The sequence below is a fragment of the Ramlibacter alkalitolerans genome (assembly GCF_016722765.1).
Classification (GTDB): domain Bacteria; phylum Pseudomonadota; class Gammaproteobacteria; order Burkholderiales; family Burkholderiaceae_C; genus Ramlibacter; species Ramlibacter alkalitolerans.
The window spans coordinates 275,684-330,291 of record NZ_JAEQND010000002.1; the positions used below are offsets into that span (position 1 = coordinate 275,684).

Below are 54,608 nucleotides of genomic sequence, written 5' to 3' on the forward strand. Positions count from 1 at the left end.
CGCTTCGAGTTCAACTACGACTACTGCAAGGGCTGCGGCGTCTGCGTCTCCGAGTGCCCCTGCGGCGCGATCGAGATGCGGCCGGAAGAGGTGTAGCGGCCCGGATCAGGGATTACAACCGAACAGCCGAACGCAGAGGGCGCAAAGGTTTCGCAGAGGACGCAGAAGAATACCCTGAAGGATTCTTCTGCGTCCTCTGCGTAGTCTCTGCGCCCTCTGCGTTCGCATTCCGGTTTTTGCTCGGCCCGCAAGTGCACAGCGGACAATCGGGCGCATGTCCACCCGCTTCGTCCTGATCCAGCCCAGTCATGCCGGCAACGTCGGCGCTGCCGCCCGCGCCTTGAAGGTGATGGGCTTCGACGACCTGGTGCTGGTGCAGCCGCGCTGGGACGACGTGCTCACGCGCGCGGAAACGATCGAGCGGGCCAGCGGCGCGGTCGACGTGCTGCAGAAGGCCCGCGCGGTCGACTCGCTCGACGACGCCCTGCAAGGCATGACGCACGTCTGCGCCACCGTCATGACGGCGCGCGACTTCGGGCCGCCGACCACCACGCCGCGCGAACACCTGGCCACCGTGGCCGACCGCGCCGAGCGCGTCGCCTTCCTGTTCGGGTCCGAGCGCTACGGCATGCGCAACGAGGACGTCTACCGCTGCCACGCGGCGCTGCGCATCCCGGTCTCGCCTGCCTACGGCTCGCTCAACCTCGCTTCGGCCATCCAGGTGGTCGCGTACGAATGGCGGCTCGCGCTCGGCGGCTTCGAGGTGCCGCCGCCGGTCGCCCCGGCGGCGGCCGATGCGGCCGCCGTGGCGGGCATGCTGCGCCACTGGGAGCAGGCCCTGGTGGAGGTCGGCTTCCTCGATCCGGCCGCGCCCAGGAAGCTGATGCCGCGCCTGCAGCAGCTGTTCAACCGGGCGCAGCCGACGCCGGAGGAGATCCACATCCTGCGCGGCATTGCCAAGTCCATGTCGGACATGGCGAAAAGGGCAAAAGCTTAGACTGGTGCTATAAGTCCGCGAAGACCATGTTCAGCCGCCTGCGTTCCGATATCCAGTGCATCCTCGACCGCGACCCTGCCGCGCGCAGCAAGTGGGAGGTGCTCACGTGTTATCCGGGCCTGCATGCGATCCTGCTGCACCGCCTGTCGCACGGGCTGTGGCTGCGCGACCTGCGCTGGCTGGCCCGCTGGATCTCGCAGTTCTCGCGCTGGCTCACCGGCATCGAGATCCACCCCGGCGCGACCATCGGCCAGAACGTCTTCATCGACCACGGGATGGGCATCGTGATCGGAGAGACGGCCGAAGTGGGTGACGGCTGCACGATCTACCAGGGCGTGACGCTGGGCGGCACCTCGCTCACCAAGGGCGCCAAGCGGCACCCCACGCTCGGCCGCAACGTGGTCGTGGGCGCGGGCGCCAAGGTGCTGGGCGGCTTCACGGTCGGCGACGACGCCGCGATCGGCTCCAACGCGGTCGTCACCAAGCCGGTGCCGGAGGGCGCCACCGCCGTGGGCATCCCGGCCCGCATCATCCAGGCCGAAGACATGTCGCGGCGCGAAGAGGCGGCGGCGAAGATGGGCTTCTCGGCCTACGGCGTGACGAATTCGGACGACCCGCTGTCGCAGGCGATGCGCGGCCTGATCGACAACGCTTCCTCGCACGAGCACCAGATCGCGCTGCTGTGGCAGGCGATCGAGCAGCTCTCCAGCCAGCGCCGCGGCGAAGAGTGCGTGCCGGCCGACGCGCAGACCAAGGAAAGCTTCGAGGCGGAGAAGCTGACGCAGCTGGTGGGCAAGTAGGCTTGGTGCGCGCCCGGGCGCCCTACGGCCCGGGCACCGAGCGCGCGTCGATCACATCGATGCGGAAACGCCCGGAGGCGCGCGCGAGGCGCACCATCTCCGCGGTGCCGCCATGGGAAAGGTCGGACTCATTGCCGTCCCAGAAGGCCAGCAGCGTGAGCCGGTCGGCGCCCCAGGCCTGTGCCAGTTCCACCATCCACCGGTTGCCGCGCGCCCACGGGTCTGTTCCTGCCGCCTGCAGCCAGTCCGGCAGCCGCGCCTGGTCGTGCAGCACGAGCCTGCGGTCCTGCGCCGCCTCGACGACGTCCTGGAATCGGTTCAACCAGCTGGCGTAGGGACCGAAGACCTCGCGGGCGACGACCGGTGCCGGCATGGGCAGGCAGAGGACGGAGGGGACGCCGAGCGCGCGGCACGCTTCGATGGCCAGGATGTCCGCGCCCGGGGCGGCCGAGGCGAGCACGGTCAGGCCGTTGCCGTCCGCCGCCAGTTCGCGCAGGCGCTTTTCCAGCAGCGCCCGCACCGCAGCTTCGGCCGCGGCCGGGAACCTCGGCGGCGCGGTGCCCGGCAGGTCCACGGTATGCCCGGAGAAGACGACGAGGTGCGTCCGCTGCGCCGTGCCGGCCTGCGGTGCGGAGGAACCGGGGCCGCCGCCGGCCTGCGCGCCCAGGGTTTCGAGGATCGCCTTCGCCGCGGGAGAACGGAAGTCCAGGTCGGCGAAGAGCTGCAGCTGGCGGCGCGCGGAGTCCCGCGCGAAAGTCGGCGCACCGCGCAAGGCCTCCGCGTAGCCGGCGCACAGGCTGGCGATGTCCCCGGCCGAAGGCTCGGGCGGGCTTTCCAGGAAATCGAGGTCCGCCAGGGTGATGCGCGCCCACACGCCTTCCGGGTCGGCTTCGCCCCGATCCTCGACGGCCTCGCAGGCCAGGCGCACGATCGGGTGCAGGACGGCGAGCTCGCGCACGAGGTCCTCCTGGAAGCGTGCCGCTTCGATCGTCGTGCGGAACAGGTTGCGCCAGCGCGCCTGGCCGGAGAGGTCCTGCAGCAAAGCGCCCATCTGCAGCGTGGTGATGCCGGCGTAGAACTTGTTCAGGCTGGCACGGAAGGCGCTGCGATAGACCTCGTAGGCCTGGAGCAGGTAGCGGTTCAGCGCCGCCGCGCGGCGTTCGGCGACGGTGGCCATGGGCTCCAGCTCGGTGCGCCAGAGGGTCTTGAGGTTGCGGGCCTGCAGCGCGAGCGCTTCGGAGCGGTGCTTCGCGTCCAGCGCATCGACGGCGAGCACCGTGCGGATCGCCTCGTTGGAGCGTTCCAGGAACACGCGATCGGCGGTCCTGCCGTGCCAGCGCTCGTAAAGGGTGGCGAGTTCGAGGTTGGCATCGAGGTCCTGGGGCTTGCGCTCACGCACCGCTTCCCAGGTCTGCATGGCGCCTTCCAGGTCGTTGATCCTGGACTGCGCGGCGCCGATCACGCCCAGCCCCTCGGCGCCGAAGCGCAGCCCGCGGACCTCCTGCGACAGCAGGCGCAGCCAGCCCCTGCTCTGCGCCGACTCCGCCCGTGCGACTTCGGCCGCGAAGTCGGCCGGCACGACGGCAACCTGTGAGCGGTCGGCTTCGTCCAGGTGCGTGAGCACCTGGAAGATCGGGCTGTCCGTTTCACGCGCCGAATGGAGCCCGCCGTTGATCCTCTTGACCAGGTCGGCGACGCTCGCCCCGGGATCAGCAGGGTCGTACGCGAGGTAGCGATCGCCGCCGATGTCGAAGGGCGTCGCGTCGGCCGAACCGCGCGCCTTGATCAGCACCGTGTGCTTCTTGCGCAGCGCATGGCGCACCCCGAGCTCGTAGAAGACGTTGGCGTTGTGCACCGTGATGTCGCAGACGACGACGTGAGCCTCGACGATCAGCGCGAACATGTCGGCGTGGATGCTGCCCGGCTCGTCGATCTCCGCGGTCGTTCCTCCGGTCAGCTCGCAGGCCGCCAGCGCGGGCTGGATCAGGTCGCGTTCCACCGCGTCCAGGTCGAAGCGGTGGTCCTCGGAATCCTTCTTGGTGCCGAACCCCCGGATGATGAAAGCGCGCATGGCTCCTCCTGCCTGCCGGCGCTGCCGGCGGCCTATTCGTCGGCTTCGTACAGGCGCTCGAACTTGTCGGCGCCCATCGCGTAGGCGTCCGAGCCGTCCTCGTGGTTCGATACGATGTAGTCGCCTTGCGCGTGGTGGGTCGCGCCCTCCTTGGTGCCCACCACGCCTGCGCTGTCCGCCTGGTGCGCCCACACCGGCGTGGTCTTCACGTAGGTGCCGGGCCCGAGCTGCCGGTAGGTGGCGGCGAACGACGCGGCGTCGACGGTGTACGTGTCACCGTCGTTGTTCACGATCCAGTCGCCGGCCTTGCAGTGCTGCACCGCGCCCCACTTGCGATAGCTGAAACCCTCGGTCTCCAGGTCCAGCCGCACCGCCACCACCGGGGTGTCGGGGCGACGGCGATAGCGCTTGCGCGGCGGCGCCGCGGCTTCACCGGCCTGCAAGGTCGAAGCCATGCGGGAAGTCCGCCTCGAGGTCGCAGCGATCCGCGGCCTTGCCGGCCAGCGCGTACAGCACCGGCATGTTCTCGGGTGCGTCCATCTCGCTCAAGGCGGCGATGGCCTTGTCGTTGGTGAGCGAGTCGTCGAGCTCCCGCACGGGCGCGGGCCGCAGGTCGAGGTCGTAGCGCAGGTAGGAGATGAGCGGCGCGCCTCCGAGCAGGTCGTGCCGCAGGTCGCCGAGCTCGCGGTCGACCGTGCGCGCCGTGGGGCTGGACGACAGCCACTGCAGCAGGGTCTGCTGCATGGCCGCGCAATCGTCCATCAGCGACACCAGGGCCTGCACGCCGCCTTGCGCGGCCAGGCTGGCGTGCGCCACCGCCGGATCCTTGGCGCCGGTCCCCACCGAGACCAGCAGCAGCTTCTCGGGGCCGGTCGGCCAGCCGATGCGGTAGCCATCGAGCGTCGCGTACATCAACGCCTGCAGCGCGGGATTGTTGTAAGGGGAGACGCCGCCGTCCACGAAGCTGCCGGCCAGCGGCGCGGCCCCTCGTTCGTGCAGGATGGTGATCGGCTCCGGGTCGAAGTACACCGGGGCGGCGGTGGACGCGCGCACCACCTGCCAGAGCGGGAAATCGCAGTTGCCGACGCGCCGCTTGCCGTCGCCGCTGAAGTAGCGGCCGCGCGGGTTGTTGCTCATGGGCCAGGGGCTGCCGGTGTCGATGCGCTTGGTCATCACCATCAGCCCGGTCTGCAGCTCGGGCCCGCCCAGCAGGGTGTGTTCGCCGTAGACCTTCTTCAGCTCCACGCTCAGGCGCTGTGCATCGTACTTGGCGCGGAACAGGCCCTGGCGCAGCAGGCTGCGCTCGAACACCTCGCGGCCGAGCACGTTGTAGCGCTCGCGGATTTCGGCGACGGCCATGCCCTTGGCGAGGGCGGCGGCGATGATGGCGCCCGTGGACGTGCCGGCGATCAGGTCGAAGTAGTGACAGAGGCGGAAATCCGGCGAGCCGCCGTGGCGCGCGCGCAGGATGCTTTCCATGCGCTCCAGGAACGCGATGCTGACGATGCCGCGCAGGCCGCCGCCGTCGAGCGCGAGGATGCGCTTGGGTGCCCCGTCGGCTTGCAGGTGTTCGTCGCGGGTACGAATCGCATAGGCCATGGCTTGTTCCTCCTCGCGGGCTGCTGCGCCCGCGGGTCAATGTACGAGCCAGGCCGGGGGGTGTCCAGCGCCGGGGGCGCCGGCTCCTACTTCTGGCGTAGGGCGCTCTTCGGGCGGAAGGCCTTGCAGACGGCGTCGTCGGTCTCGAGGTAGGGGCCGCCGATCAGGTCCACGCAATAGGGCACCGCGGCGAAGATGCCCGGCACGAGCTGGCGGCCGTCCTCCTTCAGGCCTTCCAGCGTCTCCTGGATGGACTTCGGCTGCCCCGGCAGGTTGATGATCAGGCTCTGGCCGCGGATCACCGCCACCTGCCGCGACAGGATGGCCGTCGCCACGAAGCGCAGCCCGATCTGGCGCATCTGCTCGCCGAAGCCGGGCATTTCCTTGTCGGCCACCGCCAGCGTCGCTTCCGGCGTCACGTCGCGCGGCGCCGGGCCCGTCCCGCCGGTGGTGAGGACCAGCGAGCAGCCCGCGTCCACCAGTTCGACCAGCGTGGCGCTGATGCGCTCCTTCTCGTCGGGGATCAGCCGCTCCTGGAAGGTGATCGCGTTGCGCAGCGCGCGCGTGAGCCAGTCCTTCAGGGCCGGCAGGCCCTTGTCCTCGTAGACGCCGCTGGAGGCGCGGTCGCTGATCGAAACGATGCCGATCGTGACGGGGTCGTGGTCAGCCATGGTCTTCCTGTTCGAGTTGCTCGCGCACCATCTGGAAGATCTCGCGATAGGCACGGCCGCGGCGCGGCGCCTGGCCCTTCGAAACTTCGTCCTGCGTCGGCGCTGCGTCCTTGCGCGCCTGGCGGATCAGGGCACGCAACTGCTGCACGTCGGCGCCGGGGTGCACCTGCAGCCAGTTCTGCAGCGCGTCGTCACTGGCGATCAGGTCGTCGCGCCACTTCTCCGCGGCGTGCAGCGCCAGGGTCTGCTGCGCGGAGCCGCCACGCTGTTCCTCCAGCGCGTCGCGTGCCGCCTGCAGCACTTCGGGGTCGAGGTTTCGCATCAACTTGCCGACGTACTGAAGCTGGCGCCGCCGCCCTTCGAAGTTGCTGATGCGCTTGAGGTCTTCCAGCGCGGTGGCCAGGCTTTCGGGCAGTTCGAGCCGCTCGTACAGGTCGGCGCGCAGCGTGAGCAGCGCTTCGCCGAGCTTCTGCAGCTCGGTGCTTTCCTTCTTCAGCTCGGTCTTGCTCGGCTCGCCACCGGTCTGCTCGGAGCGCAGTTCGAGGTCGAGTTCGCTGCCTTCGGCCACGAAGTGACCTTTGACGTAATAGCCTTTTTTCGGTTTGCGGGACATGCGACGGAAGTAGGAAACGCGGCAGTCGGTGCCCGACAAGCGCCAAGTATCATAGCCCGCCATGAACAACACACCCGCGCAGAACGGATCCGGATTCAGCTACAGCCGCGCCGACTTCGAGGAGCTCGTCGACTTCGCCCTGGCGCATGCGCAGCGGCTCGGCGCGACGGACGCCGGTGCGGAAGCGTCCGAGGGTTGCGGCCTGAGCGTGTCGGTGCGCAAGGGCGAGCTCGAAACCGTCGAACGCAATCGCGACAAGTCGCTCGGCATCACGGTGTACGTCGGCAACCAGCGCGGCAATGCGAGCACCTCCGATTTCTCGCGCGGCGCCATCGAGCGCACCGTGCAGGCGGCGTACGACATCGCTCGCTTCACGGCGCAGGACCCGGTGGCCGGCCTGCCCGATCCGGAAGAGGTCGCGCCGCTGCCGGAGCAGCCCGACCTCGACCTCTTCCATCCGTGGGACGTCACGAGCGAACAGGCGGCGGAACTGGCGCTGCGCTGCGAGCGCGCGGCCTTCGACACCGACCCGCGCATCACCAACAGCGAAGGCGCCGGCGTGTCGGCGCAGCAGAGCCATTTCTTCAGCGCGCATTCGCACGGCTTTCGCGGTGGCTATGCGAGCTCGCGCCATTCGCTCTCGGTGGCGCCGATCGCCGGCCGTGGCGACCAGATGCAGCGCGACGCCTGGTACAGCTCCATGCGCTCGGCGGCGGAACTCGCTTCGCCGGAAGCGGTGGGCCGCTACGCCGCCGAGCGGGCGCTGGCCCGGCTGGAGTCGCGCAAGATCGCGACGACGCAGTGCCCGGTGCTGTTCGAGTCGCCGCTGGCCGCCGGGCTGCTGGGCACCTACGTGCAGGCCACGAGCGGCGGCTCGCTGTACCGTAAGAGCAGCTTCCTGCTCGATTCGCTCGGCAAGCAGGTGCTGCCGGAGCACATCGACATCGTGGAAGACCCGTTCGTGCGGCGCGGCAAGGGCAGCGCGCCCTTCGACGAGGAGGGCGTGCGCACCAAGCCGCGCAAGGTGGTGGATGCCGGCCGCGTGGAAGGCTACTTCCTCAGCAGCTATTCGGCGCGCAAGCTGGGCATGAAGACCACCGGCAATGCCGGCGGCTCGCACAACCTGACCATGACTTCACGCCTGACGCAGCCCGCCGACGACCTGGTGGAGATGCTCCGGAAACTGGGCACCGGCCTGTTCGTGATCGAGCTGATGGGGCAGGGCGTGAACTACGTGACGGGAGACTATTCGCGCGGCGCGAGTGGCTTCTGGGTCGAAAACGGCGAGATCGCCTTCCCCGTCCAGGAGATCACCATCGCCGGCAACCTGCGCGAGATGCTGCAGGGCATCGAAGCGGTGGGGGCGGACGTCTACAACTATGGCGCGAAGACGGTGGGGTCGATTCTCGTGAACCGCATGAAGGTTGCCGGGCGCTGAGGAAAACGGATACCAGAACGCAGAAGCCGCAAAAGTTACGCAGAAACCGCAAAAGGGAAACCTTCAAGGTCTTTTCTGCGGATTTTGCGTAACTTTTGCGGCTTCTGCGTTCGGCTGTCCTGCGTTCGGCTGTCCTGCCCCCGGTTGTCCTGCCTTCGGCTGCTTTCCCTTAGCCAGCCAGCGCGGCCTTCACCGCGGCGCTGACCTGGCCCATGTCGGCCTTGCCGGCCAGGCGGGACTTGGCGGCGCCCATGACCTTGCCCATGTCGGCCGGGCCCGTGGCGCCGGTTTCGGCCACGATGGCGCGCACTTCGGCGGCGATCTCGTCGGCCGACAGGCGCGCCGGCAGGTACGCCTGCAGCACCGCCACCTCGGCCTTTTCCTTGTCGGCCAGGTCCTGGCGGCTGGCTTTCTCGAAGGCCTCGATGCTGTCCTTGCGCTGCTTGAGCAGCTTGTCGACGATGCCGACCACGCCGACGTCGTCGAGCTCCACGCGCTCGTCGACTTCCTTCTGCTTGATCGCGGCCGTGAGCATGCGGATGGCGCCGAGGCGCTCGGCGTCCTTGGCGCGCATGGCGGCCTTCATGTCCTCGGTGATGCGTTCCTTGAGCGTCGTCATGTCCTCATTGTCCTCGCTTGAAAATGAAAAAGCCCGCCGGGCGTCCCCAACGGGCTTTCTGGAACGGGGCGCAGGCCCTGCTCAGTAGAGCTTCTTCGGCAGCTGCATGCTGCGCACGCGCTTGAAGTGGCGCTTCACGGCGGCAGCCTTCTTGCGCTTGCGCTCGGCCGTGGGCTTCTCGTAGAACTCGCGAGCACGCAGCTCGGTGAGCAGGCCCAGCTTCTCGATGGTGCGCTTGAAGCGGCGCAGCGCCACATCGAACGGCTCGTTTTCCTTGACTCGAATGGTCGTCATGACTTCCCGAATATTCAGTGTGGCGGATGAAGATCGAGGACATCCGCCGGGGGGTCCCCACCTCATGGTTTCGATCAGGCCGGTGGGGGTTTGCCAGCAAAGCCCGAGATTATAGCCTGTTGCGGCGCAACATCAAGTGGCCTTCAACGGCCTGCGTCCAGCCGCGCTGCCAGCGCCTGGGCGCAGGCGTAGCCGCTGGCCCAGGCCCACTGGAAGTTGTAGCCGCCGAGCCAGCCGGTCACGTCCACGACCTCGCCGATGAAATAGAGGCCGGGCTGGCGCGACTCCATCGTCTGCGAGGACAGCTCGCGCGTGTCTACGCCGCCGGCGGTGACTTCGGCCTTGCGGTAGCCCTCGGTCCCGGTGGGCACCAGCTCCCAGCGCGCCAGGCGCTGGGCCAGGTGCTGCAGCGCCTTGTCGCCGGCTTCGTTGACGGGGCGCTGCCAGGCCGCATCCTGCTGCACCCAGGCGTCCGCCAGCCGGGCCGGCACCCACTGCGCCAGCTCGTTGGCCAGCAGCTTGCGCGAGCGCAGCTTGGCCTGCGCCAGCGCATCGGCGAGGCCCACGCCAGGCGCCAGGTCGATGCGCAGCGGCTGGCCCTCGCGCCAGTAGCTGGAAATCTGCAGCACGGCCGGACCGCTCAGGCCGCGGTGCGTGAACAGCAGGTCCTCGTCGAAAGCCATGCGCTCCTTCTTCTCGCCGACCTCGATGCGCACCGGCAGCGCCAGGCCCGCGAGCTGCGCGAAGGGCGCCCAGTCCTCGCCGTCGAAGGTCAGCGGCACCAGCGCCGGCCGCGGCGGCGCCAGGCGCAGGCCGAACTTCTGCGCCACCCGGTAGCCGAAGTCGGTGGCGCCGATCTTGGGGATCGACAGCCCGCCGGTGGCGATCACCACGGCGCCCGCCTGCACCGGGCCGCGGCTGGTCTGCAAGGCGTAGCCGTCGCCCGTGGCGGCGATGTCGTGCACCGCACAGGGCTGCCAGTGCGTGACGCCGCCCGCGCCGCATTCGGCCAGCAGCATGCGGATGAAATCGTCCGAGGAGCGGTCCCCGAACAACTGGCCCTTGTGCTTCTCGTGGAAGGGGATGCCGTGGCGAGTGGCCAGCGCGATGAAATCCGCCGGCGTGTAGCGGGCCAGCGCCGAGCGGCAGAACTGCGGGTTGGCGCCCAGGAAGTGCTTGTGCGGCGCCCGCGGGTCGAGGTCGCGGTTGGTGAAGTTGCAGCGGCCGCCGCCGGAGATGCGGATCTTCTCCGCCACCTTTTCCGCATGGTCCACCAGCAGCACCCTGGCCCCGAGCTGGCCGGCCACGCCGGCGCAGAACAGGCCGGCGGCCCCGGCGCCGATCACGACGGCATCGAACGAGTCAGGGGAGGCGGCATCCGGCATGGCGGCGAATTATCAGTGCCGCGCTGCTTGCCCCGAGCTGCGCCGCTTTTTGCCCGCTGTTCGAGCCATTGGGTTTCGCGAGGCGGCCGCTACGATTCGTTACATCCCTTGGGTCGATGGAGAAGGAAAGCGTATGAAGAAAGCCTCGATGTTCCTGCTGGCTCTCGTGAGCGCCGCAGCCGGTGCGGCCCAGGCCGGCACCTATTCCGTCCAGCCGGAATCCGACTGTCCCGGCATCAGCGCCGATGCGGTGGCGCAGGAAGTGCGCAAGGCGGGCGCCGCGTCCGGCCTCGACCTGCCGAAGGACATGGCGGTGCGGACCGAACTGCACTGCGCGCCGCAGGGCAAGGGCGGCCAGTTCATGTACACAGTGCGGGCGGCGATCGAAAAGCAGCTGGCCGACGGCGAGACGATGCGCTGGGCGCCGGTGGCGCAGCTCACGGGTTACGGCACGGCGGCCGGCAGCAGCGGCGTGCTGCGGCAGGTGGGCTTCACCGTGCGCGACGTGATCCGCCAGGAACCCTGAGAACAGGAAGAGGGCGCCCTGCAAGGGGGCGCCCGGGTTCAGGCCGCGGCGGCGGCCTGGCCGGCGAGCACGATCGAGAGGTGCGCCTGCTGCAGCGCGCGCTCGCGCGGATCCTGCATCACGGTGCGGGCGATCGGCAGCTCGTCGAGGCGGAAGGCGCACAGCACGAAGTTGCTCGTCGCCAGCTTCACGACATCGCCCAGCGACATCCTCGTCAGCAGGTCCGCCATCTCCGCGCTCACCCCCAGCCGCAGCATGGCGGCCGCGCGGTCCTGGCGCAGCAGCTTCTGCGCCAGCAGCATGTAGGTGAGGTTCAGGTCGGCGATTTCCTTGGCAGGATCCGCTGCGTGCATGCGTTTTGTCTCCTGGAGCCGCGGGCCGGCTCTCATGCGGGAGAGTGTGACAGTCAGTTACTTGAATGCAGAGTCTGTTACTGACGGGAGGCGTTGCGTCGCGGACGACTGGCGGCCGCCGTGGACAGGTTGCGCGGGCTGCTTCAGGACGCCACCGCCTGCGGCCGCTTCTTGCCGGCGCGCGCGGGCGGCCGGCACAGCACGCAGACGTAGGCGCGATGGTCCTCGTTGGCATGCGCCACGAAGCGGCCGGTGCAGCGGGTGCAGGCGGCCAGTTCCAGCATGCGGCTGTCGAAGAAGCGCACCAGCGTGCAGGCCCGGGTGAAATCGAGCACCTGCTCGTCGCCGTGCGCCTGCACCTGCTGCTGGTACATCCGGAAGGCGTTGATCAGGCCCTCCAGCCGGCCCGGGGCCAGCGGCAGCATGTGCAGGTAGATGTTGTAGAACATCGAGGCGTGGATGTTCGCCATCCAGGTCATGTACCAGTCGGTGGAAAAGGGCAGCAGCCCCTTGGGCGGCGAGGCGCCCCGGATCTCCTTGTACAGGCGCACCAGGCGGTCGCGGCTCAGGCCGACCTCCGCTTCCAGGAACTGCAGGCGCGCACCGAGCTCGATCAGCGTCACCGCGAGCTGCACCTCGCGCGCTTCCTGCAACACACTCTTTTGCGCCATCCGTCTCCCCCCCGACTGCGGAGGACCCGTATTCTCGCGGCAGGCGACGGCCGGCCCGAGCCGCCCGGCGCGCCCCGGCTGCCGGTCAGCGCGCCGCCCGGATTTCGGCGACCCGCTGCACGAGCTTGCGGAACTGCGGCTGCAGCAGGGCCTGCAGCGCCTGCTGGTCCTCGCCGATGCGGTGCGTGAGCGCTTCGAGCCGCTGCCGGTCCGGCGCCGAGAAGCCCCCGGCCGGGACCTCGGCTTCGCGCAGCTGCACGAACAGTTCCGTGCAGCGCGCATCCAGCGGCGGCAGCTGCGACCAGCGCAGCTCGCGCGCCACCTGCACCATCGCGGCCATCGTGGCGGCGAGCTGGCCGTAGAACCCGAGGAGTTCGCTGCCGGTCATGGTCACGCAGTTGCCGCGCCGAGGGCGAGCGTTCCGAGCACCGGCGAGCGCGGCTGCAGCAGGGCCGGCGCCGGCGCGCCTGCCGCGGCTTCCTCGTGGTCGGCCAGGCGGAACACGCTGACGGCCTTGAGCAGCTCGCCCGCCTGCTGCCGCATGGCCTGCGCCGCGGCCGAGGCTTCCTCCACCAGGCTGGCGTTCTGCTGCGTCACGCGCTCCATGTCGGTCACGGCCTGGTTCACCTGCTCGATGCCGCGCGTCTGCTCCGAAGTCGCGCTGGAGATCTCGCCGACGATCGCGCTCACCCGCTGGATGCTGGCCACCACGTCCTGCATCGTGCGGCCCGCCTGCGCCACGAGCGTGCTGCCCGCGGCCACGTTGCCGGTCGATTCCTCGATCAGGCCCTTGATCTCCTTGGCGGCGGCCGCCGAGCGCTGCGCCAGGTTGCGCACCTCCGCCGCCACCACCGCGAAGCCGCGGCCCTGGTCGCCGGCCCGCGCCGCCTCCACCGCGGCGTTGAGCGCCAGGATGTTGGTCTGGAAGGCGATGCCGTCGATGACGCTGATGATGTCGGTGATGCGGCGCGCCGAGCCTTCGATGCGGCCCATCGTGTCGACCACGTTGCCCATCACCTTGCCGCCCTGCACCGCGGTCGTGGAAGCCTGCTCCGCCAGCTGGTGCGCCTCGCGCGCGCTGTCGGCGTTCTGCTTGACCGTGCTGGTCAGCTCCTCCATCGAGGCGGCCGTTTCCTCCAGCGCGCTGGCCTGTTCCTCGGTGCGCTGCGACAGGTCCTGGCTGCCCGAGGAGATCTGCGTCGAGGCCGCCGAAATCGTCTCGGTGCCGGCGCGGACCTGGTCGACGATGTCGACGAGTCCGCGGTTCATGCCGGCGAGTGCACGCAGCAGGTCGCCGGTTTCGTCGGATGCGCTGGTGCGGATCTCCGAGCGCAGGTCGCCGCCGGCGATCCGGCCGGCGTGGTCGATCGCCCTCTTCAGCGGACGCACGATGGTGCGGCTCATGACGATGGCCACCAGCGCGGAGACGAGCAGCGCCAGCACGCTCAGGAGCACCAGGGCCAGCACCGCCCGGCGGAACGCCGCCTCGGCGCGCTCGTAGGCGGCCTGGGCATGCGTTTCCTGGCGTGCCACCAGCTCGCTGAAGCCGCGCACCATTGCCTGGAAGCTGGTGTCGGCGTTCTGCATCTGCATCGCGCCTATGCTCACGTCCACGGTGCTCAGGTCGATGGCCTTGAGCATGCTGTCGCGGTACTTCGCCAGCCGGTCCGCGACGTCGCGCACCAGCTTGCGGTCCTCGTCCTCGACCTGCTGCGCGCCCAGCGCCTCGAGCGTCGCGGCGATGGCATCGACCTTCTTCTTCTGTTCCGCGGTGGTGCGTTCCACCTGTTCCGGCTTGAGGTTCTGGATCCAGGTGAACAGCCGGTACACGTTGGAGTGCACCTCGCTGATCGCCTGCGCCGCCTGCGCCGCGCTCTTGTAGGCGCTGAAGCGCTCCTTGTACAACTGCTCGAGGGTGCGCGACTGCATGCCGAGCACCCCCCAGGAGACCACGGCCACCGTCACCAGGAACACCATGGCCACGAAGGGCGCCACGGAGACTTTTTGCCACAGCTTCATGTCGCTCCCTCCTCCCTGTGCCGCGCCACGGGCGCGCGGCCCTCCTTACTTCTTGTAGATGCCGCCGCAGACGACGTAGTCGTCCAGCCGCTCGCAGTAGGCGGTCTTCGGCTCGATCTTCTTGCTCACGGGATTGACGAACTTGTAGTCGGTGTAGAAGGTGGCCTTGGTCTTGCCCAGCTCGACGCGCTCCTTGATGTATTCCTTGCCGTCGATGTCCTTCATGTCGATGAAGTTCTTGCCCACCATCTTCTCGTTGGTGCCGTGCGCCACGCAGGTGCCATCGAGCTTGTGCGCGGCCAGGTACAGGTCGCGGTCGTGGAACTCCTTGCTGTCGCGGCGCGTGATCTCGGCAAAGCCCTTGTCCTTGCCGTTGGCCTTGATGTAGGCGACGCCCTTCTTCACCATCGCCTCGGCTTCCTTGGCGTTGGCCGCATCCTCGGTGGCCCACGCCGCGCCCATGCCCAGCGCCGCCGCCAGCACCACCATCGAAAACTTCACTGCCTGCATTGCTCCGTCCCTCTCTGAATGAATCGGTGCCGTGATTCTGGCCGAGCTGGTGCGGCGGCAAAGCCGGGAACAAAGGGCCGTTCCACGGGTACATCCCGCAATCGGGCCGTATCACCCTGCGGTTCATAAGGAAAAGACCTAGCGCGCCTGTCGCGCCGGCGCTGCAGGACTCAGGCGGACTTGGCGTCCGGCACCGCCTGGCTGGCGACGGCGACGCCGCGGAGCACATCACCGACGACGATCACCGAGGGACTGGCGAGTCCTTCGCGCGCGATCGTGGCGCCGAGTTCGCGCAGCGTCGTCACCGCATGGCGCTGGTCGGGCAGCGACGCGCGCTGCACGATGGCCACCGGCGTGTCGGCCGGCAGGCCCGCGAGCAGCTCCTCCTGGATGCGCTGGGCGCTGCTCACGCCCATGTAGATCACGAGCGTCAGGTGCGCTTCGCGGGCGGTGGCGGCCAGCCCTGTCCAGTCGGGCAGGCGTGCACCTCTCTGGGCATGGCCGGTCAGGAAGATCACGCCCTGTGCATGATCGCGGTGCGTGAGCGGCACGCCCAGCGAGGTAACCGCGGCCAGCCCGGAGGTGATGCCGTTGACCACCTCCACCCGGATGCCGGCGGCGCGCAGGTGCTCGACCTCCTCGCCGCCGCGGCCGAAGATGAAGGGGTCGCCGCCCTTGAGGCGCACCACGGTCTCGCCCTCGCGCGCGGCCATCACCATCAGCTTGCCGATGAAGGCCTGCGGCGTGCTCTTGCAGCCGCCGCGCTTGCCCACGTGGATGATGCGTGCGCCCGGCGCCGCATGCGCCACGATCTCGGGATTGACCAGGTCGTCCACCAGCAGCACGGTGGCGGACTGGATCGCCTTGAGCGCCTTCAGGGTGAGCAGTTCCGGGTCGCCGGGGCCGGCGCCCACCAGGGTGACTTTGCCAGTGTTCATGCGGACGCGAGGTGCAAGATGTGTTCCACCTGGAGTGCCATCGAATCGGGCACCGGCTTGCGCCCCGCCAGCACGGTGCGGATGTAGGCGGCGGTCGTTTCCGGGTCCACTTCCTTCGGCAGTTCGGGCAGCTCGGTCAGCGTGCCCTTGCGGCCTTCCTGCAGCGTCACCCGCTGTCCCTGGAGGAAGCCGTCCATCTGCGGCAGCCGGCGCGCATCGGCGACGACTTCGCCTTCGGTGCCGCGCAGCAGCAGCGCGGTTGCGTGGGTGAGCTCGAAGACCGCAGCCATGGACACCGCGTATTCGGGATGGGTGTAGCTGCTGACGATCACAGCCGGCCCCACGCACGGGTTCATCAGCTTCACCAGGCTGTGGGCGCTGTTGCGCAGGCCGATCGCCCGGCGCGCATCGAGCAGCCGCTTGAGGCCCGGGTGCAGCACCTCGGTCGGCACGAAGGCGACCTGCCCGTCGCCGATCACCGGCGCGGCGTCGCTGGCCTGCAGGTCCATCGCGTGCAGCACCTCGCGCACGAAGACGCGGCTCGATTCCGTGGCCGCCCCGTGGATCAGGACCGGCAACCCGCGCTGCGCGACCAGGCCCGCCAGCAGCGGCGTCAGCACCGGCAGGCGGCGCGCCCCGTTGTAGCTGGGCAGGACCACCACCGGCTTGCCGCCGGCCGACCGGGCGCGCTGCAGCCGCGCGTGGATGGCATCGAGGAAGCCGCACATCTCCTGCGGCGTCTCGCCCTTGACGCGCATCGCGATGCAGAAGGCGCCGATCTCGAGGTCGGTCACGGCGCCGTCGAGGATCTGGCCGAACAGGTCGGCCGCCTGCTCGCGCCCGAGCGGACGCGCGCCCTGCTTGCCGCGGCCGATTTCCTTGAGGTACTGCGAGATGCCCACGCGCAATTGTCACAGAGCGCTGATGACCGGCAGCTATATGCCGACTTTCAGCGAAAGTCGTCCCCGCGCAGGCGGGGATCCATGCCGTGGTGCCGGGGGGTCAACCCTGATGCCCGGCGCTACCCCGGCTGGCACACTGCCGCGGCAAAGGGAGCCTCCGGATGATGCTGCACCTGCTTCGAGCCGCCGCACTGGCGCTGCTGGCCGCGTGCCTGGCGCCGGTGGCGGCGGCGCAGGCGGCCTATCCGCAAAAGCGCGTCACGCTCGTCACGCATTCCAGCCCCGGGGGCGGCAGCGACGTGTTCGTGCGCGAACTGGCGCGTCACCTCGGTCCGGTGCTGGGCGTGAACTTCGCCGTCGAGAACGTGACGGGCGGCAGCGGCGCCAAGGCCATGGCGATGGTGGCGCGCGGCAAGCCCGATGGCAGCGTGTTCTACGTCACCACGCCGACCTACATCCAGACCACGCTGCTGTCGAAACCCGACGTGGGCTACACCGCGCTGGAGCCGGTGGCCATCGTGTTCGAGGATCCCGAAGTGGTCTTCACGCGCGCGCAGGCGCCATTCCAGTCGCTGGCCGAGGTGATCGAGCACGCGCGGCGCAACCCCGGCAAGGCGCGCTGGGGCGCGGCCAATCCGACCTCGCTGGAGCGCATCGCGCTGGAACGCATGGCGCGCAAGATGAACGTCAAGGTGCCGGTGGTGCCGCACGAGGGTGGCGGCGACCTGATGATCAACGTGCTGAACGGCACGCTCGACATCGGCGTGGGCGAAGTCGAGGAACTCAAGGGCCAGTTGCAGGCCGGCAAGCTGCGCATCCTGGGCGTGCTCTCCGACAAGCGCATGCCGCTGCTGCCGCAGGTGCCCACCGCGCGCGAGCAGGGGGTGGACGTGGTGGTGCGCAAGTTCCGCGGTCTGGCGGCGCCCAAGGGCGTGGCGCCGCAGGCCGTGCAGGCGCTCGAAGCGGGGCTGCGCAAGGTGCTCGCGACCCCCGACTATCGCAAGAGCTATACCGAGAGCAACCTGGTGCCCTTGCTGCTGGGGCACGAGGAAGCGCTGCGCTTCACGAACGAAGCGGCCGCCGAGATCGGCCAGACCTTCCGCGAACTCGGGATCACGAAATGAAGCTGCAGCGCGGCGAGCTCGCGCTGGGCCTCGGCGCCGTGGTGCTGGCCGCCGGCTACCTGCGGCTGGCGGATGGCATCGGGGAGAGCCTGCTGTCCGACACGGTCGGGGCGGCGGGCCTGCCGCGCGCCGTCGGCTGGGCGCTGGCGGCGGTCGGCTTGCTGCTTTGCGTGCGCAGCGTGGTGCGCGCGGCGCCGCAGGGCGAGGCGGCCGGCGCTGGCTGGCGCCCGCACCTGCGCGCCCTCGGACTGCTCGCGATCCTGTTCGGCTACGTGCTGCTGGCGCCGTGGCTCGGGTATGCAGCGGCGACGGGCCTGCTGCTGGCAGCAGGAGCCGCCTACGCCGGCGTGCGCAGCGCCCGCGAACTGGTGCTCGTGCCGGTGATCGCGGCCTTCGTGTTCTGGCTGCTGTTCGTGCACGCCTTCGGCATCCCGATGCCGGGCAGCCTGCTGCTCGGAGGCCCCTGACATGGAGGCCCTGCTGCACGCCCTCTCGGCGCTCACCGGCAGCTGGGCGATCCCTGCTGCCTTCCTGGGCGTGCTGTGGGGCATCCTCGGCGGCGCGCTGCCGGGCATCTCGCCCTCCATCGCGATGGCCATCCTGCTGCCCATGACCTACGGCATGCAGCCGGTCACGGCCATGGTGCTGCTGGCCAGCGTCTACGTCGGCGCGGAATACGGCGGCTCGATCCCCGCCATCCTGATCCGCACGCCCGGCACCAATTCGGCCGCCGCGACCACGGTGGACGGCTACGAGATGGCGCGCCAGGGCCGGGCCGGCGAAGCGCTGGGCATCTCGCTGATCGCGGGGTTCGTGGGCGGATTGTTCGGGCTGGTCGTGCTGGTCACCGCGACCCGGCCGCTGGCCAATGTGGCGCTGTCGTTCACGCCGATGGCCTATTTCGCGCTGGGCATCCTCGGCATCTCGGTGATCGCCAGCCTGTCCGGCGGCTCCTTGCTCAAGGGCCTGCTGGCTGCGTTGCTCGGGCTGATGCTGGCGATGGTGGGATCGGACCCCGTGTCCGGCGTGTCGCGCTTCACCTTCGACCAGCCGGAACTGCTCGGGGGCATCAAGCCGCTGCTGGTGATGGTGGGCCTGTTCGCCGTCTCCGAGATGCTGGTGCAGGTGAGCGAACCGGCATGGGCCCGCGCCGACGCGGGAGACACGCGCCTGAAGCTGCCGGACTGGGCCATGGCCCGGCGGCTCGCGCGGCCGACGGCGATCGGCTGCGCGATCGGCACCTTCGAGGGCGTGACGCCCGGCGCCGGCGGCACGGTCGCCGCCTTCATGTCGTACTCCGAGGCCCGGCGCTGGTCGAAGCACCCGGAGGAATTCGGCCAGGGCTCGCCGGAGGGCGTCGCGGCGCCGGAATCGGCCAACAACGTCGTGACGGCGACGGCCCTGGTGCCGCTCCTGAGCCTCGGCATTCCCGGCTCCAATTCCGCCGCGATCCTGCTCGGGGGCTTCCTGGTGCACGGCCTGCAGCCCGGGCCGATGCTGTTCGAGAAGGCGCCCGAGGTCGTCTACGGCCTGTACGCCGGGCTTCTGATCGCCAATATCGCCATGCTGCTGATCGGCCTGGTCATCCTCACCCCCTGCATCTGGCTGGTGAACCGGCCCAAGCCGTGGCTGATCGCCTTCATCCTGGCGCTGGTCGTCTCGGGCGTGTACTCGGTGCACCAGAGCCTGTTCGAAGTCGGCCTCGTGCTGGCCATCGGCGCGCTCGGCTACGTGCTGCGCCTGTGCCGCGTGCCCCTGCTGCCGATGGTGCTGGGCGTGGTGCTCGGGTTCATGATCGAGTCCAACTACCGGCGCAGCCTGCTGCTGTCCGGCGGCGACCACGCGATCTTCTTCACCGACCGGGTGTCGCTGGCGCTGCTCGTCGCCGCCGCGGCGCTGGCCCTCTATTCGACCTGGCAGGAAATCCGCGGACCGCGCCGCCGGCGCACCGCCCTCGAGGAGCAGACGACGTGAGCGCAACCCCTCCCGACAAGACGGTGGCAGAACGGCTGGCGCAGGGCATCGCGGCGCTTCCCGCCGGGGCGCCCGGCGCGATGCGGGCGGTCTGCCGCTCGCTGCTGATGGACGTGGGCGGGATCTGCATCGCGGCGCGCCATACCGACTTCGTGCGCGCCACCCTGAGCGCGAGCGACGATCCCGGCGAGTGCACGGTCATCGGCCATGCGCAGCCGCGCAACGTCGCGATGGCGGCCCTGTGCAACGGCACGGCGGCCCACGGCGAGGATTACGACGACACCTACGAAGGCGGGCCGGCGCATGCGGGCGCGGTGGTCGTGCCGGCCCTGCTGGCCACGGCCGAACGGCACGGACTGGGCGGCGCCGAGCTCGGGCGCGGCCTGGCGGTCGGCGCCGAGGTGATCTGCCGCATGTGCCTGGTGGCGCCCAAGCTGGTGCACAAGGCCGGCTTCCATCCCACGGCGGTGTTCGGCGCGGTCGGCGCGGCGGCCGGCGTGGGCGCGGCCCTGCAGCTGGACGCGAAGCAGCTGGTGGACGCGATGGGCATCGCCGGCAGCATGGCCTCCGGGATCATCGAATACCTGGCCGAGGGCGCCTGGACCAAGCGCATGCACCCGGGCTGGGCGGCGCAGGCCGGCTACCGGGCGGCGCGCATGGCGCAGGCGGGCTTCACCGGGCCGCGCACGCTGTTCGAAGGCGAGCACGGCTTCTACTGGGCGTTCGCGCGCACGCACGAAGGCCGCTTCGGCGACATGCTGGAGGGCTTCGGCGCGCGCTGGCTGGCCGCCGACATCGCGTTCAAGCCTTACGCCTGCGGCACCATGGCGCATCCCTACATCGACTGCGCGCGCCGGCTGGTCGCCCAGGGACTGGACGTGTCGCAGGTGGAAAGCATCGAATGCGAGACGGCCGAGGGCATCGTGCACCGGCTGTGGGAGCCGCTGGCGAACAAGCAGGATCCGCCCAATGGCTACGCCGCCAAGTTCAGCATCCCGTACGCGATCGCCGTGGGCCTGCTGCGCGACGACGCCGGCCTCGCCGACTACGAGGAGGCGGTGGTGCACGATCCCAGGGTCCGCGCGCTGGCGGCCAAGGTGCGCTACGTGGTCGATCCGGCCAACCCGTATCCGCGCCAGTTCACGGGCCACCTGCGCGTGACCTTGCGCAGCGGCGAGGTGCGGGAAGTGCGGCAGGGGCATTTCCGCGGCGGCGTGGAGGAGCCGCTGTCCTTCGACGACCTGGTGAAGAAGTTCCGCGCCAACTGCGCCTACGGCGGGGTGGAAGAACACCGCGCCCGCGAGCTGCTGGCCCTGCTCACCGGACTGCTGGACGCACCGCGGGTGGACCTGCGGGGGCTGCGCTGCGAATGATCTCCCGCGTCGCCCTGGTCACCGGCGGCGGCCGCAACATCGGCCGGGCGATCGCGCTCGCCCTGGCGCGCGAGAGCGCCGCGGTGATCGTGAACGTGCGCTCGAACGAGGAGCAGGGGCGCTCGGTGGTGCGCGAGATCGAGGCGGCGGGCGGGCAGGGCGTCGTGATGCGCGCCGACGTCGCCGACCGCGATGCGGTCGACGCCATGGTGGCGCGCGTGAAGCAGCGCTATGGGCGCCTCGACGTGCTGGTCAACAACGCCGCCGTGCGCGAGGAGTCGGCCTTCGACCAGATGGAGTTCGACGCCTGGCGCAAGGCGCTGGCGGTGTGCCTGGATGGCGCCTTCCATTGCACCCAGGCGGCGCTGCCGCTGCTGAAGGCCAGCGGCCAGGCCAGCATCGTCAACATCGGCGGCCTGACGGCACACACCGGCGCGAGCAGGCGGGTGCACGTGGTCACCGCCAAGGCCGGCCTGGTCGGCATGACGCGCGCGCTGGCCACCGAGCTGTCGCCGCAGGGCATCACGGTGAATTGCGTCGCGCCCGGCCTGATCGACACCAGCCGTCCCGGCGGCAAGCCGCACCACCACGCCTCGCGGCGCACGCTGGTCGGCCGCGCCGGGCTGCCGGAGGAAGTGGCGCAGGCGGTGTGCTGGCTGGCGGGTCCGCACGGACGCTATGTCACGGGGCAGGTGATCCACGTGAATGGTGGGGCGTATCTCGGGGGGTGATCGCTGGGGTTCCGGCGCTGCGCGCGTCACCGCCAGCCTACGGCGCCGAAACCCTTGGTCGAAGGGGCTGGCCCCAGTAGGCTGGCGGTGGAGCGCCAGCGAAACCCCAGCGCTTCACCCCGCATCGAGCCCCAGCGTGGCCAGTTCCACCGGATCGAGCATCACCTGTCCATCCTGCACCCGGCACGCGAAGCGCTGCGCGCAGCCCGCGTCCGGTGCCTTCGCCTTGCCGTCGTCCAGCCCGATCGTCCAGTTGTGCAACGGGCAGGCCACGCTGGTGCCGAACACGATGCCCTGCGACAGCGGGCCGCCCTTGTGCGGGCAGCGATCGAGCAGGGCGAACACCTGGTCCTCGCCGTTGCGGAACACGGCCACGTCGATGCCGCGCGCGCGGGCCACGCGCCGCGCGCCCAGCACCGGGATGTCGTCGACGCGGCAGATCACCGTCCAGTCCTTGCCTTTCATGCCGTCTGTCCTTCCTCTTCGGTCTGCAGCCTGGTGAACTGGCGGATGTCGACCGCCGCCTTGTCCTGTTCGAACCAGGGGTCGGGCTCGCCGTCGAGGGCGAACTGCAGCCGCTCCCACAGCGCCTTGCGGCCTTCGGGGTCGTCCAGGATCTTCTTCCTCACGTACTCCAGGCCCACGCGCTGGAGGTAGTGCACGGTGCGTTCGAGGTACCAGCCTTCCTCGCGATAGAGCTGCAGGAAGGCGCCGCTGTATTCCAGCACTTCCGCGCCGGTCTTCACCTTGCAGAAGAACTGGCCGGCTTCCGTCTTGATGCCGCCGTTGCCGCCGATGGTGATCTCCCAGCCGGAATCGACGCCGATCACGCCGACGTCCTTGATGCCCGATTCGGCGCAGTTGCGGGGGCAGCCCGAGACGGCCAGCTTCACCTTGTGCGGCGCGTACATGCGCCAGAGCGCCCGCTCCAGGTCCTTGCCCATCTGCGTCGAGTCCTGGGTGCCGAAGCGGCACCACTCGCTGCCGACGCAGGTCTTGACGGTGCGCAGCGCCTTCGCATACGCGTGGCCGGAGGGCATGCCGAGGTCCTGCCAGACCTTGCGCAGGTCCTCCTTCTTCACCCCCAGCAGGTCGATGCGCTGGCCCCCCGTGACCTTCACCGTCGGGATCCGGTACTTGTCGACGACATCGGCGATGCGGCGCAGCTCGGAGGCGGTCGTCTCGCCGCCCCACATGCGCGGGATGACCGAATACGTGCCGTCCTTCTGGATGTTCGCGTGGCTGCGCTCGTTGATGTAGCGCGACTGCGGGTCGTCCCTGGCCTCTTTCGGCCAGGTCGAGAGCAGGTAGTAGTTCAGCGCCGGGCGGCAGGAGGCGCAGCCGTTCGGCGTGCGCCATTCCATGAACGCCATCGTGCCGGCGATCGTGAGCAGCCGGTTGTTGCGGATCGCGTCGCGCACTTCCTGGTGGCTGTGCTCGGTGCAGCCGCACAGCGCCTTCTTCTTCGGTGCGGCGGAGTAGTCGCCGCCGGCGGTGAACATGATGATCTGTTCGACCAGGCCGGTGCAGGAGCCGCAGGAGGCGCTCGCCTTGGTGTGCCTGCGCACCTCGTCCAGCGTGAACAGGCCTTTTTCCTTGATCGACCTGCAGATGGCGCCCTTGGTCACGCCGTTGCAGCCGCACACCTCGTCGGCGTCCGCCATGGACGCGGCCTTGTTCTGGCCCTGGTGCCCGGCGTCGCCCAGGTTGGACTCGCCGAACATCAGCTTGTCGCGGATGTCGGCGATCCTGCGGCCCTCGCGCAGCAGCTTGAAGTACCAGCTGCCATCCACGGTGTCCCCGTACAGGCAGGCGCCGACCAGTTTGTCCTGGCGGATCACCAGCTTCTTGTAGACGCCGGCCGTGGGGTCGCTCATCACGATCTCCTCCGTGCCCTCGCCGCCCATGAAGTCGCCGGCGGAGAACAGGTCGATCCCGGTGACCTTCAGCTTGGTGGAGGTGAGCGAGCCGGTGTAGCGGCCGATGCCGAACTGCGCCAGGTGGTTGGCCGCCACCTTGGCCTGCTCGAACAGCGGCGCGACGAGGCCGTAGGCGATGCCGCGGTGCGCCGCGCATTCGCCCACCGAGTAGATGCGCGCGTCGGTCACGGTCTGCATCGTGTCGTGCACCACGATGCCGCGCTGGCAGTGCAGGCCGGACTGCTCGGCCAGCTCGGTATTCGGGCGGATGCCGACGGCCATCACGACAAGGTCGGCGTCCGCCTGCGAGCCGTCCTGGAACCGGATGGCTTTGACGCGTCCGTCCGGGCGGCCGACCAGTTCCCGGGTGTGGGCGCCGATCAGGAACTTCAGGCCGCGCTCTTCCAGCGATTTCTGCAGCAGCCTGCCGGCGACGTCATCGAGTTGGCGCTCCATCAGCCAGGGCATGACGTGGACCACGCTCACGTCCATGCCGCGCTTCATCAGCCCGTTGGCCGCTTCGAGGCCCAGCAGGCCGCCGCCGATCACCACCGCCTTGCGGTACTTCTGCGCCGCTTCGATCATCGCATTCGTGTCGGCGATGTCGCGGTAGGCGATCACGCCTTCGAGGTCCTTGCCCGGCACGGGCAGGATGAAGGGATTCGAGCCGGTGGCGAGCAGCAGCCGGTCGTAGGCCTCCTCGGTGCCGTCCGCGGCGCGCACGATGCGTCGTACCCGGTCGATCTGCACCACTTTCCTGCCGGCGTGCAGGCGGATGCGGTTCTGCGCGTACCAGTCCCAGGAGTTCAGGACGATCTCGTCCAGCGTCTGTTCGCCCGCCAAGACCGGCGACAGCAGGATGCGGTTGTAGTTCGGGTGCGGCTCGGCCCCGAACACGGCGATGTCGTACAGCTCGGGGGCGATCTTCAGCAGTTCCTCGATCGTGCGCACGCCGGCCATGCCGTTGCCGATCATCACGAGCTTCATCTTCTTCATGCGTGGTGACTCCTGGGATCTGTGTTCCGGGTTCAGGTCAGCACACCACGTTGTGCGCACGGCGCGGGTGCAGCGTTGCACCCGATGCGGAGTGGATTGCAGGGAGCGTGCCAGGCCAGGACAGGCCGCCGTGGCGTGGAATGGTGCGGCGTGCACGCAAAGCGTGCACCGTAGGCTGGCGGTGACGCGCGAACGCGCCGGAACCCCAGCGCTTCGCGCATCGCTGGGGTTGCGCTGCGCTCCACCGCCAGCCTACCCGGCGCGTGTGCAGCGCTCAGCCCGGCACGCCCGGCAGCACGTCCGCCAAGGACAGCACCGCCTGCGCAACGTCGACGATGCGCCGGTTCTGGTTCATGGCCATCTGGCGCAGGGCCTTGTAGGCGTCGTCCTCGGTCATCTGGCGGTGCGCCATCAGCAGGCCCTTGGCGCGCTCGACCACCTTGCGCTCGGTGAGCGAGTTGCGCACCGCATCGAGCTCGTCGCTCATCGCCTGCAGCCGCCGCGACTGCTCCTGCACCATGCCGAGGATCGAGCGCTCCAGGTGCGGGCCGAAGGGCGCGCCGTTCCCGGCGACCGGCTCGCTGGCCAGCGCAGCGAGCATCGCGCGCTGGTCGCGCAACTCCGAGCGTGCCTGCGCGATGCGCGCCTCGCACAGCTCGCGCAGGTGGCGTGCCAGCACGTCCTCCACCGCGCGCAGGGCGTCGATGCGCACGGTGGCGCACTCGTACCAGGCCTGGCTCAGGGCGGGATCCAGCTCGCGGCGCGTGCTGCAGCCGATGCGGCGCAGCCGCTCCAGTTCGGCCAGCGCCGCGGGATCGCGGCTCGCCTGGTCGGCGCGCTGCACCTCGGCGTCCGCGCAGTCGGTGAAGACCTGGAAGCAGGCCTGCTGCGACTCGATCAGGTGGCGCCACTGCTGCTGGCCCGAGGCATTGATGTAGCCGGCCGCGAACACGCTGGCCCCGAGCGCGCGCTCCTGCCCGGCCAGTTCCTTGCCCTGCATGAAGTTGAACATCGCCACCAGCGCGCGCGAGACCTTGGGGTCGCTGGCGGTGTCCGCGGACTCGAACACCACGCCGAGCAGCCTGTTCACGAGCCGCACGTAGGCCGCGGTCGCATCGCGCGCCGACAGCGCCTGGCGCGCGATCCGTGCCCGCAGCGCCGCAAGCCCATCGAGCGCATTCAGCACCACGGCCACGCGGCTGAAGAGGCGGGAGCCGTTGCGCACCGGCAAGGCTCCGGTCTCCAGCGCTTCGAACTGCGCGCGCACCTGGCCTTCGAGCGCCTCGCACTCCTCGACCTGCCGCAGCCGCTGCGCCGCGAAGCGGGTGCCATGCGATCCGAGGAAGACGTTGCAGATGCCGCGCTCGCGCTGCAGGGCGTGGATGAAGCGGCCGGTGGCGCCGACGAGCTCGCTGGTGCGGGCGAGCTCCTCGAGTTCGGCGATCTCGCACTGGCGCGCGGCAAGGAGGAAGCTGGTTGCGGATTTCATCCCCAGCACTGCAGCAACAACCATGCCGCGGATAAACTAGGGCGGATGTTGGTCCTGGGCATCGAGTCTTCCTGCGATGAAACCGGCGTCGCGCTGGTGCAGGCGGACGGCCCGGGCGTCCCGCGCCTGCTCGCGCACGCATTGCACAGCCAGATCGAGATGCACCAGGCCTACGGCGGCGTGGTGCCGGAGCTGGCCAGCCGCGACCACATCCGCCGCGTGCTGCCGCTGGCGCAAGAGGTGCTGGCCCAGGCGCAACGCGGATTGCCCGAGGTCGACGTGGTCGCCTACACGCGCGGCCCGGGCCTGGCCGGCGCGCTGCTGGTGGGTGCCGGCGTCGCCTGCGCGCTGGGGGCGGCGTTGGGCCGGCCGGTGCTGGGCGTGCACCACCTCGAAGGCCACCTGCTGTCGCCGTTCCTGAGCGCGGATCCGCCGGAGTTCCCCTTCGTCGCCTTGCTGGTCTCCGGCGGCCACACGCAACTGATGCAGGTCGACGGCGTCGGCCGCTACACGATGCTGGGCGAAACCATCGACGACGCCGCCGGCGAGGCCTTCGACAAGTCGGCCAAGCTCATGGGCCTCGGCTATCCCGGCGGGCCGGCGCTCTCGCGCCTTGCGCAACAAGGCGATCCGGCCGCCTTCAGGCTGCCACGCCCGCTGCTGCACAGCGGCGACCTCGACTTCTCCTTTGCCGGACTGAAGACGGCCGTGCTCACGCAGGTGCGCAAGCTCGGCGACGCGCTCGAGGCGCGCAAGGCCGACCTGGCCGCATCGACCGAGGCCGCGATCGTGGAGGTGCTGGTCAGAAAATCCCTGGCGGCGCTCGACCGCAGCGGCAGCCAGCGCATCGTCGTGGCCGGCGGCGTGGGTGCGAACCGACGCCTGCGCGAACAGCTCGACGCTGCCTGCGCCAGGCGCGGGGTGCGCGTGCACTATCCCGAGCTGGCCCTCTGCACCGACAACGGGGCCATGATCGCCCTGGCCGCCGCCATGCGCCTGCAGGCCGGCGCGCAGGAGGCGACGACCTCCTATGCCTTCGACGTGAAGCCGCGCTGGCCCTTGCAGGCGCTGGTGGCCTGAGCCCGACACGTCGCTGGCCTAGCTCTGCCGTCCGGCGGAGCGCGGGTTTCCTGCAAGCGCCGCGACAGGCAGCCTTGCCTAAGATGAATCCATGAGTGATTCGGCCTCGCCCTCCGCCTTCGAGGACCCCGCCGGCACGTGGAACCGGCGCTTCTCCGAAGCGGGTTACCTGTTCGGCACGGAGCCCAACGCCTGGCTGCACGACCACGCTTCCCTGTGGGAGGCGGGCGAGCGCGTGCTCTCCGTCGCCGACGGGGAAGGCCGCAACAGCGTCTGGCTGGCGCAGCAGGGCCTGACCGTCGATGCCTTCGACATTTCCGAAGTGGGCGTGCGCAAGGCGCGCGACTTCGCCCGCATCACGGGCGTGAAGGTGAACTTCGCCGTCGCCGACATCGCCACCCTGCAGTGGCCGCGGGGCCTCTACGACGGCGTGGTGGCGATCTTCATCCAGTTCGCCGATCCGGTGCTGCGCGCGCGCATCTTCCGCGGCATGGCCGAATGCCTCAAGCCCGGGGGCAAGGTGGTGCTGCAGGGGTACACCCCGCGCCAGCTCGAATACCGCACCGGCGGGCCGCCCTTCGCCTCGCACATGTACACGCCGCAGCTGCTGCGCGAAGGCTTCCCGGACCTCGAGATCCTGGAAATCAGGGAATACGACGCCGACCTCGCCGAGGGCGCAGGGCACAAGGGACGCTCGGCGCTCATCGGCATGGTGGCGCGCAAGCCGGTCTGAGGCCGGAGCCGACGCTTCTAGCGCGCGAACCATTCCTCCCAGTAGTCCAGGCAGGCCTTGATCTTCGGCAGCCGATGGCGCGTCGGCGCCGTGACGGCGTACACCGGCACCGGTTGCGGATCGATGAAGCCCGCCAGCACCTCCACCAGCAGCCCCTGCGCCACGAGCGCCTCGCCCACCCACGTGTTGAGCCGGCCGATGCCCAGGCCTTGCAGCACCATCTGGGCCACCGTGCCGGAGTCGTTGGCGCGCCATTGGCCGCGCGCCGGGTAGGCCCGGGCCTCGCCCTCGACCCGGAACGGCCACTCGTTGAGGAACGTGACCGCGTTGTTGGTGACGAGCGCGTGCGCCGCCAGTTCCTCGGGGCGTGCAGGCAGGCCGCGTGCCTGCGCATACGCGGGTGCCGCGTAGAGGGCGCGGCCCAGCGCGCCGATCTGCCGCGCGACCACGGTGTCCGGGAGGTTGTTCACGGTGCGGATCGCGATGTCGATGCCTTCGCGCACCATGTCCACCAGCCGGTCGCCGACTTCGAGCTCGAGCTGCAGGCGCGGATGGCGCGCCGCCAGGCCGCCGAGGCTGGGCACCAGCCGGTACTCGGCGACCAGCGAACTCGCCGCCACGCGCACCGGGCCGCTCGGTTCGCCCGAGCGCGCTGCGAACGCGCCTTGCATTTCCTCCAGCGTGTCGAGCGCGCGGCGGCTGTAGGCGAGGAAGGTGCGCCCTTCGTCGGTGAGCGAGAGGCCATGGGTGGAGCGGTGCATGAGCCGTGCGCCGCAGGCCTTTTCGAGCCGCGCCAGCGTGCGCGAGACCTGGCTGACGGGCACGTCCCGCTCGCGCGCGACGGCCGAGAGCGAGCCGAGTTCGGCCACGCGCGCATAGAGCGCCATCTCGTCGAACTGCAGTTGCTGCATGGCGCCGATGCTAGCGGTCCGCGCAAGGCCTTGCAGCCGGCGCAAAACCGATTTGCGGCCGGCGCCGTTTCGCCCGGGCCGCGCGCTTCCTAGAGTGGCTTGCTCGCATCCACCCTCCAGGAGAGCCGCATGGACTACCGCTGCACCGAAGCCTTCGCCCGCCAGATGGAAGCCGCCGCCCTGCGTGCTGAGGGCCTGCGGCAGGAGGCGATCGGGGCCTTCTGGCATGCCGTCGGTGCTGGCGTCCGCATCGCCTGGAGGGCGCTGCTGCGCCGGCTGGTGCGCCCGTCGCGCACCGAAACCCTGTTCCCGGAGGCCTGAACCATGCCCACGCTGCAACTGAAGATCACCCCGCCGCAATCCACGGAGCGCCTCGGCCTGCTGGCCCGGCGCCTGACGGACCTCTCCACCGAGGTGCTGGGCAAGCGCCGCGAGGTCACGGCCGTGGTGATCGAGGAACTGTGGCCGGGCCGATGGTTCATCGGCGGCCGCAATCCGCGCGATCCGACCGCGATGCTGGAGATCCGCGTGACCGAGGGGACGAACAGCGTCGAGGAGAAGGAGGATTTCATCGCCGCCGCGTGGCAGGAACTGCAGCAGCAGCTCGGGCCGTTGGAGGAGGGGAGTTATGTGGTCGTGCAAGAGGTGCCGGCGACGGATTGGGGCTACGGGGGGCGGACGCAGGCTGCGCGCAGGATGACGGTGCCGGTGCTGTGAAGCTGTCGTTGGGCTGCGTAACGATCTTGGGCAGCGCAGCCTCAGCGCCCCTGCGTCATTCCCGCGCATCGCGGGAACCCAGAGAGCGCGAAGCGCTGTGCGTCGGAAATCCCGACGGGCCTCGTCACGCCAACGACGACACGGCCGATCGTCGCGACGGCCGGGGCACGGTGCGGGACCGCGTTGGTGATGCCCGGAAAATCGGGCCTGCCGGCACAGCGAGGCTACACAGCGACAGCGATGTGAGCCTCGCGTACGTGGACATGCTCGCAACATTTGTTGGACCGGAGAGTTTGCCGCGCGCGGCAAACTCGCAGGGACTTATGTTGCGCGTGCCGGCAGGCCCGATTTTCCGGGGAAGTCCGGCGCGCGAAGCCGCCGGACCTTCACCATTGCGGGCACGCACCGTGCGCCGGCCGGCGTGACGCCCCCGGAAAACAAAAGAGGGCGCTCATCGCGCCCCCTCTGGGTCCCCGCCTGCGCGGGGATGACGGATGTCCCCCCGCTCTGCGCGGCAAGTCCAGCAGTTACTGCACCGCGATCTGGCGCGCCGTCACGACCGGCTTCTTCTTGCCGACGGTCAGCGTCAGCACGCCGTTTTCCAGCTTCGCGCTGGTCGCGTCGGTGTCGATGTCGGCCGGAAATTCGTAGGCGGCCTTGTACTGACGCGGCGCGCCTTCCACGGTCTTGACGCTCAGGACGGTGCCGTCGACGTCGATGGCGAGCTGCTCGCGCGCCACGCCGGGCACGTCGAGCGAGAGGGTCCAGGCCTCGCCGTTCTGTTCCACCTTGGCCGCCTGGGCGACCGGCTGGAACACGGAGTCGGCGAGGAAGCGCTCGAAGCTGCGGTCGAAGGCGCGATGGGTACGAAGGGCGGGGGCGAACAACATGGTCAAACTCCTCTGGGTGGATGGCATCGGGCGCGGGCGGCTCCTGTCGCCGCGTCCCTTAAACTTCGCGGCTCTCGCATTCGATCGCCGCCTGGTCCCCATCTGCGCACCAGCCACGACATTTCAAGAGATTTCCAGGCATGAAAATTCTTCGGCGCACGGTCTTGAAAACGGCCGCTGCAGCGGCATTTCTCCCCGCGTTCGCGCGCGCCCAGCCCGCCACGGCGCCGATCAAGCTGGCGATGATCGAGGGCCTGTCCGGCGGCAACGCCAACGGCGGCGAGGCGGTGTTCCGCAATCTCGCGTGGGCCGTGGAGCGCGTGAACCAGCGCGGTGGCGTGCGCACCCGTGCCGGCGCGCGGGCGCTGCAGCTCGATCGCTACGACAGCAAGGGCCAGATCGAGGAAGCGCTGTCGGCACTGCGCTCGGCCATCGACGACGGCGCGCGCGTGATCCTCCAGGGCAATTCGTCGGCGGTCGCCGCCGCGCTGATCGAGGCGATCAACCGGCACAACGAGCGCGAGCCGGAGCGCCGCGTGGTGTTCCTCAACTACTCCGCCGTCGACCCGATCCTCACCAACGAGAAGTGCAGCTTCTGGCACTTCCGCTTCGACGCCCATGCCGACATGCGCATGGCGGCGCTGATGTCCGTTCTGCGCGACGACCGCGCGCTGCGCTCGGTGTACCTGCTCAATCCGGACTACAGCTTCGGCCACGCGGTGCAGCGCGAGGCGCGCCGCCAGCTCGCCGCCCAGCGCCCCGACGTGCAGGTGGTCGGCGAGGAACTGCACCCGCTGCTGCGCATCAAGGACTTCGCGCCGTACGCCACCAAGATCAAGGCGAGCGGCGCCGACGCGGTGATCACGGGCAACTTCTCCAACGACCTCACGCTGCTGGTGAAGGCCGCCCGCGAGATCGGCTTCGAGGGCCGCTTCTACACCTTCTACGGCAACGCGCTCGGGGCGCCGGCGGCGATCGGCGAGGCCGGCGTCGGCAAGGTGCTGGCCGTGGCCGAGTGGCTGCCGAACCTGCCCACGCGCGAGAGCGAGGCCTTCTACCAGTCCTTCCGGCAGCGCTTCCCGCGGCCGGCGGACGACTACGTGCACCTGCGCATGCAGATGCTGGTGGAGGCGCTGGCGCAGGCCATCGAGCGCGCCGGCGTGGTCGAGGCGGTGCCGCTCGCCCTGGCGCTGGAGCAGGTGCAGGTGAGCTTCGCGGGCCAGGCGGGCCGCATGCGTGCGGCGGACCACCAGTTCCAGCAGCCGCTGGTGCTGGGCCTGATGGACCGGCTGGGCACGCCCGGCGTGCGCTTCGATGTCGAAGGATCGGGCTACGGCTTCCGCGTCGTGCGCGTGATCGCGCCGGCGCAGGCCGAATTGCCCCACGCCTGCAAGATGGCGCGCCCGGCCTGATACTGCGGACCCTATGCGCAAGATCGTCGTCGACCTCGAAGAATCCAAGATCCGTGAAGTGGCCAATGCCGGCATGGGACGCAGCGACGTGCTGCCGTTCTGGTTCGGGGAGAGCGACGAAGTCACGCCCGCCTTCATCCGCGAGGCGGCCATTGCCTCGCTGACCGCGGGCGAGACCTTCTACGCCCACAACCTCGGCCTGCCGGAGCTGCGCCAGGCCATCTCCGCCTACACCTCCAGGCTGCACGGGCCGGTGGGGACCGACCGCATCGCCGTCACGTCCGGCGGCGTCAACGCGCTGATGCTCGCCTGCCAGGCGGTGGTGGATGCCGGCGACGAAGTGGTGGTCGTGACGCCGGTCTGGCCCAACCTGCCGGCGCAGGCGCGGATCATGGGCGCGAAGCTCAAGCCCGTGTCGCTGACGCCCACGGACGGCGCCTGGACGCTCGACCTGCAGCGCCTGCTGGACGCGATCACGCCGGCCACGCGCCTGCTGATCGTCAATGCGCCGAACAATCCGACCGGCTGGACGCTCACGCGCGCCGAGCAGGAGGCGATCCTGGCCCATTGCCGCCGCACCGGCACCTGGATCCTGGCCGACGAGGTGTACGAGCGCCTGTACTTCGAGCCGACGCCGAACGCCTGCGCGCCGAGCTTCCTGGACGTGGCCGGGCCGGAGGACCGCGTGGTGATCGCCCACAGCTTTTCCAAGAGCTTTCTCATGACGGGCTGGCGCTTGGGCTGGCTCGTGATGCCGCCGCAGATGACCCACCACATGGGCAAGCTGATCGAGTTCAACACCTCCTGCGCCAGTGTCTTCACGCAGCGGGCGGCCGTCGAGGCAGTCCAGCGCACGGAAGAAGTCACGCCGCGGGTGGTGGCGCACCTGAAGACCTGCCGCGACACGCTGGTGCCGCTGCTGCAGGGCCTGCCGGGGGTGGAACTGAGCCCCGCCCGGGGCGGCATGTACGCGTTCTTCAAGCTCGACGGCTTCGACGATTCGCTCGTGCTGGCGAAGCGGCTGGTGGCGGAAGCGGGCATCGGGCTGGCGCCCGGCAATGCCTTCGCGCCCGAGGCGAATGGCTGGCTGCGGTGGTGCTTCGCGTCAAAGGATGTGGCACGGCTGAGGCAGGGGGTGGACCGGCTGGGGACGTGGCTGGCCAGGCCGACCGGTCGAGCCGCCGCGTAGGCTGGCGGTGACCCGCGAAGCGCGGGAACCCCAGCGCTCCGATGCGCTCGCGCACCGCTGGGGTTCCTTCGTCACCACCAGCCTACAAAGCCGGGTCGAGGCACCCCCGTAGGTGGCGGTGACCCGCGAAGCGCGGGAACCCAGCGCTCCGCCGTCATTCCCGCGCAGGCGGGAATCCACCGCCGCGCCCGGCGGCCCCGGGTCCCCGCTGCGCGGGGATGACGGGGCTTTTGCCCGTCAGCTATAATCCCTAGGTTCTGCACCTCGCAGAGCGCACGTACGGCCGCACGTTCCAGCAGGCCGCACGCAAGTCAACAACTTTCAAAGGAATCCGATGACCGCCATCAACAAGGCAGAGATCGTCGCCGCCAACGCGCGCGGCACCAACGACACCGGCAGCCCCGAAGTGCAAGTCGCGCTTCTCACGGCCCGCATCAACGAGCTCACCCCGCACTTCAAGACGCACGCCAAGGACCACCATGGCCGTCGCGGCCTGCTGCAGCTGGTGAACCGCCGCAAGCGCCTCCTGGCCTACCTGAAGGACAAGGACGCCTCGCGCTACACGGCCCTGATCGGCAAGCTGGGCCTGCGCAAGTAAGCAGCCCCCACCGAGGCAACGCCTGAGACGGTTCGCGCAACTGGCTCAGGCGTTTTTCACTTCGGAGCGGCCGCGACCGGATACGCGCTGTGTCATTCCTCGGGGGCTTGGGAGCCTCCCGAGTCCCCTAGGAATGGCATCGTGTTCGGCCCCACGCCCCTCCGTCCCATCGAGAGAAAAGAGGACATGCCATGAGCATCTTCAACAAGGTCACCAAGTCGTTCCAGTGGGGCAACCACACCGTCACGCTGGAAACGGGCGAGATCGCCCGCCAGGCCGGCGGCGCCGTGCTGGTCAACATCGAGGACACGGTGGTGCTCGCCACCGTCGTCGGCTCCAAGACCGCCAAGCCGGGCCAGGACTTCTTCCCCCTGACCGTCGACTACATCGAGAAGACCTACGCCGCCGGCAAGATCCCCGGCAGCTTCTTCAAGCGTGAAGCCAAGCCCTCGGAACTCGAGACGCTCACCTCCCGCCTGATCGACCGCCCGATCCGCCCGCTGTTCCCCGAGGGCTTCTACAACGAGGTGCACGTGGTCATCCACACCATCTCGCTGAACCCCGAAGTCGACGCCGACATCGCCGCCATGATCGGCGTGTCCGCCGCGCTGTCCATCTCCGGCATCCCGTTCAACGGCCCGATCGGCGCTGCCCGCGTGGGCTACGTCAACGGCGAGTACGTGCTGAACCCGGGCCCGACCGCCCGCAAGATGTCCGACCTCGATCTGGTCGTCGCCGGCACCGAGGCCGCCGTGCTGATGGTGGAATCCGAGGCGCAGCAGCTGTCCGAGGAAGTGATGCTGGGCGCCGTGGTGTTCGGCCACGAGCAGGGCAGGATCGCGATCGACGCCATCCACGAACTGGTGCGCGAAGCCGGCAAGCCGGTCTGGGACTGGCAGCCGCCGGCCAAGGACGAAGCCTTCATCGCCCGCGTGAGCGCCGTCGCCGAGGAGAAGATCCGCGCCGCCTACCAGATCCGCTCCAAGCAGGCCCGCACGCAAGCCCTGCGCGACGCCACCGCTTCGGTGCAGTCCGCGCTGAAGGAGCAGGGCGTCGAGTTCGACCCGGTGAAGGTCGACAACCTGCTGTTCGACATCGAGGCGCGCATCGTGCGCAGCCAGATCCTCTCCGGCGAGCCGCGCATCGACGGCCGCGACACGCGCACCGTGCGCCCGATCGAGATCCGCACCGGCGTGCTGCCCCGCACCCATGGCTCGGCCCTCTTCACGCGCGGCGAAACCCAGGCGCTGGTGGTCTCCACGCTCGGCACCGAGCAGGACGCGCAGCGCATCGACGCCCTGGCCGGCGAGTTCCAGGACCGCTTCCTGTTCCACTACAACATGCCTCCCTTCGCCACCGGCGAGACGGGCCGCATGGGCTCCACCAAGCGGCGCGAAGTCGGCCACGGCCGCCTGGCCAAGCGGGCGCTGATCCCGGTGCTGCCCTCCAAGGAGGAGTTCCCCTACGTGATGCGCGTGGTCTCCGAGATCACCGAGTCCAACGGTTCCTCCTCGATGGCTTCGGTCTGCGGCGGCTGCCTGTCGCTGATGGACGCCGGCGTGCCGCTGAAGGCGCACGTGGCCGGCATCGCCATGGGCCTGATCAAGGAAGCCAACCGCTTCGCGGTGCTGACCGACATCCTCGGCGACGAGGACCACCTCGGCGACATGGACTTCAAGGTGGCCGGCACGGTCAACGGCGTGACGGCGCTGCAGATGGACATCAAGATCCAGGGCATCACCAAGGAGATCATGCAGGTCGCGCTGGCGCAGGCCAAGGAAGCGCGCATGCACATCCTGGGCAAGATGCAGGAGGCGCTGGGCGCAGCCAAGTCCGACGTGTCCACCTGGGCGCCGCGCCTGTACACGATGAAGATCAACCCCGAGAAGATCCGCGACGTGATCGGCAAGGGCGGCGCTGTCATCCGCGCGCTGACGGAAGAGACGGGCACGCAGATCGACATCGCGGAAGACGGCACGATCACCATCGCCTCCACCGACGCCGGCAAGGCCGAAGAGGCGAAGAAGCGCATCGAGCAGATCACCGCCGAAGTCGAAGTCGGCAAGGTCTACGAAGGCCCGATCACGAAGATCCTGGACTTCGGCGCGCTGGTCAACCTGCTGCCCGGCAAGGACGGCCTGCTGCACATCTCCCAGATCGCTCACGAGCGCGTGGAGAGGGTCACCGACTACCTGTCCGAAGGCCAGGTGGTGAAGGTCAAGGTGCTGGAGACCGACGACAAGGGCCGCGTGAAGCTGTCCATGAAGGCGCTGGCCGACCGTCCGGAAGGCATGGAAGACCGCCCGCCGCGCGAGCCGCGTGGCGATCGCGGTGACCGCGGTGACCGTGGCGACCGTCCCCCGCGCGGTGATTACCGCGGTGGCGACCGTGGCGATCGCGGCGACCGCGGCGAAGGCCGTGGCGACCGCCCCCCGCGCGAGCCGCGCGAGAACCGCGAACCGCGCGAGCCGCGCACCGAGCCGCAGCAGGAATCCGGCGGCAATACGCCCGAGGGCGGCAACCAGCAGTGATGGCGTTCCACGTTGGGCGTTCGGCGTCCGGCGTGGACTCCTTCGCCCAACGCCCAACTCTCAACGCCCAACGAACATGAAAGCCATCGAGATCACGCAATACGGCGCGCCGGAAGTCCTGCGCGCCGGTGAGCGCCCCGACCCGGCGCCGGGTGCGGGGGAACTGCTGATCCGCGTCACCGCCAGTGGCGTGAACCGGCCCGACGTGCTCCAGCGCACCGGCAACTACCCGGTGCCGCCCGGCGCGTCGGACATCCCCGGCCTGGAGGTCGCGGGCACGATCGTCTCCGGCGACGAGAAGGCGATGAAGGACGCCGGCCTGAAGGTCGGCGACCGCGTCTGCGCGCTGGTCTCCGGCGGCGGCTATGCGCAACTGTGCGTCGCGCCGGTCGGCCAGTGCCTGCCCGTGCCGCAAGGCCTGAGCGACGTCGAGGCGGCTTCGCTGCCCGAGACCTTCTTCACCGTCTGGAGCAACGTGTTCGACCGTGGGCGCCTTGCGGGCGGCGAATCGTTCATGGTCCAGGGCGGCACCAGCGGCATCGGCGTCACCGCGATCCAGATGGCCAAGGCGATGGGCGCCTCCAAGGTGCTTGCCACCGCCGGCTCCGACGACAAGTGCCAGGCCTGCGTCGCGCTCGGCGCGGACCATGCCATCAACTACAAGACGCAGGACTTCGCCGAAGAAGCGAAGAAGCTCACCGACGGCAAGGGCGTGGACGTGATCCTCGACATGGTCGCCGGCAGCTACGTCGACCGCGAGGTCAAGTGCGTCAACGAGGACGGCCGCATCGTGATCATCGCGGTGCAGGGCGGGACCAAGAGCGAGTTCAACGCCGGACTGGTGCTGCGCCGTCGCATCACGATCACGGGCTCGACGCTGCGTCCGCGGCCCGTCGCCTTCAAGGCGGCGATCGCGCAATCACTGGCGAAGAACGTGTGGCCGCTGATCGAGGCCGGCAGGATCAAGCCGGTGATCCACAGCACCTTCCCCGCCGCGGAAGCGGCGAAGGCCCATGCGCTGATGGAGTCCAACCAGCACGTCGGCAAGATCGTCCTGACCTGGTAAAGCGAGATGACGAAAAGAAAACTGATTGCCGGCAACTGGAAGATGAACGGCAACCTGGAGGCCAACGACGCGCTGGTGCGCGCGCTGGTGGCGGGGATGAAGGACGCGGGTTGCGACGTCGCCGTGTGCGTGCCGGCGCCGTACCTGGCGCAGGTGCAGATGCTGCGCCACGGCGCGAAGCTGGAACTGGGCGCGCAGGATGTGTCGCAGCACGCCAGCGGCGCCTACACCGGTGAAGTGTCGGCCGCCATGCTGCGCGAGTTCGGCGTGCGCTACGCCATCGTCGGCCACTCCGAGCGGCGCCAGTACCACGGAGAAACCGACGCGCTGGTGGCGGAGAAGGCCAAGGCCGCGCTGGCCCTGGGCATCACGCCCATCGTGTGCATCGGCGAGACGCTGGCCGAGCGCGAGGCCGGCCGCACCGAGGAAGTGGTCAAGCGCCAGATGGCGGCGGTGATCCACGTCAACGGCCACTGCATCAGCGAGATCGTGGTCGCCTACGAGCCGGTGTGGGCCATCGGCACCGGCAGGACGGCGACGCCCGAGCAGGCGCAGCAGGTGCATGCGCTGCTGCGCAAGCAGCTCGCCGCCGCGACCCCGCAGGCCGAGCGCGTGAACATCCTCTACGGCGGCAGCATGAACGCGGCCAATGCGGCCAGCCTGCTGGCGCAGCCGGACATCGACGGCGGCCTCATCGGCGGCGCTTCGCTCAAGTCCGCGGATTTCCTTCAGATCATTGCCGCGGCCAGCGCCTGACGCGCGCCGCGTGACCATAACAACGGAGTATTTGGAATGAACGTCTTGTTGACCATCGTGCTGACCGTGCAGATGCTGACAGCCCTGGGCATGATCGGCCTCATCCTGCTGCAGCACGGCAAGGGCGCGGACATGGGCGCCGCCTTCGGCAGCGGCGCCTCGGGCAGCCTGTTCGGCGCCAGCGGCAGCGCGAATTTCCTCTCGCGCACCACGGCCATCCTGGCGGCGGTATTCTTCGTCTGCACCCTGACCCTGGCTTACTTCAGTCACAGCGTCAAGCCGGTGAGCTCCGGATCCGTCCTCGAGCGCGCGGCCCCCGCGGCGCCCGCCGCTTCGGCCACGGGCCCGAACCCGGCGAACCAGATCCCGGGCGGCGGCACGCCGGTCCCTGCGCAGCAAGGTCCCGCGACCTCGCCGGCGACGACCGCGCCCGTCGCGCCTGCCTCTGGCGCTGCGCAGATTCCAACGAAGTGATCCAGCCCGAGTGATCTAGGTCAAGCAAGGGTCACTGTCGCTTCCGCCCGGCAGTGACGACTTGGATTGAGAGTACACTTAGTGGTTGTACGGATAGGCGAAGCGCTTCGAGGGAAGCGCACTCCTCGCGAGCCTGCCGGACGTGTAGTTTCAGCCGACGTGGTGAAATTGGTAGACACGCTATCTTGAGGGGGTAGTGGCGAAAGCTGTGCGAGTTCGAGTCTCGCCGTCGGCACCAACATAAGAGCCTGCCGGGCACGCACCCGGCAGCGCACAAAGCGCGGACCTTGCCGAAGATGAACCTCGACCAGTACCTCCCTGTCCTCCTGTTCATCCTTGTCGGCGTCGGTGTCGGCATCGCTCCCCAGGTCATGGGCTGGTTGTTCGCCAAGGGCATGGGCGTGCAGCGGCCCGACGCCGCGAAGAACGCCCCCTACGAGTGCGGCTTCGAAGCCTTCGAGGACGCGCGCATGAAGTTCGACGTGCGCTACTACCTCGTGGCCATCCTGTTCATCCTGTTCGACCTCGAGATCGCCTTCCTCTTCCCGTGGGCGGTCGCGTTGCGGGAAATTGGCCCCGTGGGCTTCTGGGCCATGATGATTTTCCTGTCGATCCTGGTCGTGGGTTTCGTCTACGAATGGAAGAAGGGCGCGCTGGACTGGGAGTGATTCCCCGCGCTCCGTGCTTCGCTCCCACTTCCGTCTCCAGCAAGAAAGTTTTATGGCAAACCAGGGCATCCTCGAAAAAGGTGTCGTGACCACGACCGTGGACACGGTCATCAACTGGGCCAAGACCGGCTCTCTGTGGCCCATGACCTTCGGCCTCGCCTGCTGCGCGGTGGAGATGATGCACGCCGGTGCGGCGCGCTACGACATCGACCGCTTCGGCATGCTGTTCCGCCCGAGCCCGCGCCAGTCCGACCTGATGATCGTGGCCGGCACGCTGTGCAACAAGATGGCGCCGGCCCTGCGCCGCGTGTACGACCAGATGGCCGAGCCGCGCTGGGTGATCTCGATGGGCTCCTGCGCCAACGGCGGCGGCTACTACCACTACAGCTATTCGGTGGTGCGCGGCTGCGACCGCGTGGTCCCGGTGGACGTCTATGTGCCGGGCTGCCCGCCGACGGCCGAGGCGCTGCTGTACGGAATCATCCAGCTGCAGCAGAAGATCCGCCGCACGCAGACCATCGCCCGCGCCTGAAGGAAAGCCACACCATGATGCAGGCCACCGTGAGCCCCACGCCCGAAACCGTGCGCGACGCCGTCGTTGCCGCCCTGGGCGAGCGGGCCAGGAGCGTGACGCTCAGGCTCGGCGAAGTCACCGTCGTCGTCGCCGCCAAGGACTACCACGAGGCCGCGCGCATCCTGCGCGACGCGCCCGGCTGCCGGTTCGAGCAGCTGATGGACCTGTGCGGCGTCGACTACTCCGAATACGGCATGGGCTCGTGGGAAGGACTGCGCTACGCGGTCACCTCGCACCTGCTGTCCGTGAGCCTGAACCAGCGCGTGCGCATCCGCGTGTTCTGCCCCGACGACGACCTGCCGGTGGTGGACTCCGTCACCGACCTGTGGAGCGCGGCCAACTGGTTCGAGCGCGAGGCCTTCGACCTGTACGGCATCGTGTTCGAGGGCCACTCGGACCTGCGCCGCATCCTGACGGACTACGGCTTCATCGGCCATCCCTTCCGCAAGGACTTCCCGGTCTCCGGCCATGTCGAGATGCGCTACGACCCCGAGCGCAAGCGCGTGGTCTACCAGCCCGTGACCATCGAGCCGCGCGAGATCACGCCCCGGATCATCCGCGAGGAGAAGTACGGGGGGCTGCAGTGATGCGGACATCCTTCAACGCAAAAGCCGCGAAAGCCTCGCAAAAGCCGCGAAACGAAATCCTCATGGAAGTTTTCTGCGGTCTTGGTCTTCCTTTTGCGGCTTTTGCGTTGAATGCCTCCTGCTGCGACGGTAAGTGACATGGCTGAAATCAAGAACTACACCCTGAATTTCGGGCCGCAGCATCCGGCCGCGCACGGCGTGCTGCGGCTGGTGCTCGAGCTCGATGGCGAAGTGATCCAGCGCGCCGACCCGCACATCGGGCTGCTGCACCGCGCCACCGAGAAGCTCGCCGAAACCAAGACCTTCATCCAGGCGCTGCCCTACATGGACCGTCTCGACTACATGTCGATGATGTCCAACGAGCACGCGTACTGCCTGGCCGTCGAGAAGCTGCTCGGCATCGACGTGCCGATCCGCGCCCAGTACATCCGCGTCATGTTCTCCGAGATCACGCGCCTGCTGAACCACCTCCTGTGGCTCGGCGCGCACGGCCTCGACTGCGGCGCGATGAACATCCTGATCTACTGCTTCCGCGAACGGGAAGACCTGTTCGACATGTACGAGGCGGTGTCGGGCGCGCGCATGCACGCGGCCTACTTCCGTCCGGGCGGCGTGTACCGCGACCTGCCGGATTCGATGCCCCAGTACCGGGCGAGCAAGGTGCGCAACCAGCGCGACGTCGACCGCCTGAACGACGGCCGCAGCGGCACGCTGCTGGACTTCATCGAGGACTTCACGAAGCGCTTCCCGGGCTACGTCGACGAATACGAGACGCTGCTGACTGAGAACCGCATCTGGAAGCAGCGCACGGTGGGCATCGGCGTGGTCACGCCCGAGCGCGCCCTGAACCTGGGTTTCGCCGGCCCGATGCTGCGCGGCTCCGGCATCCCCTGGGACCTGCGCAAGTCGCAGCCCTACGAGGTGTACGACCGGCTCGAGTTCGACATCCCCGTCGGCCGCACCGGCGACTGCTACGACCGCTACCTCGTGCGCATGCAGGAGCTGCGCGAGTCCAACCGGATCATCCAGCAGTGCGTGCAGTGGCTCAGGGCGAACCCGGGCCCCGTCATCACGGACAACCACAAGGTGGCGCCGCCGGATCGCGAATCCATGAAGGCCAACATGGAGGAACTGATCCACCACTTCAAGCTGTTCTCCGAAGGCTTCCGCGTGCCGGAAGGCGAGGCGTACGCCGCGGTGGAACACCCCAAGGGCGAGTTCGGCATCTACATCGTGAGCGACGGTGCCAACAAGCCCTACCGCCTGAAGATCCGCCCGCCGGGCTTCCCGCACCTGGCCGCCCTCGACGAGATGGGCAAGGGCCACATGATCGCCGACGCCGTGGCGATCATCGGCACGATGGACATCGTGTTCGGAGATATTGACCGATGATTTCTGAGAACACCAGGAGCCGCTTCGCCCGCGAAGTGGCCAAGTACCCGCCCGACCAGAAGCAATCCGCCGTCATGGCCTGCCTGGCCATCGTGCAGCAGGAGCAGGGCCACGTCACGCTCGACGCCGAACGCGAGATCGGCGACTATCTGGGCATGCCCCCGATCGCGGTGCACGAGGTCTCGACGTTCTACAACATGTACAACCAGCACAAGGTGGGCAAGTACAAGCTGAACGTCTGCACCAACCTGCCTTGCCAGCTGCGCGACGGCCTGGCGGCCCTCCAGCACCTGGAAAAGCGCCTGGGCATCGAGATGGGCGAGACGACGCCCGACGGCCTGTTCACGATCCAGCAGAGCGAATGCCTGGGCGCCTGCGCCGACTCGCCGGTGATGCTGGTCAACGACCGCACGATGTGCAGCTTCATGACGGCCGACAAGCTGGACCAGCTGATCGACGGCCTCAGGAAAGCCGAGGGCGTGGCATGAATGCCGACCAGGTCCTCTCGCAGTTCATGGCGACGGGTGTCCAGACCTGTTTCCACAACCGCCACATCGACCCGCAGATCTACAAGGGCCTGGACGGCACCAACTGGCGCCTGAAGGACTACGAGGCGCGCGACGGCTACAAGGCGCTGCGCAAGATCCTCGACGAAGGCCTCACGACCGACCAGGTGATCGCCACCGTCAAGGAAAGCGCGCTGCGCGGCCGCGGCGGCGCCGGCTTCCCCACGGGCCTGAAGTGGAGCTTCATGCCCCGCCAGTTCCCGGGGCAGAAGTACCTGGTGTGCAACTCCGACGAGGGTGAGCCCGGGACCTGCAAGGACCGCGACATCCTGATGTACAACCCCCACATCGTGATCGAGGGGATGATCATCGCGGCCTACGCGATGGGCATCACCGTGGGCTACAACTACATCCACGGCGAGATCATGCAGGTCTACGACCGGTTCGAGGAAGCGCTGGAAGAGGCGCGCGCGGCCGGCTACCTGGGCAACAACATCCTCGGTTCGCCCTTCAGCTTCCAGCTGCATGCGTTCCACGGCTTCGGCGCCTACATCTGCGGCGAGGAAACGGCGCTGCTGGAATCGCTGGAAGGCAAGAAGGGGCAGCCCCGCTTCAAGCCGCCGTTCCCGGCCAGCTTCGGCCTGTACGGCAAGCCCACCACGATCAACAACACCGAGACCTTCGGCGCGGTGCCCTGGATCATCCGCAACGGCGGCCAGGCCTACCTCGACATCGGCAAGCCGAACAACGGCGGCACGAAGATCTTCTCGGTCTCGGGCGACGTCGAACTCCCCGGCAACTACGAAGTGCCCATGGGCACGCCCTTCAGCAAGCTGCTGGAGCTGTGCGGCGGCGTCAAGGGCGGCAGGAAACTCAAGGCGGTGATCCCCGGCGGCTCCTCCGCCCCGGTGCTGCCGGCCGACCTCATGATGCAGTGCACGATGGACTACGACTCCATCGCCAAGGCCGGCTCCATGCTCGGCTCCGGTGCCGTCATCGTGATGGACGAGACGCGCGACATGGTCGAAAGCCTGCTGCGCCTGTCGTACTTCTACATGCACGAGTCCTGCGGCCAGTGCACGCCCTGCCGCGAAGGCACGGGCTGGATGTGGCGCGTGATCGACCGCATCCAGAACGGCTACGGCAAGCAGAGCGACCTGGACCTGCTGAACTCCGTGGCGGACAACATCCAGGGCCGCACCATCTGCGCGCTGGGCGATGCCGCCGCGATGCCGGTGCGCGCGATGATCAAGCACTTCCGCCACGAGTTCGAGGCGAAGATCGCCGCCGCCGCGAAGGCCCAAGCCCCTCACCCCGACCCTCTCCCCGGGGGGGAGAGGGTGAGAACGGAAGCGCGGAGCGCTTAGTCACATGATCGAAATCGAACTCGACGGACAGAAGGTGGAGGTCACCGAAGGCAGCATGATCATGCATGCCGCCGACAAGGCCGGTACCTACATCCCCCACTTCTGCTACCACAAGAAGCTCTCCATCGCGGCCAACTGCCGCATGTGCCTGGTGGACGTGGAGAAGGCGCCCAAGCCGATGCCGGCCTGCGCCACCCCCGTCACCAACGGCATGATCGTGCGCACCCGCAGCGACAAGGCGCTCAAGGCGCAGCAGTCGGTGATGGAGTTCCTGCTGATCAACCATCCGCTGGACTGCCCGATCTGCGACCAGGGCGGCGAATGCCAGCTGCAGGACCTGGCCGTGGGCTACGGCCCCGGCGCCTCGCGCTACGAGGAAGAAAAGCGCGTCGTCATGCACAAGGACGTCGGCCCGCTGATCTCCATGGAGGAGATGAGCCGCTGCATCCACTGCACCCGCTGCGTGCGCTTCGGCCAGGAAATCGCCGGCGTGATGGAGCTGGGCATGGTCAACCGCGGCGAGCACAGCGAGATCACCACGGTGCTGGGCGACACGGTGGACTCCGAGGTCTCCGGCAACATGATCGACCTGTGCCCGGTCGGCGCGCTCACCAGCAAGCCGTTCCGCTACAGCGCGCGGCCGTGGGAACTCTCGCGCCGCAAGAGCGTGAGCCCGCATGACTCCAGCGGCGCGAACCTGATCGTGCAGGTGAAGAACAACAAGGTCCTGCGCGTGCTGCCGTTCGAGAACAACGACGTCAACGAGTGCTGGATCGCCGACCGCGACCGCTTCTCCTACGAAGCGCTCAACACGCCCGAGCGCCTCACCTCGCCCATGATCAAGCATGGCGGCGAGTGGAAGACGGTCGACTGGCAGACCGCGCTGGAATACGTGGCGCGCGGCGTCGCCGAGATCCAGCGGGACCACGGCGGCCGTGCCATCGGCGCGCTGGTCTCGCCGCACAGCACCGTCGAGGAACTGTTCCTCGCGCAGAAGCTGGTGCGCACGCTGGGCAGCGAGAACGTCGACCACCGCCTGCGCCACGCCGAGTTCGCGAGCGAGGAAGGCGTGCGCTGGCTCGGGACGAGCATCGCCTCGCTCTCCACGCTGCAACGCGCGCTGGTGATCGGCTCGAACCTGCGCAAGGACCATCCGCTGTTCGCCCTGCGCGTGCGCGCCGCGGTGCGCAGCGGCGCCCAGGTGAGCGTCGTGCATGACCGCGACGACGACTGGGCGATGGCGATGGCCGGCAAGTCCATCGTTCCCGCCGGCCAATGGGTGCAGGCGCTGTCCGATATCGCCACCGTGATCGGCGACGAGAAGGGCAGCAAGGCGCCGCTGCAAGGCAATGCAACGGATACCGCGAAGGCGATCGCCGCCTCGCTGCTCTCGGGCGAGCGCAAGGCCATCCTGCTGGGGAATGCCGCCGCGCACCATCCGGCGGCGAGTTCGCTGCTGGCCCTGGCCAACTGGATCGCCGAGATGACCGGCGCCACGGTCGGCTACCTGACCGAAGCCGCCAACACCGTCGGCGCGCAACTCGTGAAGGCCGTGCCGGGCAACGGCGGCCTGAACGCGAAGCAGATGCTGGAAGGCGGCTGCAAGGCGCTGTTCCTGCTGAACACCGAACCGGCGTTCGACTCCGCCGTCGGCGCCGGCAAGCTGGGCGGGCAGGGCAGCATGGTGATCACGCTGTCGCCCTTCAAGGCCAACCTGGACATCAGCGACGTGCTGCTGCCGATCGCGCCCTGGACCGAAACGCCGGGCACCTTCGTCAACGCCGAAGGCCGCGTGCAGAGCTTCCACGCCGTGGTCAAGCCGCTGGCGGAAACGCGCCCGGCCTGGAAGGTGCTGCGGGTGCTGGCCAACATGCTGGGCCTGCAGGGCTTCGACTACGACTCGGCGCAGGAAGTGCTGCAGGAGGCGCGCGGCAAGGCCGACGCGGAGCAGGCCTTCGTGCAGGGCAGCCTGCTGTCGAACAGGACGGCCAAGGCCGCCTGGCTGGGCGACACCGACGCCAGGCCGGTCGCCGCGGCGATCTACCAGCTCGATGGCGTGGTGCGCCGCGCGCCCTCGCTGCAGCTGACCGCCGATGGCCTCGCGGGGCAGCAGCAGGCGGTCGCGCAGCAGCAGGTCGCGCAGCCGAACGCGCGCGCGATGGAGGTGACGGCATGATCGATACCATCTACGGCTACGGCAACGGCCTGATCGGCGCACCCTGGTGGACGGCGGCCGGCTGGCCGGTCCTCTGGACGCTGATCAAGATCGTGGTGCTGGTCGCCCCCCTGATGGGCGCGGTGGCCTACCTCACGCTGTGGGAGCGCAAGGCCATCGGCTTCACGCAGATCCGGCCGGGCCCCAACCGCATCGGCCCGCTGGGCCTGCTGACCCCCATCGCCGACGCCCTGAAGCTGCTGACGAAGGAGATCATCCTCCCGACGGTGGCCAACAAGGGCCTGTTCTACCTCGGCCCGATCATGACCATCATGCCGGCCCTGGCCGCGTGGGCGGTGATCCCCTTCGGCCCCGAGGTCGCGGTGTCCAACATCAACGCCGGCCTGCTGTTCCTCATGGGCATCACCTCGCTCGAGGTGTACGGCGTGATCATCGCCGGCTGGGCGTCCAACTCGAAGTACGCCTTCCTGGGCGCGCTGCGCGCCTCGGCCCAGATGGTGAGCTACGAGATCGCGATGGGCTTCTGCTTCGTCGTGGTGCTGATGGTGACGGGCAGCCTGAACATGACCGACATCGTGCTGCAGCAGGACCACGGCTGGTTCGCCGCGCGCGGCATCAACTTCCTGTCGTGGAACTGGTTCGCGCTGCTGCCGATCTTCTTCGTCTACTTCATCTCGGGCCTGGCCGAAACCAACCGCCACCCGTTCGACGTGGTGGAAGGCGAGTCGGAGATCGTCGCCGGCCACATGATCGAGTACTCGGGCATGTCCTTCGCCATGTTCTTCCTGGCGGAGTACGCCAACATGTGGCTCGTCTCCGTGCTGGCCGTGGTGATGTTCCTGGGCGGCTGGCTGCCCCCCATCGACGCGCCGCTGCTGAACTGGATCCCGGGCTGGATCTGGCTGGGCATCAAGTCCTTCATCATGGTCACGATGTTCCTGTGGATCCGCGCCACCTTCCCGCGCTTCCGCTACGACCAGATCATGCGCCTGGGCTGGAAGATCTTCATCCCCGTCACGCTGGTCTGGCTGATCGTGATCGGCGCGTGGATGCAGACCCCCTACAACACGTTCGCCTTTGCAAAGTAAGACCGCCATGGCCGCTGCATCCGACACCCTGGCACCGCGCGAGTCCGCCTTCTCCCTCGGCGACTTCCTGCGCAGCTTCATGCTGCTGGAACTGTTCAAGGGCCTGAAGGTGACGGGCAAGTACTTCTTCGCCCGCAAGATCACCATCCAGTTCCCGGAGGAGAAGACGCCGCTGTCGCCGCGCTTCCGCGGGCTGCACGCGCTGCGCCGCTACGACAACGGCGAGGAACGCTGCATCGCCTGCAAGCTGTGCGAGGCCGTGTGCCCCGCGCTGGCGATCACCATCGAGAGCGAGCAGCGCGGCGACGGCACCCGCCGCACGACGCGCTACGACATCGACCTGACCAAGTGCATCTTCTGCGGCTTCTGCGAGGAAAGCTGCCCGGTGGACTCGATCGTCGAGACGCACATCCTGGAGTACCACGGCGAAAAGCGCGGCGACCTGTACTTCACCAAGGACATGCTGCTGGCCGTGGGCGACCGCTACGAGGCGGAGATCGCGGCCAACAAGGCGGCCGACGCCAAGTACCGCTAACGGACGCGAGGAAAACAAGACCATGGACGTCCGTACGGGCCTCTTCTACCTGTTCTCGGTGGTGCTGATCTTCTCGGCCTTCCGGGTCATCACCGCGCGCAGCCCCGTGTATGCCGCGCTGTTCCTGGTGCTCACCTTCTTCCAGGCCGCCGGCGTGTGGCTGCTGCTGAAGGCGGAGTTCCTCGCCATCTCGCTCGTGCTGGTGTACGTCGGCGCGGTGATGGTGCTGTTCCTGTTCGTCGTGATGATGCTGGACGTCAACGTCGACGAACTGCGGGCCGGCTTCTGGAAGCACTTCCCCCTGGCCGCGACCATCGGCGCGCTGATCGCGCTGGAGATGGCGGCGGTGCTGATGGGCGGCTTCCGCCCGACCGAGGAGCCGCGGGCCGTGCCGGCCGCGGTCGCCGCGGCGCAGGCCGGCGTGCAGTACTCCAACACCAAGGAACTCGGGCGCCTGCTGTACACCGAGTACCTGTACCCGCTGGAGATCGCGGCGGTGCTGCTGCTGGTCGCTATCGTCGCCGCCATCGCGCTGACGCTGCGCCATCGCAAGGACAGCAAGGCGATCGATCCCTCGCAGCAGGTGCGCGTCAAGGCGCGCGACCGCCTGCAGATCATCAAGGTGCCGCCGACGCGTCCGGCGCAACCCGAGCCCGCGGCCGCGGCCGTCGTGCCCGAAGGGAGCAAGGCATGACCATCACCCTCGGACACTACCTCACGCTCGGTGCGATCCTGTTCGCGCTCTCCGTGGTGGGCATCTTCCTGAACCGCCGCAACCTGATCGTGCTGCTGATGGCCATCGAGCTGATGCTGCTGGCGGTCAACATGAACTTCGTGGCGTTCTCCAATTACCTGGGCGACATGCACGGCCAGGTGTTCGTGTTCTTCATCCTGACAGTGGCCGCCGCGGAGTCGGCGATCGGCCTGGCCATCCTGGTGCTGCTGTTCCGGAACAAGTCGAACCTCAACGTCGAAGAACTGAACGAGCTGAAAGGCTGAGCATGTCCGGCCGGGGATCACCCGGCATCCATGGATTGCGGCGGGAGGGCCGCAATGGCATGGCCACGTGCATAGGAAAGAAACGATGAGTACCACTCTCAACGCCGCGACCCTGCTCGCCGTCCCGCTCGCCCCGCTCGCCGGTGCGGTCGCCGCCGGCATCTTCGGCACCACGCTGGGCGGCAACCTGATCGGACGCCGACTGTCGCACACCCTCACGATCCTGGGGGTGTTCATCGCCTTCGTGATCTCCGCGATGACGCTCAAGAGCGTGGCCGTGGACGGGGCGCGCTTCAACCAGACCATCTACGAATGGATGGTGGTGGGCGGGCTGAAGATGGAGGTCGGCTTCCTCGTCGACGGCCTGACGGCGATGATGATGTGCGTGGTGACCTTCGTGTCGCTGATGGTGCACATCTACACCATCGGCTACATGGAGGAAGACGAGGGCTACAACCGCTTCTTCGGCTACATCTCGCTGTTCACGTTCTCCATGCTCATGCTGGTCATGAGCAACAACTTCCTGCAGCTGTTCTTCGGCTGGGAGGCGGTGGGCCTGGTGTCGTACCTGCTGATCGGCTTCTGGTACACCAAGCCGACGGCGATCTTCGCCAACCTGAAGGCCTTCCTGGTCAACCGGGTCGGCGACTTCGGCTTCATCCTGGGCATCGGCCTGATCGTGGCCACCCTGGGCACGCTGAACTACGGCGAGACCTTCGCCGGCGCGCAGAAGCTGGTCGCGCCCTTCGGCTACGGCACCGAGTGGCAGCTGATCACCGTGACCTGCATCTGCCTGTTCATCGGCGCGATGGGCAAGAGCGCGCAGTTCCCGCTGCACGTCTGGCTGCCCGACTCGATGGAAGGCCCGACCCCGATCTCCGCCCTGATCCACGCCGCCACCATGGTGACGGCCGGCATCTTCATGGTGGCGCGCATGTCGCCGCTGTTCGAGCTGTCCGACACGGCGCTGTCGGTCGTGATGACCATCGGCGCGATCACGGCGCTCTTCATGGGCTTCCTGGGCATCATCCAGAACGACATCAAGCGCGTGGTGGCGTATTCGACGCTGTCGCAGCTCGGGTACATGACCGTGGCCCTCGGTGCTTCGGCCTACTCGGTCGCGGTGTTCCACCTGATGACGCACGCCTTCTTCAAGGCGCTGCTGTTCCTGGCCGCCGGCTCCGTGATCATCGGCATGCACCACAACCAGGACATCCGCTGGATGGGCAACGTGCGCAAGTACATGCCGATCACCTGGATCACCTCGCTGCTCGGGTCGCTGGCCCTGATCGGCACGCCGCTGTTCGCGGGCTTCTATTCCAAGGACTCGATCATCGAGGCCGTGCACCTGTCCAAGCTGCCCGGCTCCGGCTTCGCCTACTTCGCGGTGATGGCCGGCGTGTTCGTCACGGCCTTCTACTCGTTCCGCATGTACTTCCTGGTGTTCCACGGCAAGGAGCGCTACGACCAGAACCCGGAAGCGCACGCGCACCACTACTCGGACGAAGAGCCCGACGTGCAGGGCCACGCCGTGCACGACGCCCACGCGAAGGACGACCACGGCCACGGCCACGACGCCAAGCCCCACGAGTCGCCCTGGGTGGTGACGGTGCCGCTGATCCTGCTGGCCATCCCCTCGGTGGTGATCGGCTACCTCACCATCCGCGGCATGCTGTACGGCGACTTCTTCAAGGACTCGATCTTCGTCAACCTCGAGCGGCACCCGGCCATGGAGGAGATGGCCAAGGAATTCCACGGCCCCGTCGCCATGGCGCTGCACGGCCTGACCTCTCCGGTGTTCTGGCTGGCGCTGGCCGGCGTGGTGCTGGCCTGGTACATGTACCTGAAGAACCTGGCGTTGCCGGCGGCCATCCAGAAGCGTTTCCAGCCGGTCTACCGGATCCTGGACAACAAGTACTACATGGACTGGTTCAACGAGAACGTGCTGGCCCCCGCCGCCCGCGGCATCGGCCGCGGCCTGTGGAAGGGCGGCGACCAGGGCGTGATCGAGGGCATCTTCGTCAACGGCAGCGCGCACCTGGTCTCGAGGTTCGCCGGCGTGATCCGCTGGGTGCAATCCGGCTACATCTACCACTACGCCTTCGCGATGCTGATCGGGGTGGTCGTGCTCATGACGTACTTCGTGAGCTGGCCCATGATCAGCGAGTGGCTGAAGAAGTAAGGCGGGGAAGAACAAAATGCAAATGGGACTCTTGAGCCTCGCGATCTGGACGCCGATCGTCTTCGGCGCCATCCTGCTGGCCCTCGGCCGCGACGACCAGGCGCGCATGGTGCGCTGGATCGCGCTGATCGGCTCGATCGTCAGCTTCCTGGTGACGCTGCCCCTGTACAGCCGCTTCAACACCACGACCGCCGACATGCAGTTCGTGGAGAAGGCGGGCTGGATCGACCGCTTCAACGTCAACTACCACCTGGGCGTCGACGGCATCTCGCTGTGGTTCATCCTGCTGACGGCCTTCATCACGATCGTCGTCGTGATCTCGGCCTGGGAAGTGATCACCGAGCGCGTGAACCAGTACATGGGCGCCTTCCTGATCCTCTCGGGCTTCATGATCGGCGTGTTCTGCGCGCTCGACGCCGTGCTGTTCTACGTCTTCTTCGAGGCGACGCTGATCCCGATGTACCTGATCATCGGCATCTGGGGCGGCCCCAACAAGATCTACGCGGCCTTCAAGTTCTTCCTCTACACGCTGCTCGGCTCGCTGCTGATGCTGGTCGCCATGGTGTACCTGTACACCAAGTCCGGCGGCAGCTTCGACATCCTCACCTGGCACAAGCTGCCCCTGAGCGGCCTCGCGCAGACGCTCCTCTTCTTCGGCTTCTTCGCGGCCTTCGCCGTCAAGGTGCCGATGTTCCCGGTGCACACCTGGCTGCCCGACGTGCACGTGGAAGCGCCCACCGGCGGCTCCGCGGTGCTGGCCGCCATCATGCTGAAGCTGGGGGCCTACGGCTTCCTGCGCTTCTCGATGCCGATCGCGCCGGACGCCTCGCGCGAGTGGGCCTGGCTGATCATCGCGCTGTCGCTCATCGCCGTGATCTACGTCGGCCTGGTGGCGATGGTGCAGCAGGACATGAAGAAGCTGGTGGCCTATTCGTCGGTCGCCCACATGGGCTTCGTCACGCTGGGCTTCTTCATCTTCAACGACCTGGGCGTGTCCGGCGGCCTGGTCATGATGATCTCGCACGGCTTCGTCTCGGCCGCCATGTTCCTGTGCATCGGCGTGCTGTACGACCGGGTGCACTCGCGCCAGATCGCCGACTACGGCGGCGTGGTCAACACGATGCCGACCTTCGCCGCGCTGGCGGTGCTGTTCGCGATGGCCAACGCCGGCCTGCCCGCCACCGCCGGTTTCGTCGGCGAGTGGATGGTGATCCTGGCCGCGGTCCGCGCCAACTTCTGGCTCGCCCTGCTGGCCGCCACCTCGCTGATCCTCGGCGCCGCCTACACGCTGTGGATGGTCAAGCGCGTGTACTTCGGCCCGGTCGGCAACGACCACGTCAAGGTGCTGAAGGACATCAACGCGCGCGAGTTCGTGATGCTCGGCGTGCTGGCCCTGGCGGTGCTGTACATGGGCATCTACCCGAAACCCTTCACCGACGTGATGAACGTGTCGGTCGCCGGCTTCCTGAAGCACGTCGCCGTCTCCAAGCTCTGAACGCCGGACGAGAACAACTATGGACAACACGACGAGCCTCGCCGTCATCGCGCCCGAGATCCTGCTGCTGGTGATGGCCTGCGTGATCGCGCTGGTCGACCTCGGCGTCAAGACCCGGCTGCGCAACCTCACCTACGTGCTCACCATGCTGACGCTGGCGGTCGTCGCCTGGATGACCGGCGACCTCGCGGCGCAGGGCGACACGGTGTACGGCTTCAACCGCATGGTGGTGAGCGACTCGATGGCCAACTGGCTCAAGTGCTTCGCCACGATCGCCATGATGGTGTGCCTGGTCTACGGCCGGCCGTACGCGGGCGACCGCGACATGCTGCGCGGCGGCGAGTTCTTCACCCTGGCCATGCTGTCGCTGCTGGGCATCTTCGTGATGATGTCCGGCAACAACTTCCTGCTGATCTACCTCGGCCTGGAACTGCTCACGCTTTCCAGCTACGCGCTGGTGGCGCTGCGCCGCGACCACGTGGTGGCGACCGAAGCGGCGATGAAGTACTTCGTGCTGGGCGCGATGGCCTCGGGCTTCCTGCTCTATGGCATGTCGATGATCTACGGCGCCACCGGTTCGCTGGACATCGGCACCGTGTTCAAGATCGTCGGCAGCGGCCAGGTCAAGCACCAGGTGCTGGTGTTCGGCCTGGTGTTCATCGTCGCCGGCCTGGCGTTCAAGCTAGGGGCCGCGCCCTTCCATATGTGGATCCCGGACGTGTACCAGGGCGCCCCGAGCGCCATCACGCTGATCATCGGCTCGGCGCCGGAACTGGCCGCCTTCGCGATCGCGATCCGGCTGCTGGTGGAAGGCCTGCTGCCGCTGGCGATCGACTGGCAGCAGATGCTGGTGGTGCTGGCCGTGGCCTCGCTGTTCATCGGCAACCTGGCGGCCATCGCGCAGACCAACCTGAAGCGCCTGTTCGCCTATTCGACCATCGGCCAGATGGGTTTCGTGATCCTGGGCCTGGTGTCCGGCGTGATCAACGGCGACCCGGTGTTCGCGCGCAACGCCTACAGCTCGTCGATGTTCTACATCGTGACCTACGTGCTGACCTTCCTGGCGGCCGTCGGCATCATCCTGCTGCTGGCGCGCGAAGGCTTCGAGAGCGAGGAGATCGCCGATCTCGCCGGCCTCAACGAGCGCAGCCCGCTGTACGCCGCGATCATGTCCATCTGCCTGTTCTCGCTGGCCGGCATCCCGCCGCTGGTGGGCTTCTACGCCAAGCTGTCGGTGCTGCAGGCCCTGGTCGTTTCCGGCAGCACGTTCTACATCAGCCTGGCGGTGTTCGCGGTGCTGATGTCGCTGGTGGCCGCCTACTACTACATCCGCGTGGTGAAGGTGATGTACTTCGATGCGCCGATCACCGCGACGACCGTGGCGGCCCCCGCCGACGTGCGCATCGTGCTCACGCTCAACGGGGCGCTGGTGCTGGTGCTGGGCATCCTGCCCGGCGGCCTGATGACGCTGTGCGCGCAGGCCATCGTGAAGATGCTGGGCTCCTGAGTCCTGCCTAGATGCAACGACGCAGGCAGCGTTCGCTGCCCTGCGTCCCGCGATAGCCGTACCATCGCAAGCAGCATGACCCTCGACCCGCACGAAGACATCCACCTGCGAGAACACACCCAGGCCCGCGAGGAACTGCTCAAGGGGCACTTCCTGCACGTCGTGCGGGAAACCGTGCGGCTGCCGGACGGCGGCTCGGCCACCCGCGAATACGTGCTGCACCCGGGCGCGGTCGCGATCGTCGCGCTGCTGGACGACGGCCGCCTGGTGCTGGAGCGCCAATACCGCCACCCGACGGCCAAGGTGATGATCGAGATCCCGGCCGGCAAGCTCGATGCGGGCGAGGAGCCGCTGGCCTGCGCGCAGCGCGAACTGCTGGAGGAGACCGGCTACGTGGCGCGCGAGTGGGCCTTCGCCTTCACCATGTACCCGACGGTCGCCTATTCGGACGAAGCGATCCACATCTGGTTCGCCCGCGGGCTGGAACACCGGGGCGCGCAACTCGACGAGGGCGAGTTCCTGGACGTCATTGCCGCCACCCCGGAGGAATTCCTGCAGTGGTGCCGCGACGGCCGGGTGCAGGATTCCAAGACGCTGGCGTCGGCGATCTGGGTGCAGAACGTGACGGCCGGGGCTTGGAAACTCGACTGGCAACCCTTACCTTCGCAGGCATGAAGGTCCTCAACCTCCGGTGCTCGCAGGCCCATGGCTTCGAGGGCTGGTTCGCGTCCGAAGACGATTTCCAGGACCAGCTCGCGCGCGGGCTGGTCGAATGCCCCCTGTGCGGCGACGCGCAGGTGAGCAAGCTGCCCAGCGCACCGCGCCTGAATCTCGGCGCGCCTGAGCCGCGGGCCGCTCCGAAGCAGGAAGTGATGGCCGCGCCCACCGCGCAGCTCCAGGCCGCCTGGATGCAGCTGGTCCAGCAGGTGATGGCCCACACCGAGGATGTGGGCGAGCGCTTCGCCGAGGAAGCCCGCAAGATCCACTACGGCGAATCCGAGGAGCGCGGCATCCGCGGCCAGGCCTCCCAGGAAGAGACGCAGGCGCTGCTGGAAGAGGGCATCTCGGTGCTGCCGCTGCCCATCCCGAAAGGGCTGAAGGGGCCGCTGCAGTGACGTCCGCGTAACCGGATGTTGCGATTTCCGGGTCCATCCCTACAATGG

57 protein-coding genes and 1 tRNA gene (1 of these 58 cut by a window edge) are annotated in these 54,608 nt (G+C 68.5%); 38 read left to right on the forward strand and 20 right to left on the reverse strand.

The annotated features are described in order from the left end of the window. The 3 genes from JI746_RS04340 to cysE form a co-directional block, all read left to right on the forward strand. Positions 1–96, forward strand: the 3' end of a protein-coding gene (locus JI746_RS04340; protein WP_201687566.1) for an NAD(P)-binding protein. It extends 1,533 nt beyond the left edge of the window; only the last 96 of its 1,629 coding nucleotides appear in the window; its start codon lies off the left edge, out of view; its stop codon occupies positions 94–96. Positions 97–274: 178 nt separating this feature from the next. Further along, a complete protein-coding gene (locus tag JI746_RS04345; RefSeq protein WP_201687567.1) occupies positions 275–997 on the forward strand; it encodes an RNA methyltransferase in 723 nt (240 codons plus the stop codon). A gap of 26 nt (positions 998–1,023) precedes the next feature. After that, the gene (gene cysE, locus JI746_RS04350; protein ID WP_201687568.1) at positions 1,024–1,797 is read left to right on the forward strand and encodes a serine O-acetyltransferase; all 774 of its coding nucleotides are present in this window, start codon (positions 1,024–1,026) and stop codon (positions 1,795–1,797) included. Positions 1,798–1,819: 22 nt separating this feature from the next. Here cysE and JI746_RS04355 read toward each other — a convergent pair whose 3' ends face one another. The 5 genes from JI746_RS04355 to yjgA all read right to left on the reverse strand — a co-directional run bounded on the left by JI746_RS04355 (position 1,820) and on the right by yjgA (position 6,751). Continuing rightward, complete coding sequence (locus tag JI746_RS04355; protein ID WP_201687569.1) at positions 1,820–3,868, reverse strand: tetratricopeptide repeat-containing protein; 2,049 nt, start codon at positions 3,866–3,868, stop codon at positions 1,820–1,822. A gap of 32 nt (positions 3,869–3,900) precedes the next feature. Next, complete coding sequence (locus tag JI746_RS04360; protein WP_201687570.1) at positions 3,901–4,323, reverse strand: hypothetical protein; 423 nt, start codon at positions 4,321–4,323, stop codon at positions 3,901–3,903. Beyond that, a complete protein-coding gene (locus JI746_RS04365) occupies positions 4,298–5,467 on the reverse strand; it encodes a patatin-like phospholipase family protein (RefSeq protein WP_201687571.1) in 1,170 nt (389 codons plus the stop codon). Before JI746_RS04365 ends, JI746_RS04360 begins: the two co-directional genes overlap by 26 nt. Before the next feature lie 86 nt (positions 5,468–5,553). Next, entirely contained in the window at positions 5,554–6,138 is a 585-nt protein-coding gene (gene mog, locus JI746_RS04370) for a molybdopterin adenylyltransferase (RefSeq protein ID WP_201687572.1), read from the reverse strand. After that, positions 6,131–6,751, reverse strand: coding sequence for a ribosome biogenesis factor YjgA (gene yjgA / locus JI746_RS04375; RefSeq protein WP_201687573.1), 621 nt, complete (start codon positions 6,749–6,751; stop codon positions 6,131–6,133). The genes mog and yjgA overlap by 8 nt, the downstream gene beginning before the upstream one ends. A gap of 61 nt (positions 6,752–6,812) precedes the next feature. Here yjgA and pmbA point away from each other — a divergent pair, with 61 nt between their 5' ends. Next, positions 6,813–8,189 carry a metalloprotease PmbA gene (gene pmbA / locus JI746_RS04380; protein ID WP_201687574.1) on the forward strand — a complete coding sequence of 459 codons (1,377 nt, stop codon included), beginning with the start codon at positions 6,813–6,815 and terminating at the stop codon, positions 8,187–8,189. A 169-nt stretch (positions 8,190–8,358) separates the two neighbouring features. On the opposite strand, the gene JI746_RS04385 is transcribed toward pmbA, so the two are convergent. From JI746_RS04385 to JI746_RS04395, 3 genes are all read right to left on the reverse strand, one after another. Beyond that, positions 8,359–8,808, reverse strand: a complete 450-nt coding sequence (locus tag JI746_RS04385; protein WP_201687575.1) for a GatB/YqeY domain-containing protein — start codon at positions 8,806–8,808, stop codon at positions 8,359–8,361. An 81-nt stretch (positions 8,809–8,889) separates the two neighbouring features. Beyond that, the gene (gene rpsU, locus JI746_RS04390) at positions 8,890–9,102 is read right to left on the reverse strand and encodes a 30S ribosomal protein S21 (protein ID WP_104301834.1); all 213 of its coding nucleotides are present in this window, start codon (positions 9,100–9,102) and stop codon (positions 8,890–8,892) included. A 143-nt stretch (positions 9,103–9,245) separates the two neighbouring features. Next, positions 9,246–10,487 carry a BaiN/RdsA family NAD(P)/FAD-dependent oxidoreductase gene (locus JI746_RS04395; protein WP_201687576.1) on the reverse strand — a complete coding sequence of 414 codons (1,242 nt, stop codon included), beginning with the start codon at positions 10,485–10,487 and terminating at the stop codon, positions 9,246–9,248. Positions 10,488–10,620: 133 nt separating this feature from the next. Here JI746_RS04395 and JI746_RS04400 point away from each other — a divergent pair, with 133 nt between their 5' ends. After that, complete coding sequence (locus JI746_RS04400; protein ID WP_201687577.1) at positions 10,621–11,013, forward strand: hypothetical protein; 393 nt, start codon at positions 10,621–10,623, stop codon at positions 11,011–11,013. Positions 11,014–11,051: 38 nt separating this feature from the next. Here the strand turns inward: JI746_RS04400 and flhD are convergent, their stop codons facing one another. The 7 genes from flhD to ybiB form a co-directional block, all read right to left on the reverse strand. Further along, positions 11,052–11,366: a flagellar transcriptional regulator FlhD gene (gene flhD, locus JI746_RS04405; RefSeq protein WP_201687578.1), complete on the reverse strand. Its 315-nt coding sequence runs from the start codon at positions 11,364–11,366 to the stop codon at positions 11,052–11,054. 143 nt (positions 11,367–11,509) lie between these two features. Then, on the reverse strand, positions 11,510–12,037 hold the full coding sequence (gene flhC, locus JI746_RS04410; RefSeq protein WP_201687579.1) for a flagellar transcriptional regulator FlhC: 528 nt from the start codon (positions 12,035–12,037) through the stop codon (positions 11,510–11,512). 85 nt (positions 12,038–12,122) lie between these two features. After that, positions 12,123–12,425 carry a flagellar protein FliT gene (locus tag JI746_RS04415; protein ID WP_201687580.1) on the reverse strand — a complete coding sequence of 101 codons (303 nt, stop codon included), beginning with the start codon at positions 12,423–12,425 and terminating at the stop codon, positions 12,123–12,125. 2 nt (positions 12,426–12,427) lie between these two features. Next, positions 12,428–14,056, reverse strand: coding sequence for a methyl-accepting chemotaxis protein (locus JI746_RS04420; protein ID WP_201687581.1), 1,629 nt, complete (start codon positions 14,054–14,056; stop codon positions 12,428–12,430). Positions 14,057–14,101: 45 nt separating this feature from the next. Continuing rightward, on the reverse strand, positions 14,102–14,566 hold the full coding sequence (locus JI746_RS04425; RefSeq protein ID WP_408004076.1) for a cache domain-containing protein: 465 nt from the start codon (positions 14,564–14,566) through the stop codon (positions 14,102–14,104). Positions 14,567–14,736: 170 nt separating this feature from the next. Then, positions 14,737–15,504: a uroporphyrinogen-III C-methyltransferase gene (gene cobA / locus JI746_RS04430; protein WP_201687582.1), complete on the reverse strand. Its 768-nt coding sequence runs from the start codon at positions 15,502–15,504 to the stop codon at positions 14,737–14,739. After that, positions 15,501–16,406, reverse strand: coding sequence for a DNA-binding protein YbiB (gene ybiB, locus JI746_RS04435; RefSeq protein ID WP_201687583.1), 906 nt, complete (start codon positions 16,404–16,406; stop codon positions 15,501–15,503). The genes cobA and ybiB overlap by 4 nt, the downstream gene beginning before the upstream one ends. Before the next feature lie 161 nt (positions 16,407–16,567). Between ybiB and JI746_RS04440 the strand changes: the two genes are divergently transcribed. Genes JI746_RS04440 through JI746_RS04460 form a run of 5 tightly spaced genes read left to right on the forward strand, consistent with a single transcriptional unit; the run spans position 16,568 to position 21,608 of the window. Next, complete coding sequence (locus JI746_RS04440) at positions 16,568–17,530, forward strand: tripartite tricarboxylate transporter substrate binding protein (protein ID WP_236599557.1); 963 nt, start codon at positions 16,568–16,570, stop codon at positions 17,528–17,530. Beyond that, the gene (locus tag JI746_RS04445; RefSeq protein WP_201687584.1) at positions 17,527–17,997 is read left to right on the forward strand and encodes a tripartite tricarboxylate transporter TctB family protein; all 471 of its coding nucleotides are present in this window, start codon (positions 17,527–17,529) and stop codon (positions 17,995–17,997) included. The genes JI746_RS04440 and JI746_RS04445 overlap by 4 nt, the downstream gene beginning before the upstream one ends. A gap of 1 nt (position 17,998) precedes the next feature. After that, a complete protein-coding gene (locus JI746_RS04450; protein WP_201687585.1) occupies positions 17,999–19,504 on the forward strand; it encodes a tripartite tricarboxylate transporter permease in 1,506 nt (501 codons plus the stop codon). Beyond that, positions 19,501–20,877: an MmgE/PrpD family protein gene (locus JI746_RS04455; protein ID WP_330892940.1), complete on the forward strand. Its 1,377-nt coding sequence runs from the start codon at positions 19,501–19,503 to the stop codon at positions 20,875–20,877. The genes JI746_RS04450 and JI746_RS04455 overlap by 4 nt, the downstream gene beginning before the upstream one ends. Continuing rightward, on the forward strand, positions 20,874–21,608 hold the full coding sequence (locus JI746_RS04460; RefSeq protein ID WP_201687586.1) for an SDR family NAD(P)-dependent oxidoreductase: 735 nt from the start codon (positions 20,874–20,876) through the stop codon (positions 21,606–21,608). The genes JI746_RS04455 and JI746_RS04460 overlap by 4 nt, the downstream gene beginning before the upstream one ends. Before the next feature lie 114 nt (positions 21,609–21,722). On the opposite strand, the gene nirD is transcribed toward JI746_RS04460, so the two are convergent. The 3 genes from nirD to JI746_RS04475 all read right to left on the reverse strand — a co-directional run bounded on the left by nirD (position 21,723) and on the right by JI746_RS04475 (position 26,012). Then, entirely contained in the window at positions 21,723–22,073 is a 351-nt protein-coding gene (gene nirD / locus JI746_RS04465; protein ID WP_201687587.1) for a nitrite reductase small subunit NirD, read from the reverse strand. Beyond that, entirely contained in the window at positions 22,070–24,523 is a 2,454-nt protein-coding gene (gene nirB, locus JI746_RS04470) for a nitrite reductase large subunit NirB (RefSeq protein WP_201687588.1), read from the reverse strand. The genes nirD and nirB overlap by 4 nt, the downstream gene beginning before the upstream one ends. A gap of 274 nt (positions 24,524–24,797) precedes the next feature. Further along, entirely contained in the window at positions 24,798–26,012 is a 1,215-nt protein-coding gene (locus JI746_RS04475; RefSeq protein WP_201687589.1) for a nitrate regulatory protein, read from the reverse strand. Positions 26,013–26,057: 45 nt separating this feature from the next. Between JI746_RS04475 and tsaD the strand changes: the two genes are divergently transcribed. Continuing rightward, positions 26,058–27,092 (forward strand): tRNA (adenosine(37)-N6)-threonylcarbamoyltransferase complex transferase subunit TsaD, encoded by a 1,035-nt coding sequence (gene tsaD / locus JI746_RS04480; protein ID WP_201687590.1) that lies wholly within the window; start codon positions 26,058–26,060, stop codon positions 27,090–27,092. A gap of 91 nt (positions 27,093–27,183) precedes the next feature. Further along, positions 27,184–27,825, forward strand: a complete 642-nt coding sequence (locus JI746_RS04485; protein WP_201687591.1) for a class I SAM-dependent methyltransferase — start codon at positions 27,184–27,186, stop codon at positions 27,823–27,825. Between the two features lie 17 nt (positions 27,826–27,842). Here JI746_RS04485 and JI746_RS04490 read toward each other — a convergent pair whose 3' ends face one another. Continuing rightward, positions 27,843–28,736: a LysR family transcriptional regulator gene (locus JI746_RS04490; RefSeq protein WP_201687592.1), complete on the reverse strand. Its 894-nt coding sequence runs from the start codon at positions 28,734–28,736 to the stop codon at positions 27,843–27,845. Positions 28,737–28,865: 129 nt separating this feature from the next. Here JI746_RS04490 and JI746_RS04495 point away from each other — a divergent pair, with 129 nt between their 5' ends. Then, a complete protein-coding gene (locus JI746_RS04495) occupies positions 28,866–29,057 on the forward strand; it encodes a hypothetical protein (RefSeq protein ID WP_201687593.1) in 192 nt (63 codons plus the stop codon). Positions 29,058–29,060: 3 nt separating this feature from the next. Continuing rightward, positions 29,061–29,453: a tautomerase family protein gene (locus JI746_RS04500; protein ID WP_201687594.1), complete on the forward strand. Its 393-nt coding sequence runs from the start codon at positions 29,061–29,063 to the stop codon at positions 29,451–29,453. Between the two features lie 527 nt (positions 29,454–29,980). On the opposite strand, the gene JI746_RS04505 is transcribed toward JI746_RS04500, so the two are convergent. After that, the gene (locus JI746_RS04505; RefSeq protein WP_201687595.1) at positions 29,981–30,343 is read right to left on the reverse strand and encodes an Hsp20/alpha crystallin family protein; all 363 of its coding nucleotides are present in this window, start codon (positions 30,341–30,343) and stop codon (positions 29,981–29,983) included. A 140-nt stretch (positions 30,344–30,483) separates the two neighbouring features. Between JI746_RS04505 and JI746_RS04510 the strand changes: the two genes are divergently transcribed. The 24 genes from JI746_RS04510 (at position 30,484) to JI746_RS04625 (ending at position 54,560) form a co-directional block, all read left to right on the forward strand. Next, positions 30,484–31,755, forward strand: coding sequence for a branched-chain amino acid ABC transporter substrate-binding protein (locus JI746_RS04510; RefSeq protein ID WP_201687596.1), 1,272 nt, complete (start codon positions 30,484–30,486; stop codon positions 31,753–31,755). Between the two features lie 13 nt (positions 31,756–31,768). Then, a complete protein-coding gene (locus JI746_RS04515) occupies positions 31,769–32,944 on the forward strand; it encodes a pyridoxal phosphate-dependent aminotransferase (RefSeq protein ID WP_201687597.1) in 1,176 nt (391 codons plus the stop codon). 334 nt (positions 32,945–33,278) lie between these two features. Further along, positions 33,279–33,542, forward strand: coding sequence for a 30S ribosomal protein S15 (gene rpsO, locus JI746_RS04520; protein ID WP_201687598.1), 264 nt, complete (start codon positions 33,279–33,281; stop codon positions 33,540–33,542). Between the two features lie 191 nt (positions 33,543–33,733). Further along, positions 33,734–36,073 (forward strand): polyribonucleotide nucleotidyltransferase, encoded by a 2,340-nt coding sequence (gene pnp / locus JI746_RS04525; RefSeq protein WP_201687599.1) that lies wholly within the window; start codon positions 33,734–33,736, stop codon positions 36,071–36,073. A 76-nt stretch (positions 36,074–36,149) separates the two neighbouring features. Continuing rightward, positions 36,150–37,139, forward strand: a complete 990-nt coding sequence (locus JI746_RS04530; RefSeq protein WP_201687600.1) for an NAD(P)H-quinone oxidoreductase — start codon at positions 36,150–36,152, stop codon at positions 37,137–37,139. Positions 37,140–37,145: 6 nt separating this feature from the next. Next, on the forward strand, positions 37,146–37,895 hold the full coding sequence (gene tpiA / locus JI746_RS04535; protein ID WP_201687601.1) for a triose-phosphate isomerase: 750 nt from the start codon (positions 37,146–37,148) through the stop codon (positions 37,893–37,895). A gap of 36 nt (positions 37,896–37,931) precedes the next feature. Further along, the gene (secG, locus tag JI746_RS04540) at positions 37,932–38,369 is read left to right on the forward strand and encodes a preprotein translocase subunit SecG (protein WP_201687602.1); all 438 of its coding nucleotides are present in this window, start codon (positions 37,932–37,934) and stop codon (positions 38,367–38,369) included. 153 nt (positions 38,370–38,522) lie between these two features. Further along, positions 38,523–38,607, forward strand: a tRNA-Leu gene (locus JI746_RS04545). 58 nt (positions 38,608–38,665) lie between these two features. Beyond that, on the forward strand, positions 38,666–39,037 hold the full coding sequence (locus JI746_RS04550) for an NADH-quinone oxidoreductase subunit A (protein WP_201687770.1): 372 nt from the start codon (positions 38,666–38,668) through the stop codon (positions 39,035–39,037). Positions 39,038–39,089: 52 nt separating this feature from the next. Then, the gene (locus tag JI746_RS04555; protein WP_201687603.1) at positions 39,090–39,569 is read left to right on the forward strand and encodes a NuoB/complex I 20 kDa subunit family protein; all 480 of its coding nucleotides are present in this window, start codon (positions 39,090–39,092) and stop codon (positions 39,567–39,569) included. Positions 39,570–39,586: 17 nt separating this feature from the next. Continuing rightward, on the forward strand, positions 39,587–40,198 hold the full coding sequence (locus JI746_RS04560) for an NADH-quinone oxidoreductase subunit C (protein ID WP_201687771.1): 612 nt from the start codon (positions 39,587–39,589) through the stop codon (positions 40,196–40,198). Between the two features lie 138 nt (positions 40,199–40,336). Further along, on the forward strand, positions 40,337–41,590 hold the full coding sequence (locus JI746_RS04565; RefSeq protein WP_201687604.1) for an NADH-quinone oxidoreductase subunit D: 1,254 nt from the start codon (positions 40,337–40,339) through the stop codon (positions 41,588–41,590). Continuing rightward, complete coding sequence (nuoE, locus tag JI746_RS04570; protein WP_201687605.1) at positions 41,587–42,078, forward strand: NADH-quinone oxidoreductase subunit NuoE; 492 nt, start codon at positions 41,587–41,589, stop codon at positions 42,076–42,078. The genes JI746_RS04565 and nuoE overlap by 4 nt, the downstream gene beginning before the upstream one ends. After that, positions 42,075–43,463 carry an NADH-quinone oxidoreductase subunit NuoF gene (gene nuoF, locus JI746_RS04575; RefSeq protein WP_236599558.1) on the forward strand — a complete coding sequence of 463 codons (1,389 nt, stop codon included), beginning with the start codon at positions 42,075–42,077 and terminating at the stop codon, positions 43,461–43,463. Before nuoE ends, nuoF begins: the two co-directional genes overlap by 4 nt. 4 nt (positions 43,464–43,467) lie before the next feature. After that, positions 43,468–45,639, forward strand: a complete 2,172-nt coding sequence (gene nuoG / locus JI746_RS04580) for an NADH-quinone oxidoreductase subunit NuoG (protein WP_201687606.1) — start codon at positions 43,468–43,470, stop codon at positions 45,637–45,639. Further along, positions 45,636–46,727 (forward strand): NADH-quinone oxidoreductase subunit NuoH, encoded by a 1,092-nt coding sequence (nuoH, locus tag JI746_RS04585; protein ID WP_201687607.1) that lies wholly within the window; start codon positions 45,636–45,638, stop codon positions 46,725–46,727. The genes nuoG and nuoH overlap by 4 nt, the downstream gene beginning before the upstream one ends. A gap of 7 nt (positions 46,728–46,734) precedes the next feature. Beyond that, on the forward strand, positions 46,735–47,262 hold the full coding sequence (gene nuoI / locus JI746_RS04590) for an NADH-quinone oxidoreductase subunit NuoI (RefSeq protein ID WP_201687608.1): 528 nt from the start codon (positions 46,735–46,737) through the stop codon (positions 47,260–47,262). A gap of 22 nt (positions 47,263–47,284) precedes the next feature. Next, positions 47,285–47,956, forward strand: a complete 672-nt coding sequence (locus JI746_RS04595) for an NADH-quinone oxidoreductase subunit J (RefSeq protein WP_201687609.1) — start codon at positions 47,285–47,287, stop codon at positions 47,954–47,956. Further along, complete coding sequence (nuoK, locus tag JI746_RS04600) at positions 47,953–48,261, forward strand: NADH-quinone oxidoreductase subunit NuoK (RefSeq protein ID WP_201687610.1); 309 nt, start codon at positions 47,953–47,955, stop codon at positions 48,259–48,261. Before JI746_RS04595 ends, nuoK begins: the two co-directional genes overlap by 4 nt. 85 nt (positions 48,262–48,346) lie before the next feature. Beyond that, complete coding sequence (gene nuoL, locus JI746_RS04605; RefSeq protein WP_201687611.1) at positions 48,347–50,443, forward strand: NADH-quinone oxidoreductase subunit L; 2,097 nt, start codon at positions 48,347–48,349, stop codon at positions 50,441–50,443. A 22-nt stretch (positions 50,444–50,465) separates the two neighbouring features. Then, positions 50,466–51,938 (forward strand): NADH-quinone oxidoreductase subunit M, encoded by a 1,473-nt coding sequence (locus JI746_RS04610; protein ID WP_201687612.1) that lies wholly within the window; start codon positions 50,466–50,468, stop codon positions 51,936–51,938. Positions 51,939–51,957: 19 nt separating this feature from the next. Then, on the forward strand, positions 51,958–53,445 hold the full coding sequence (gene nuoN / locus JI746_RS04615) for an NADH-quinone oxidoreductase subunit NuoN (protein ID WP_201687613.1): 1,488 nt from the start codon (positions 51,958–51,960) through the stop codon (positions 53,443–53,445). 75 nt (positions 53,446–53,520) lie between these two features. Beyond that, on the forward strand, positions 53,521–54,120 hold the full coding sequence (locus JI746_RS04620) for an NUDIX domain-containing protein (RefSeq protein WP_201687614.1): 600 nt from the start codon (positions 53,521–53,523) through the stop codon (positions 54,118–54,120). Further along, positions 54,117–54,560, forward strand: coding sequence for a DUF1178 family protein (locus JI746_RS04625; protein WP_201687615.1), 444 nt, complete (start codon positions 54,117–54,119; stop codon positions 54,558–54,560). The genes JI746_RS04620 and JI746_RS04625 overlap by 4 nt, the downstream gene beginning before the upstream one ends. The last annotated feature ends 48 nt before the right edge of the window (positions 54,561–54,608 follow it).

Excerpts from the sequence above, each read along its gene's own strand:
- JI746_RS04495 (WP_201687593.1), top strand. The coding sequence starts at position 28,866 with ATGGACTACCGCTGCACCGAAGCCTTCGCCCGCCAGATGGAAGCCGCC.
- JI746_RS04445 (WP_201687584.1), top strand. The coding sequence starts at position 17,527 with ATGAAGCTGCAGCGCGGCGAGCTCGCGCTGGGCCTCGGCGCCGTGGTG.
- JI746_RS04610 (WP_201687612.1), top strand. The coding sequence starts at position 50,466 with ATGGGACTCTTGAGCCTCGCGATCTGGACGCCGATCGTCTTCGGCGCC.
- rpsU (WP_104301834.1), bottom strand. The coding sequence starts at position 9,102 with ATGACGACCATTCGAGTCAAGGAAAACGAGCCGTTCGATGTGGCGCTG.
- rpsO (WP_201687598.1), top strand. The coding sequence starts at position 33,279 with ATGACCGCCATCAACAAGGCAGAGATCGTCGCCGCCAACGCGCGCGGC.
- JI746_RS04485 (WP_201687591.1), top strand. The coding sequence starts at position 27,184 with ATGAGTGATTCGGCCTCGCCCTCCGCCTTCGAGGACCCCGCCGGCACG.
- JI746_RS04425 (WP_408004076.1), bottom strand. The coding sequence starts at position 14,566 with ATGCAGGCAGTGAAGTTTTCGATGGTGGTGCTGGCGGCGGCGCTGGGC.
- nuoH (WP_201687607.1), top strand. The coding sequence starts at position 45,636 with ATGATCGATACCATCTACGGCTACGGCAACGGCCTGATCGGCGCACCC.
- nuoN (WP_201687613.1), top strand. The coding sequence starts at position 51,958 with ATGGACAACACGACGAGCCTCGCCGTCATCGCGCCCGAGATCCTGCTG.
- JI746_RS04475 (WP_201687589.1), bottom strand. The coding sequence starts at position 26,012 with ATGAAATCCGCAACCAGCTTCCTCCTTGCCGCGCGCCAGTGCGAGATC.
- JI746_RS04565 (WP_201687604.1), top strand. The coding sequence starts at position 40,337 with ATGGCTGAAATCAAGAACTACACCCTGAATTTCGGGCCGCAGCATCCG.
- JI746_RS04560 (WP_201687771.1), top strand. The coding sequence starts at position 39,587 with ATGCAGGCCACCGTGAGCCCCACGCCCGAAACCGTGCGCGACGCCGTC.
- JI746_RS04620 (WP_201687614.1), top strand. The coding sequence starts at position 53,521 with ATGACCCTCGACCCGCACGAAGACATCCACCTGCGAGAACACACCCAG.
- JI746_RS04360 (WP_201687570.1), bottom strand. The coding sequence starts at position 4,323 with ATGGCTTCGACCTTGCAGGCCGGTGAAGCCGCGGCGCCGCCGCGCAAG.
- JI746_RS04505 (WP_201687595.1), bottom strand. The coding sequence starts at position 30,343 with ATGTTGTTCGCCCCCGCCCTTCGTACCCATCGCGCCTTCGACCGCAGC.
- JI746_RS04420 (WP_201687581.1), bottom strand. The coding sequence starts at position 14,056 with ATGAAGCTGTGGCAAAAAGTCTCCGTGGCGCCCTTCGTGGCCATGGTG.
- secG (WP_201687602.1), top strand. The coding sequence starts at position 37,932 with ATGAACGTCTTGTTGACCATCGTGCTGACCGTGCAGATGCTGACAGCC.
- nirB (WP_201687588.1), bottom strand. The coding sequence starts at position 24,523 with ATGAAGAAGATGAAGCTCGTGATGATCGGCAACGGCATGGCCGGCGTG.
- pmbA (WP_201687574.1), top strand. The coding sequence starts at position 6,813 with ATGAACAACACACCCGCGCAGAACGGATCCGGATTCAGCTACAGCCGC.
- JI746_RS04460 (WP_201687586.1), top strand. The coding sequence starts at position 20,874 with ATGATCTCCCGCGTCGCCCTGGTCACCGGCGGCGGCCGCAACATCGGC.
- JI746_RS04490 (WP_201687592.1), bottom strand. The coding sequence starts at position 28,736 with ATGCAGCAACTGCAGTTCGACGAGATGGCGCTCTATGCGCGCGTGGCC.
- mog (WP_201687572.1), bottom strand. The coding sequence starts at position 6,138 with ATGGCTGACCACGACCCCGTCACGATCGGCATCGTTTCGATCAGCGAC.
- JI746_RS04395 (WP_201687576.1), bottom strand. The coding sequence starts at position 10,487 with ATGCCGGATGCCGCCTCCCCTGACTCGTTCGATGCCGTCGTGATCGGC.
- JI746_RS04510 (WP_201687596.1), top strand. The coding sequence starts at position 30,484 with ATGAAAATTCTTCGGCGCACGGTCTTGAAAACGGCCGCTGCAGCGGCA.
- nuoF (WP_236599558.1), top strand. The coding sequence starts at position 42,075 with ATGAATGCCGACCAGGTCCTCTCGCAGTTCATGGCGACGGGTGTCCAG.
- JI746_RS04550 (WP_201687770.1), top strand. The coding sequence starts at position 38,666 with ATGAACCTCGACCAGTACCTCCCTGTCCTCCTGTTCATCCTTGTCGGC.
- JI746_RS04515 (WP_201687597.1), top strand. The coding sequence starts at position 31,769 with ATGCGCAAGATCGTCGTCGACCTCGAAGAATCCAAGATCCGTGAAGTG.
- JI746_RS04595 (WP_201687609.1), top strand. The coding sequence starts at position 47,285 with ATGGACGTCCGTACGGGCCTCTTCTACCTGTTCTCGGTGGTGCTGATC.
- JI746_RS04530 (WP_201687600.1), top strand. The coding sequence starts at position 36,150 with ATGAAAGCCATCGAGATCACGCAATACGGCGCGCCGGAAGTCCTGCGC.
- JI746_RS04365 (WP_201687571.1), bottom strand. The coding sequence starts at position 5,467 with ATGGCCTATGCGATTCGTACCCGCGACGAACACCTGCAAGCCGACGGG.
- nuoG (WP_201687606.1), top strand. The coding sequence starts at position 43,468 with ATGATCGAAATCGAACTCGACGGACAGAAGGTGGAGGTCACCGAAGGC.
- JI746_RS04625 (WP_201687615.1), top strand. The coding sequence starts at position 54,117 with ATGAAGGTCCTCAACCTCCGGTGCTCGCAGGCCCATGGCTTCGAGGGC.
- nuoI (WP_201687608.1), top strand. The coding sequence starts at position 46,735 with ATGGCCGCTGCATCCGACACCCTGGCACCGCGCGAGTCCGCCTTCTCC.
- JI746_RS04355 (WP_201687569.1), bottom strand. The coding sequence starts at position 3,868 with ATGCGCGCTTTCATCATCCGGGGGTTCGGCACCAAGAAGGATTCCGAG.
- JI746_RS04555 (WP_201687603.1), top strand. The coding sequence starts at position 39,090 with ATGGCAAACCAGGGCATCCTCGAAAAAGGTGTCGTGACCACGACCGTG.
- tsaD (WP_201687590.1), top strand. The coding sequence starts at position 26,058 with ATGTTGGTCCTGGGCATCGAGTCTTCCTGCGATGAAACCGGCGTCGCG.
- cysE (WP_201687568.1), top strand. The coding sequence starts at position 1,024 with ATGTTCAGCCGCCTGCGTTCCGATATCCAGTGCATCCTCGACCGCGAC.
- cobA (WP_201687582.1), bottom strand. The coding sequence starts at position 15,504 with ATGAACACTGGCAAAGTCACCCTGGTGGGCGCCGGCCCCGGCGACCCG.
- pnp (WP_201687599.1), top strand. The coding sequence starts at position 33,734 with ATGAGCATCTTCAACAAGGTCACCAAGTCGTTCCAGTGGGGCAACCAC.
- JI746_RS04415 (WP_201687580.1), bottom strand. The coding sequence starts at position 12,425 with ATGACCGGCAGCGAACTCCTCGGGTTCTACGGCCAGCTCGCCGCCACG.
- JI746_RS04385 (WP_201687575.1), bottom strand. The coding sequence starts at position 8,808 with ATGACGACGCTCAAGGAACGCATCACCGAGGACATGAAGGCCGCCATG.
- JI746_RS04500 (WP_201687594.1), top strand. The coding sequence starts at position 29,061 with ATGCCCACGCTGCAACTGAAGATCACCCCGCCGCAATCCACGGAGCGC.
- JI746_RS04400 (WP_201687577.1), top strand. The coding sequence starts at position 10,621 with ATGAAGAAAGCCTCGATGTTCCTGCTGGCTCTCGTGAGCGCCGCAGCC.
- JI746_RS04440 (WP_236599557.1), top strand. The coding sequence starts at position 16,568 with ATGATGCTGCACCTGCTTCGAGCCGCCGCACTGGCGCTGCTGGCCGCG.
- nuoL (WP_201687611.1), top strand. The coding sequence starts at position 48,347 with ATGAGTACCACTCTCAACGCCGCGACCCTGCTCGCCGTCCCGCTCGCC.
- JI746_RS04450 (WP_201687585.1), top strand. The coding sequence starts at position 17,999 with ATGGAGGCCCTGCTGCACGCCCTCTCGGCGCTCACCGGCAGCTGGGCG.
- JI746_RS04345 (WP_201687567.1), top strand. The coding sequence starts at position 275 with ATGTCCACCCGCTTCGTCCTGATCCAGCCCAGTCATGCCGGCAACGTC.
- nuoK (WP_201687610.1), top strand. The coding sequence starts at position 47,953 with ATGACCATCACCCTCGGACACTACCTCACGCTCGGTGCGATCCTGTTC.
- flhD (WP_201687578.1), bottom strand. The coding sequence starts at position 11,366 with ATGCACGCAGCGGATCCTGCCAAGGAAATCGCCGACCTGAACCTCACC.
- nirD (WP_201687587.1), bottom strand. The coding sequence starts at position 22,073 with ATGAAAGGCAAGGACTGGACGGTGATCTGCCGCGTCGACGACATCCCG.
- flhC (WP_201687579.1), bottom strand. The coding sequence starts at position 12,037 with ATGGCGCAAAAGAGTGTGTTGCAGGAAGCGCGCGAGGTGCAGCTCGCG.
- yjgA (WP_201687573.1), bottom strand. The coding sequence starts at position 6,751 with ATGTCCCGCAAACCGAAAAAAGGCTATTACGTCAAAGGTCACTTCGTG.
- nuoE (WP_201687605.1), top strand. The coding sequence starts at position 41,587 with ATGATTTCTGAGAACACCAGGAGCCGCTTCGCCCGCGAAGTGGCCAAG.
- tpiA (WP_201687601.1), top strand. The coding sequence starts at position 37,146 with ATGACGAAAAGAAAACTGATTGCCGGCAACTGGAAGATGAACGGCAAC.